The 44,876-nt window shown below is 64.3% G+C and carries 38 protein-coding genes and 3 pseudogenes; 27 read left to right on the forward strand and 14 right to left on the reverse strand.

The window, feature by feature from the left end; all coding sequences use genetic code 11:
- Together ON44_RS37750 and ON44_RS37755 are read left to right on the forward strand one after the other, a co-directional pair.
- Positions 1 to 464: LLM class oxidoreductase (locus ON44_RS37750; protein ID WP_506333358.1), on the forward strand; the 464-nt coding region annotated here is incomplete at its 5' end.
- A complete protein-coding gene (locus tag ON44_RS37755; protein ID WP_040699443.1) occupies positions 461 to 1,708 on the forward strand; it encodes an MFS transporter in 1,248 nt (415 codons plus the stop codon). The genes ON44_RS37750 and ON44_RS37755, both read left to right, overlap by 4 nt.
- On the opposite strand, the gene ON44_RS47435 is transcribed toward ON44_RS37755, so the two are convergent.
- From ON44_RS47435 to ON44_RS47445, 4 genes are all read right to left on the reverse strand, one after another.
- The gene (locus ON44_RS47435; RefSeq protein ID WP_051182910.1) at positions 1,675 to 2,463 is read right to left on the reverse strand and encodes a class I SAM-dependent methyltransferase; all 789 of its coding nucleotides are present in this window, start codon (positions 2,461 to 2,463) and stop codon (positions 1,675 to 1,677) included. The two genes, ON44_RS37755 and ON44_RS47435, sit on opposite strands and share 34 nt — an antisense overlap.
- A complete protein-coding gene (locus tag ON44_RS50985) occupies positions 2,460 to 3,839 on the reverse strand; it encodes a DUF6002 family protein (RefSeq protein WP_051182912.1) in 1,380 nt (459 codons plus the stop codon). Before ON44_RS50985 ends, ON44_RS47435 begins: the two co-directional genes overlap by 4 nt.
- A gap of 122 nt (positions 3,840 to 3,961) precedes the next feature.
- The gene (locus tag ON44_RS47440; protein ID WP_051182914.1) at positions 3,962 to 4,765 is read right to left on the reverse strand and encodes a pyrroline-5-carboxylate reductase family protein; all 804 of its coding nucleotides are present in this window, start codon (positions 4,763 to 4,765) and stop codon (positions 3,962 to 3,964) included.
- Positions 4,762 to 7,845: a non-ribosomal peptide synthetase gene (locus ON44_RS47445; RefSeq protein WP_051182916.1), complete on the reverse strand. Its 3,084-nt coding sequence runs from the start codon at positions 7,843 to 7,845 to the stop codon at positions 4,762 to 4,764. Before ON44_RS47445 ends, ON44_RS47440 begins: the two co-directional genes overlap by 4 nt.
- A 116-nt stretch (positions 7,846 to 7,961) precedes the next feature.
- Between ON44_RS47445 and ON44_RS37780 the strand changes: the two genes are divergently transcribed.
- The gene (locus tag ON44_RS37780) at positions 7,962 to 9,695 is read left to right on the forward strand and encodes an amino acid adenylation domain-containing protein (RefSeq protein WP_051182918.1); all 1,734 of its coding nucleotides are present in this window, start codon (positions 7,962 to 7,964) and stop codon (positions 9,693 to 9,695) included.
- Positions 9,696 to 9,787: 92 nt separating this feature from the next.
- Here ON44_RS37780 and ON44_RS37785 read toward each other — a convergent pair whose 3' ends face one another.
- Complete coding sequence (locus ON44_RS37785) at positions 9,788 to 10,111, reverse strand: putative quinol monooxygenase (protein WP_040699445.1); 324 nt, start codon at positions 10,109 to 10,111, stop codon at positions 9,788 to 9,790.
- Between the two features lie 95 nt (positions 10,112 to 10,206).
- Entirely contained in the window at positions 10,207 to 10,509 is a 303-nt protein-coding gene (locus tag ON44_RS37790; protein WP_157187508.1) for a hypothetical protein, read from the reverse strand.
- Between the two features lie 340 nt (positions 10,510 to 10,849).
- Here ON44_RS37790 and ON44_RS37795 point away from each other — a divergent pair, with 340 nt between their 5' ends.
- A complete protein-coding gene (locus tag ON44_RS37795) occupies positions 10,850 to 12,082 on the forward strand; it encodes an erythromycin esterase family protein (protein WP_040699447.1) in 1,233 nt (410 codons plus the stop codon).
- Positions 12,083 to 12,180: 98 nt separating this feature from the next.
- On the opposite strand, the gene ON44_RS37800 is transcribed toward ON44_RS37795, so the two are convergent.
- The gene (locus ON44_RS37800; protein WP_063721699.1) at positions 12,181 to 12,930 is read right to left on the reverse strand and encodes a hypothetical protein; all 750 of its coding nucleotides are present in this window, start codon (positions 12,928 to 12,930) and stop codon (positions 12,181 to 12,183) included.
- A gap of 219 nt (positions 12,931 to 13,149) precedes the next feature.
- A complete protein-coding gene (locus ON44_RS37805) occupies positions 13,150 to 14,721 on the reverse strand; it encodes an HD domain-containing phosphohydrolase (RefSeq protein ID WP_040699448.1) in 1,572 nt (523 codons plus the stop codon).
- Between the two features lie 89 nt (positions 14,722 to 14,810).
- Here ON44_RS37805 and ON44_RS53090 point away from each other — a divergent pair, with 89 nt between their 5' ends.
- The 5 genes and pseudogenes from ON44_RS53090 to ON44_RS37825 all read left to right on the forward strand — a co-directional run bounded on the left by ON44_RS53090 (position 14,811) and on the right by ON44_RS37825 (position 19,083).
- Entirely contained in the window at positions 14,811 to 14,954 is a 144-nt protein-coding gene (locus ON44_RS53090; RefSeq protein ID WP_169338142.1) for a hypothetical protein, read from the forward strand.
- A complete protein-coding gene (locus ON44_RS54260) occupies positions 14,951 to 15,382 on the forward strand; it encodes a lasso peptide biosynthesis B2 protein (RefSeq protein WP_373283274.1) in 432 nt (143 codons plus the stop codon). The genes ON44_RS53090 and ON44_RS54260 overlap by 4 nt, the downstream gene beginning before the upstream one ends.
- Entirely contained in the window at positions 15,372 to 17,162 is a 1,791-nt protein-coding gene (locus tag ON44_RS37815; protein ID WP_040699449.1) for an ABC transporter ATP-binding protein, read from the forward strand. Before ON44_RS54260 ends, ON44_RS37815 begins: the two co-directional genes overlap by 11 nt.
- Before the next feature lie 297 nt (positions 17,163 to 17,459).
- Positions 17,460 to 17,588, forward strand: a pseudogene (locus ON44_RS50990) (transposase); the annotation flags it as partial.
- 781 nt (positions 17,589 to 18,369) lie between these two features.
- A complete protein-coding gene (locus ON44_RS37825) occupies positions 18,370 to 19,083 on the forward strand; it encodes a helix-turn-helix domain-containing protein (protein WP_245567502.1) in 714 nt (237 codons plus the stop codon).
- Here the strand turns inward: ON44_RS37825 and ON44_RS37830 are convergent.
- Both ON44_RS37830 and ON44_RS37835 read right to left on the reverse strand, forming a co-directional pair.
- A complete protein-coding gene (locus ON44_RS37830) occupies positions 19,065 to 19,640 on the reverse strand; it encodes a dihydrofolate reductase family protein (RefSeq protein ID WP_040699484.1) in 576 nt (191 codons plus the stop codon). The two genes, ON44_RS37825 and ON44_RS37830, sit on opposite strands and share 19 nt — an antisense overlap.
- Before the next feature lie 432 nt (positions 19,641 to 20,072).
- Positions 20,073 to 21,038, reverse strand: coding sequence for a LysR family transcriptional regulator (locus tag ON44_RS37835; protein ID WP_169338143.1), 966 nt, complete (start codon positions 21,036 to 21,038; stop codon positions 20,073 to 20,075).
- A gap of 123 nt (positions 21,039 to 21,161) precedes the next feature.
- Here ON44_RS37835 and ON44_RS37840 point away from each other — a divergent pair, with 123 nt between their 5' ends.
- The 4 genes from ON44_RS37840 to ON44_RS37855 all read left to right on the forward strand — a co-directional run bounded on the left by ON44_RS37840 (position 21,162) and on the right by ON44_RS37855 (position 27,213).
- Complete coding sequence (locus ON44_RS37840) at positions 21,162 to 23,615, forward strand: CaiB/BaiF CoA transferase family protein (RefSeq protein WP_051182936.1); 2,454 nt, start codon at positions 21,162 to 21,164, stop codon at positions 23,613 to 23,615.
- A gap of 33 nt (positions 23,616 to 23,648) precedes the next feature.
- Positions 23,649 to 24,470 (forward strand): crotonase/enoyl-CoA hydratase family protein, encoded by an 822-nt coding sequence (locus ON44_RS37845; protein ID WP_083898401.1) that lies wholly within the window; start codon positions 23,649 to 23,651, stop codon positions 24,468 to 24,470.
- Between the two features lie 68 nt (positions 24,471 to 24,538).
- Entirely contained in the window at positions 24,539 to 25,576 is a 1,038-nt protein-coding gene (locus ON44_RS37850; protein ID WP_040699451.1) for an ABC transporter substrate-binding protein, read from the forward strand.
- 32 nt (positions 25,577 to 25,608) lie between these two features.
- Positions 25,609 to 27,213 (forward strand): acetyl-CoA acetyltransferase, encoded by a 1,605-nt coding sequence (locus ON44_RS37855; RefSeq protein ID WP_051182928.1) that lies wholly within the window; start codon positions 25,609 to 25,611, stop codon positions 27,211 to 27,213.
- A 276-nt stretch (positions 27,214 to 27,489) separates the two neighbouring features.
- Here ON44_RS37855 and ON44_RS37860 read toward each other — a convergent pair whose 3' ends face one another.
- The 3 genes from ON44_RS37860 to ON44_RS37875 all read right to left on the reverse strand — a co-directional run bounded on the left by ON44_RS37860 (position 27,490) and on the right by ON44_RS37875 (position 31,538).
- Positions 27,490 to 28,512 carry an NADP-dependent oxidoreductase gene (locus ON44_RS37860; protein WP_040699452.1) on the reverse strand — a complete coding sequence of 341 codons (1,023 nt, stop codon included), beginning with the start codon at positions 28,510 to 28,512 and terminating at the stop codon, positions 27,490 to 27,492.
- 653 nt (positions 28,513 to 29,165) lie between these two features.
- On the reverse strand, positions 29,166 to 30,515 hold the full coding sequence (locus ON44_RS37870; RefSeq protein ID WP_040699455.1) for a serine hydrolase domain-containing protein: 1,350 nt from the start codon (positions 30,513 to 30,515) through the stop codon (positions 29,166 to 29,168).
- A 426-nt stretch (positions 30,516 to 30,941) separates the two neighbouring features.
- Positions 30,942 to 31,538 (reverse strand): TetR-like C-terminal domain-containing protein, encoded by a 597-nt coding sequence (locus ON44_RS37875; protein ID WP_083898402.1) that lies wholly within the window; start codon positions 31,536 to 31,538, stop codon positions 30,942 to 30,944.
- A 703-nt stretch (positions 31,539 to 32,241) separates the two neighbouring features.
- Here ON44_RS37875 and ON44_RS37880 point away from each other — a divergent pair.
- The 13 genes from ON44_RS37880 to ON44_RS37940 all read left to right on the forward strand — a co-directional run bounded on the left by ON44_RS37880 (position 32,242) and on the right by ON44_RS37940 (position 44,095).
- Positions 32,242 to 32,505, forward strand: a complete 264-nt coding sequence (locus tag ON44_RS37880; protein WP_040699456.1) for a phosphopantetheine-binding protein — start codon at positions 32,242 to 32,244, stop codon at positions 32,503 to 32,505.
- Positions 32,506 to 32,543: 38 nt separating this feature from the next.
- Complete coding sequence (locus tag ON44_RS37885) at positions 32,544 to 33,680, forward strand: StlD/DarB family beta-ketosynthase (RefSeq protein ID WP_040699492.1); 1,137 nt, start codon at positions 32,544 to 32,546, stop codon at positions 33,678 to 33,680.
- On the forward strand, positions 33,677 to 34,690 hold the full coding sequence (locus ON44_RS47455; protein WP_051182930.1) for a hypothetical protein: 1,014 nt from the start codon (positions 33,677 to 33,679) through the stop codon (positions 34,688 to 34,690). Before ON44_RS37885 ends, ON44_RS47455 begins: the two co-directional genes overlap by 4 nt.
- Positions 34,687 to 36,375 carry an FAD-dependent monooxygenase gene (locus ON44_RS37895; RefSeq protein ID WP_040699457.1) on the forward strand — a complete coding sequence of 563 codons (1,689 nt, stop codon included), beginning with the start codon at positions 34,687 to 34,689 and terminating at the stop codon, positions 36,373 to 36,375. Before ON44_RS47455 ends, ON44_RS37895 begins: the two co-directional genes overlap by 4 nt.
- Positions 36,372 to 36,866 (forward strand): SCP2 sterol-binding domain-containing protein, encoded by a 495-nt coding sequence (locus ON44_RS37900; RefSeq protein ID WP_040699458.1) that lies wholly within the window; start codon positions 36,372 to 36,374, stop codon positions 36,864 to 36,866. Before ON44_RS37895 ends, ON44_RS37900 begins: the two co-directional genes overlap by 4 nt.
- Positions 36,863 to 38,140: a beta-ketoacyl-[acyl-carrier-protein] synthase family protein gene (locus ON44_RS37905; protein WP_051182932.1), complete on the forward strand. Its 1,278-nt coding sequence runs from the start codon at positions 36,863 to 36,865 to the stop codon at positions 38,138 to 38,140. The genes ON44_RS37900 and ON44_RS37905 overlap by 4 nt, the downstream gene beginning before the upstream one ends.
- A 3-nt stretch (positions 38,141 to 38,143) precedes the next feature.
- The gene (locus ON44_RS37910; RefSeq protein WP_040699460.1) at positions 38,144 to 38,596 is read left to right on the forward strand and encodes a DUF3237 domain-containing protein; all 453 of its coding nucleotides are present in this window, start codon (positions 38,144 to 38,146) and stop codon (positions 38,594 to 38,596) included.
- A gap of 65 nt (positions 38,597 to 38,661) precedes the next feature.
- Complete coding sequence (locus ON44_RS37915; RefSeq protein WP_063721700.1) at positions 38,662 to 39,474, forward strand: ABC transporter ATP-binding protein; 813 nt, start codon at positions 38,662 to 38,664, stop codon at positions 39,472 to 39,474.
- Entirely contained in the window at positions 39,471 to 40,208 is a 738-nt protein-coding gene (locus tag ON44_RS37920; protein WP_040699461.1) for an ABC transporter permease, read from the forward strand. The genes ON44_RS37915 and ON44_RS37920 overlap by 4 nt, the downstream gene beginning before the upstream one ends.
- 27 nt (positions 40,209 to 40,235) lie before the next feature.
- Positions 40,236 to 41,252, forward strand: a complete 1,017-nt coding sequence (locus ON44_RS37925; protein WP_051182934.1) for a DUF1702 family protein — start codon at positions 40,236 to 40,238, stop codon at positions 41,250 to 41,252.
- The gene (locus ON44_RS37930) at positions 41,253 to 42,881 is read left to right on the forward strand and encodes a fatty acyl-AMP ligase (RefSeq protein WP_040699463.1); all 1,629 of its coding nucleotides are present in this window, start codon (positions 41,253 to 41,255) and stop codon (positions 42,879 to 42,881) included.
- A gap of 23 nt (positions 42,882 to 42,904) precedes the next feature.
- Positions 42,905 to 43,579 carry an LppX_LprAFG lipoprotein gene (locus ON44_RS37935; protein WP_157187509.1) on the forward strand — a complete coding sequence of 225 codons (675 nt, stop codon included), beginning with the start codon at positions 42,905 to 42,907 and terminating at the stop codon, positions 43,577 to 43,579.
- A 75-nt stretch (positions 43,580 to 43,654) separates the two neighbouring features.
- A complete protein-coding gene (locus ON44_RS37940; protein ID WP_040699465.1) occupies positions 43,655 to 44,095 on the forward strand; it encodes an SCP2 sterol-binding domain-containing protein in 441 nt (146 codons plus the stop codon).
- 42 nt (positions 44,096 to 44,137) lie between these two features.
- On the opposite strand, the pseudogene ON44_RS53095 reads toward ON44_RS37940, so the two are convergent.
- Positions 44,138 to 44,266: pseudogene (locus ON44_RS53095) on the reverse strand (IS701 family transposase); the annotation flags it as partial.
- A gap of 189 nt (positions 44,267 to 44,455) precedes the next feature.
- Between ON44_RS53095 and ON44_RS37950 the strand changes: the two are divergent.
- Positions 44,456 to 44,876, forward strand: a pseudogene (locus ON44_RS37950) (transposase); the annotation flags it as partial.

A 44,876-nucleotide genomic window follows, 5' to 3' on the forward strand; every position in this document is an offset into this window, starting at 1 on the left:
TCAACGAATTGGAACAGCGGATCGTCGCCTATCGCGCCGGACGCGCGGACAGCGGCCTCGACCCGGCCGCAGGCATTGTTACCGTCATGGTGCACGCTTACCTGGGCGCGGGTGACGACGACGAGGTACGGGCGGTGGTGGAGCGCCCCTTCCGCGAATACCTCTGGGCGAACTCGGAAATCATCAAGTCCGCCGCCAGGGCGGTGCTCGGTGACCTCGACCTGGATCAGCTCACGGCCGCCGACCGGGAAACCCTGATGGACTTCGCCTTCGCGCGCTACTGGGGATCGAGCGCGCTGCTCGGCGGCGCGGAGACCTTCCGCATCCGGGCACAGCGACTGGCGGATATGGGTGTCGACGAGATCGCCTGCCTGGTGGACTTCGGCCTCGACCGTGACACCGTAGTCGCCGGCTTGGAACGCATCGCCGAAACGATGGCGCTGCGGGCCGTGCCCCGGGTATGACGACGCGCCCACCTGCGCTCGCATGGCCGGGCCAGGTGCGGATTTTTCTCGGCGGCCAAGCGGTGTCGCTGCTGGGCGACGGGCTCGCTCTGTTGGTGGTTCCGCTGTTGGCCCTCGAAATGAGCAGCAGCCCGGTGGTTTCCGGAATATCGGCAGCCACGGTCACCATCGGCTACCTCTGTGTCGGTGTACCCGCCGGAGTCGTCGTCGACCGGTTCGGTCCGTGGCGGGTGCTCGTCGCCATGGACGCGCTACGTGCCGTGCTGTTCACCGCGCTCTACGCGCTGGCCGTAACCGATCTCCTGACCGTGCCACTGCTGCTCACGCTGGGTCTCATAGCAGGCGCGAGTCATGTGTTCTTCGAGACCGCGGTCACCGTGGCGGTGAAGGATCTGTGCGCCGATCGCGATCTGCTCCGAGCCAACTCGGTGCTCGAAGTGAGCAGTCAGCTCGCCCTGGTATTCGGCCCGGTCACCGTCGGCGCGCTGGCCGCCACGGTCGGTCTGGATGCCGCCTTGCTCGCCAACGCCATTACCTTCCTGGCGTCGCTGGCGAGCCTGCTCGCCGTGTGGTCGCTCCGGTCTCCCGTGCCGCCGCTGGTGTCCCCGCTGCGAATCGGTGCCATCTGGCGGGAATTCCGCGACGGATTGCGGTATCTGCTGTCGATCCGAATTCTCGTGGTGTTGACCGCTCTGCAGATGGTGGTGAATTTCGGTCTGGCCGTGGAGAAGCTGCTCTTCTTCTACGCCAAGGACACACTCGGGCTGGCCACCTCGCTGGTGAGTGTGGTGGTGGCCGCCGGTGGCGTGGGCGGGCTCGTCGGCGCGCTGATAGCGCCATGGCTCGGACATCGGCTCGGACATCTGCGGGTGTTCGCCGGTGGCGTGGTGCTCGCCGGAATCGCGACGGCCGCAATGAGTCTGGCGCACACGTGGCCGGTGCTGGCGGCGGCGAACGCGGTCTACCTCTTGGCATTGGTCACCGCGAGCCTGGTGAATCGCACCCAGCGGCAACTGATGGTGCGTGCCGACATGCTCGGGCGGGTGACCAGCACCGTGAAACTGCTGTTCCTTGCGGTAGATCCGCTAGGCGTATTGGTCGCGGGCAGTCTCACGCTCGCGCTCGGCGGCGATCCCAGGTTCGTATTTCTCGGCGCGGGGACGCTCGTGGCCGGCGCGGCGATCGCGGCGTGGTATTCCGGACTGCGGGCCTATCGCCGCGCCGCGATGAGCAATCTGCGGTAGTCGCGCAATGTCGGCGTCATGGTCCGTGCCTCCGAAACCAATACTTGCGCGGCCTCGGCCCCCAACTCCGCGACCAAATCCGGTTCGGCGTCGATGATCCGGTCGTACACCGCGGTCTGCCGCTCATGCCAGCCCGCGGGTTCCCGACACGTGAGCACCTCCCATCCCGACGCCGTCAGCAGCGTCGCATAGGACAGATAGCTCGGCTCCCACGTCGACAACACCCAGCGCGCCCCCGGCTCGAGCAACCGTGCCACTTCCCGCATGGCAGCGGCTTTGTCGAGCACCATCCACAGCGAGTCGATGCTCACGGCGCCCTGGAACGAGCCCGCGGGCAGCCCGGTGTCCAGGAAATCCCCGACGACGAAGGTCGCCGCCCCGCCCGGATACAGTGTCGGAGCACGCTTTTGCGCCGCGGCGACGGCTTCCGGGAGTAAATCCACCCCGACCAGATCGACCCCGGCGTGCCGGGCGATCCACAGGCCCGGTCCGCCGCGCCCACACCCCACATCGACGATGCGATCGCCCGGGCCCACGTCCAGCCAGCGCCGTAATGCCCCGAGTTCCCCGGCGGAACTGAAGCCCAGCGGTTCCAGCCCGTCCGGGAGGTCCGCGCCATAGCATTCCTGCCAGATCGCCGTGAGTGTCGGGCTCCAGTCCCCCGCCGCGTACACCGGCCGGTACCGGGCTTCGTCCGCCAGCGGCGCCTTCTCGGCCGCTCGGTCCGGCTTCGAGCCCGCGGATTCCCTTGTCACAGTGCGGCCTTGGTCAACGGAGCCTCGAGATCGGCGGCCGCGCGCACCCGTGTGGTGCACGCCTCGGACAGCGGCACATAGTCGTCGGTGGAATAGCTGCCCGAGCCGTGCACCACCACCTCCGCACCCGCGGGCACCAAACCGCGTTCGACGGCATTCATTACGCCGGTCAAAGCCATCACCAGCGACCACTCCCGCAGTGCGGCGGCGTCGGCGGGCAGCGCGATGTCCACCGCGGCCAAACGGGCCCGCAGCTCGTCGTACCGGGCCAGGCATTCCCGCCGCGACACCACGATGCCGTCGCCACCATGTCGTTCGATGATCGCGTTCATGGTCGGCGACGTGGCCGGTTGCCGCGTGTAGAAGGTGCTGTCCAAATCCTCGGTGGGACTGTCGGTGACTGCCGGGAAGTGCGGATCATCGTGCTGCGCGAACACTTCGGCGGATTCGTCCCGCACATAGCGCGGCGGGATATCGCCACCTGACCTCGCGCGGAGCAGGCTCGTCACCATATCGGGCGTGCGCAAGTGCTGCACCAGCAGGAATTGCGGATGGTCCGGGTCGGTCTCGGGGTGGCGTACCCGCCTGCCGAGGTGGTAACCGAGCAGCCCGAACGCGCTCGATACGGCATGCGCGTGCAGTCGGCCCTGCGGCGGTGCCACACCCGACACGTCCGCCTCGAAGAAGGCCCGCGCGGTATCGGCGACGATGTAATTGGCCAAATCCATTGTGTACCAAAGCCGAACTCCCCGATCTCGCTCGAAGGAGTCCGCGGCCGCATGCACGAACTCGGCGGCCAACGCCTTGACCCCGTCCGACCGCTCCCCGTCGTAGAGCAGGATCGGGTTGCGCCGCAACAACTCCGAGTCCTCGGACAGCTCGGAAGCCCACAACTTGGGTAACGACCCCGCGGGCACGACCACGGCGATGCTCAACTGCGCGGCCGACACCAGACCGAGTCGGATCGCCCGCAGCACCGCATCGCGCAATGCGGTGCCCTTGTTCGCCGATGTCGGCGTCACGATCATCACCCGCTCGCCGGTTCGCTGGATATGCGCCACCGCCCTGGCCACGATGAGCACCGAGGCGAACGTCTTCGTGGTCCGCGTGGACGCGGTGCAGCGCAAGTCCAGTAGCCGCAGCTCCCGGCCGGCATGGGAACCCAGTCCGACCATTCGCATTCGAGCGGTCCCCAGCAACTGCGCCAGCGGCTCGGTCAGCTCGGGAAGCTCCGGATCCATGGGCAAACCCGGCGTCTTCGGAGTTCCGTTCTCGGACCGGTAGAGCCGGGCCGCGGTGCGCAGGTCCGCATAATAGCGGACCAGCACACTGTCGCCGTCGATATCCACTGGACGTGCGGTCTGTGCGATCACCATCGGTTCTCCAATGCGGGCGACAACGCTGTAATGCAGTCTCCCGGAAAGGATATCGACGCAAGTCGCCACGGCGCCGCACGAGTTCCCCGCAGTGGAAAACTCAAAAGGTATTGCGCCGCAATCTAGTTGGTCACCGTGGGCAATGCTGCCTGAGCAGCGGCGAATACCGCATGCGGTAGTCCCTGAGCCTGCGCCGCCGCCAGAGCTCGTTCGGTGGGCCCGCCAGGCGAGGCCACCGCTCGACGCAGCGCGAGCGTATCGTGCTCGAATTCGGCCAAGAGGGCGGCCGTGCCGCGCAGTGTTTCGGTCGCCAGCGACATCGCCAGATTCGCCGGAAGTCCGGCGTGGATGGCCGCATCCGCTTGTGCCTGCGCGAACATCGCGACCAGTGCGGGACCCACACCGGCCAATGGAATCAGCGCGTCCACTTGATGTTCCGGGATTCGGACGACCGTACCCACCCTGCCGAACAGTTCCGCAACGGCGGACTCCACCTCGGCGTCCACGCTCTGGCCGGTCGGCAGCGATACGATCCCCGCGCGGACCCGGACCGGGAGATTGACCGTCACTCGCATCACCTGCGACCGGCGGTACACCGCATTCAGCTGTGCGGATGTCACGCCGGATAGCACCGAGACCACCACGGCCCGCGTCCCGTCGAGTTCCCGGCCCACCGCGGCGAGCTGTCCCGGCTTGTGACACAACACGATCACGTCCGCGCGGGCGCCCAGTTCGGCATTGGTCGCCACGGCTACGCCGCCGGTGTCCGCGGCCAGCTCAGCCGCGCGTCCCGAGCCGTTGTCGGTGCACAGGATCGGAGTTGCCCACCCGGTCGCCAAGGCACGTGCCATATTTCCCGCGCCGACCACACCGATCGTCGCGAAGGTCCGGGCACCGCCGAGCGCGGCGTTCTGGCTGTCGGTCATCGCACGTTCCTGTCCTCGACGAGGTCGGTCAGCAGCTCTCGCACCCGTGCCGCGATGCGATCGGCCGCTTCCGAATCGTGGCCGCGCAGATGCACCCCGCCGGTCAGACCACCCGCCTGTTCGGTCACCTCCAGCAGCCGCACGGTGTGACCGCCGAGGATCGGCAGTTCGACCGGAGTCGCCTCGACGCCGTCGAGCAGCAGCGGTTCCGCGGCGGCCGGATGCACGAGGACGTGATTGGTCAGTATCGACGAGGACAAACCCAGCTCCCCGCACAGGAACTCGACGGAGATCTCCGCGAACGCGGCGGCATCGTGGAGTCGGTCGGTCTCCATCCGCAGCAGCCGCCGCAGCGAATGCCCGGCGCCGACATCGACAACCGTGGGCTCGGATCGGGCGAAGGGGCCTACCACCGGCTCCCACTCCGGCGCCGGGCGACGCAATACCGTGGCACACACCGCAATCCGGTCCCGGTCGGGTTCATCGGCCGCGAGGGCGGCCGCGAAAGCGGTACGCAACACCGCGGGCAGGTCCATGCCCAGTGACCGTGCCTCGGCCCGCAGCGGGCGAACCACGGCCGCTGGCAGCGATATCCGTGCCGACGACACCGTGCCCGCCGCGTCCGCGGGCGGATCGACCTCGCCCAATCGGGACTGCCAGTACCGCAATGCTTTTCCAGCGTCAGCTACGGGGTCCTGCGCACGGGCGAACTCCGGATAGTCGGCCGCGGGCTCCGCGAGGCCCGCTGTGCTTCGCGCCCCCGAGTACAGCTCGCCGAGCTCACGTACGAGGATGTCCAGGGAAGGCTCATCGGCGACGAGACGGTGACAGCGCACCAGCAACGTGCACGCCGCTTCCGATACGGCCGCCGACCGCGTCGGGTGCTCGTACAGGGTCACATCGATAACCTGCCCACGCGTAACGTCCATGGCGGTGGCACACGCCAGCGCGAGCTCCGAGGCCATCTTGTCGGCAGACGCCGTCGCGGTCCTGACCGCAATGCTCGCCCGGTGCCGCACGGTCTGGCCCGGCGGCTGTCCCGGCGGCTGTCCCGGCGGCGCATCGAATGCGCAGCGCAGCACCGCATGTCTGCGCAGCAACGTGGCCACCGCACCGGCGAGCCGATCCCGGTCCGGCCGAACGTCGAGCCGGAAGGCGCGCGCCACCACCGGTGGCCGCGCTCCGGGCGACGCCAGATTCCACAGACCCCGCTGCACCGCGGACAGCGGATACCGGGTTCCGGTCCGGCGTATCAACTCATCCGCCGGCCGCGCGGCGGCCGCCCGTCCCGGCAAGTTCGCGGCGAGCAGAGCGACAGTGGGATTGCCCAGGATGCGCTCCGTGGTGAAGTCACGTCCCAGATCCGAGGTCAGGCGGTTCGCGATTCGCGCCGCCAGCAGCGAATGCCCGCCGAGATCGAAGAAGTTGTCGTCGCGACCGATCCCCGGAACCTTCAGCACTTCGGACCAGACCTCGGCAATGGCTCGCTGCACCGCTGTGCTCGGGGCGAAATCCTGCGCTACACCGTCCTCGGCGTTCGCCCGGCGCCCGCCGAACGCGGGCTCCGGCAAAGCGGACCGGTCCACCTTTCCCGTAGCCCCCAAGGGCAGCCGGTCCAGGAACACGTACGCCGCCGGAATCATGTGGGCCGGAAGCAGCGCTGCCAAGTATGCCCGCAACCCACCGCTGTCGAGCGCCGCACCAGCCGTGCTCTTTTCCCGCACGACGTACCCGACCAGGACGATCCCGTGCGTCGGGCGGCGATGACCGACGACGACCGCGGCGCGGACGGCCGGGTGACGGGTCAGCGCCAACTCGACCTCCGCGGGCTCGACACGGTGGCCCCGCAAGTTGATCTGCCGGTCGCGCCGACCAAGGTACTCCAGCGTCTCGTCCACGAGCAGGCGTCCCAAATCGCCGGTGCGATAAAGCCTCGCCCCACCCACATGCGATGCCGACACGAACGGATCGGCGATGAACCGTGCGGCCGTGCCGCCGACCGCCCCCAGGTACCCTCTGCTCACTCCTGTTCCCCCGATGTAGATTTCGCCCACCTCGCCCTGTCCGACCGGCTGCAGCGCGCTGTCGAGCAGGTGCACCGAGACTCCTGGCAGCGGCGTGCCGATCACGTCGGCGGTGCCGACCGCCACCGAGGTGCTCGCGTGCTGGGTGGCGATGAGGGTGGTCTCGGTGAGCCCGAAATGATTGACTACGCGCCCGAATCGGGCCAGTGCCGCCGCATGCGCGCGTAGTGGCAGGAAACTCTCACCGCTGACCAACGTGGTCTCCAGTCGAGGCGGTTCGGCGGCAAACATCGGCGACGTGATCAGGCCGGTGAGCAAAGCCGGTGTGGCACTCAACAAGTGGGTCACCCCGTGCGCCCGCGCCGCGGCCAGGAGCTGCTCCGGATTGCGGCGCACCGACTTCGAGGTGACCACCACCCTGGCTCCCGCGGCGAGCGGCATCAGCGCATCCCGCAGCCAGGGATCGAAGGTGAACGCCGCCACCTGTAGTACCACGTGGCGTTGTCCGAGAGAGACGTACGACGACAGCGCGGTGTGGTAAGCGGCAAGGCTATGATGTTCTACGGCAACACCTTTCGGCCTGCCCGTGGAGCCGGAAGTGAACATCACGTACGCGAGGTTCCGACAATGGGCGGGTCCGGGGAACCGCGTGTCCGGGAGGGCAGGTTCCGGTTCCGACGCGTCGACGATCACCACGTCCACCCCGTCGAGTCCGGACAGTCGTGCCTGCTGTTCCGGTTCGGTAAGCACCAGGCGCACACCGGATCCGGCCATCCACCGCCGCAACGTATCGTCGGGAAAGTCCGCGTCCAGCGGCAGATACGCGCCACCGACGGCCCACACCGCCAGCACCGCCACGATCGCAACGGCGGGCTGCCGGACACAGATCGCCGTCACCGTCTCGGGTTCGACTCCGTTGCGCCGCAACCGATCCGCCATGGCGTCGACCCGATGGCCGAGCTCTCGATACGTCAGCGCGCGCCCGTCGTCGACAAGAGCGACGGCGTCGGCGAAGTTCTCGATCCCGCACCGGATCCGGTGGTACAGACTGTCCATCCTCCGAGCGTCGCCCATGACCACGCCGCTGCTATTCCCCTAGTTGGCAAGATGCGTGAAATAGCCGGAGTAATAACATCATTGGACTCACTCACCGCGGAGGGCAGGCGGATAACATGCACCGTGACAGCGCGTACGGCGACGATGCGTCCAATACCGTGGTGCACCGCAGAGTGCTTCAATGGTCCACTCGCACACCGGATTCGGTGGCACTCGAGTTCGGCGATCGCCGTTTCGTTTACGCGGATCTCGCCACCACTGCCTGCCGCATCGCGGCGGGCCTGCGCCGTCAGGGTGTCGGACCCGATGTCCCGGTCGGCGTTCACCTTCCGCGTAGCGAAAGGCTCGTCATAGCGCACCTGGCCGTCCTGGCCGCAGGCGGTGCCTACCTGACCTTGGATCCCGCGCAACCCGATAAGGCGCTCGCCGATCAGATCGCGATCGCCTCGGTGCCCGTCGTGATCACCGACCGTGCCGGCCGCGACCGGCTGCCCAGCACTGTCCGAACGTTGCTATTCGACGACCTTGTCGACCATCCCGCCGAGCCGCTGCCCGACTCCGTCGGTCCAGATCACTTCGCGTGCATCATGTTCACCTCCGGATCCACCGGAAAACCCAAGGCGGTCGCGATTCCGCACCGGGCAGTGGTCAATCTCGTCACCGCCCAGAACTACATGACAGTGGGACCGGAACAGTGCTACCTGCTGCACACTGCGCCCACCTTCGATCCGTCGATATTCGAGACTTGGGGCGCCTTGCTCAACGGCGGCAGGCTCGCGATCGCGCCGCCCGGAGCACCTTCGGTGGGCGAATTGGCCCGCCTGGTTCGTGAACACGGCGCGACCGCGACGTTCCTCACGCCCACCATGTTCCGGCTGATCCTGGAGGAACAGCCGCATGCGTTGCATCCCCTGCGCGATCTGCTGCTCGGCGGCGAGGCCATCTTCCCCGCCCACCTCGAGCTGGCTGCGCAACACCTTCCCGACACCTCGATAATCGTGGGCTACGGTCCCACCGAATCGACCGTCCTCGTCACCGCGCACGTCCAGACGAGTGCCGATCCGCTACCTCCGGTCGTCGTCATCGGCCACGACATCACCGGCGTGCGCACCTATATCCTGGACGAGGATCTGAACCCGGTCCCCGACGGCGAACCGGGCGAATTGTGTATCGCCGGAGCGGGACTGGCCTGTGGATACCTCGGCGCACCCGATCTCACCGCAGAACGGTTCGCGCCGGACCCGCACGCATCCCGACCTGGCGACCGGCTGTACCGAACCGGCGACCGGGTGCGAGCGATCGGCTACGGCGGGATGGAGTTCCTGGGTCGCCTCGACAACCAACTCAAGATTCGCGGCCGCCGGATCGAACCGGGCGAAGTCGAGCAGGCGCTGGTGCACCACCCGGATGTCCTCACCGCCTACGTGACCGCGGAACAGAACGACCGCCGCGGCAAATACCTTGCCGCGTATGTGACTCTGCGCACCGGGTCAATCTCCGACGAATCGGACCTCCGCAGCCACATGGCATCCGCTGTCGCCGACCACCTTCGGCCCGATGTCTATGTGCTGCGCACCGAAGCGTCCGTCACCGCCAACGGCAAACTCGACCGACGCCGCCTGATCGACGGCGCGGCGGCGCCCACGACACCGAGCGCCGGTTCTACCCTGCGCACAGTCGTGGTCAACGATGACGACCAGTACGCGATCTGGCCCGCGCATCGACCCGCACCCACCGGCTGGACGTCAGTCGACCTACCCGGCACCGTCGACGAGTGCAAGGCACTTGTCCGCCGACTCTGGTCCGATATCCGCCCCGCCCGCAGACGACACGCCGTTCAGACCTCGTAGGCGCGGCCTTCGATCGGTGTGCCTACTCGAGCGCGCATGATGCAGTGCTGACCTTCGACCTCGAGGCCGATGGCGGCGTTTCGCAGGAGCGGCTATTCGACGGTCATCTCCCCCATCTCGGACCAGTCGGTGGCATCGATGGTCTGGCTGATGATGCGCGGGGTCTGTGCGAGGGCTGCGGGAAGTTCGGTCATCGCGGCCTTGAAGTGGGGGCTACCGACGTGTGCCCCGCCGGCGGCCTGGTCTCGGAATGCCTCCACCAGGACGAATTCGGTCGGGTCGTCGACGCTGCGAGACCAGTCGAACCAGAGGTTGCCCTCCTCGGCTCGGGTGGCTGCGGTGAACGGGCCGACGATGTCGAGCCATTCGTCCGCCTTTTCGGGCTTGGTCTTGAACTTGACGACGATAAAGATCATCACGCGCCTCCTGCGGTGGGTAGGGCCGCCGCGACACCGCCCGACTCCCGCTGGTGCCGGGCGGTGATCGTTGCGAACATCCCATTGTCGGACGGTCAGTAGATGTTGGAGGGCAGAACCAGGCCGTCGGCCAGATCACCGAAACCCGGCGCGGTGATCGCGCCCGGATTCAGCATGCGCGCTTGCTTCGCATCGCCCCGGTCCCGCCGAGAGGTGATCTCGGCTTCAGCCAGTAGCGGGATGCGATCGCGCGGGTCTCGCGGAGACGAGATGGTCGTTGTTCCGACAATGGTGCGCCACCGATGCGCCGGGATCCGGCCGCAGCGTTGGCGCACGACCTGAAATACCGGCGTTGATGGAATCAACCTGTCTGTCAAGGCATTTGGTCGAATGGACACCGTGAGGCTCCGACACATATGGTCTCCCCCAGCCAAAATGGTCCGCGCCTGATCACGGGCGGTTCGGCGGGGCGGGGGCACTGCGTGCGGTGCCGGTAGACCAGTTGTCGGAGCGATCTCTTGGCCGGCCGACCAACCAGGGCATGAGCAGCATCGCTCGAACCGCGTCAGCGGTGTTCAGTCCTGCTGGATCCGGCCCCGACTCCGTCGTTGACATCTGCTTCACTTCCAATTATCTTTGCCATCAAAGTCAATTAACTTTGCAATTAAAGGCATTTTCGGTCGTTTCCACTGTCGCGTCCGGCACGGCAGGGCATTTCACTCACTGCAGGAGGACATCATGTCGTACCCGGCACCCGACGCCGCCGAGGTCAAGCAATGGATTCGTGACACGGCCCACCCGCTCGACGTGGTCGACGCCGACGGGCCACTTGCCGATCTCGAGGTGCTGGCAGATCGGGTCGGTGACGTCGCCGTCGCCGGTATCGGCATGACCACCCGCGCCGGGCACGAACTGTCCGCAACCGCACATCGCATACTGCGGATATTGGTGGAGCAAAAGGGATTTCGAGCATTGGCACTGCTCGACGACGAAGCCGTTATCGCGGCCATCGACGAGTACACGCGGACAGGTGTCGGCGACCCGCGCAAATTGCTGGACGACGTCTGGGTCCCGTGGCGCAACGCCGAGACACTCGCGGTGCTGGAATGGGCGCGCGCCTTCAATCGCGCGCACCCGCACGATCCGCTGCGGCTGTTCGGCCTGACGCCGGTCGCAGCGAAGCCTGCACACTATGGGCAAGTGACAGCGTTCGTCAGAACAGTTGCACCGGAACGACTCGGCGAGCTGAGCTCGCATTACGACCCGATTGTCACCGCCCACCGGTTGGGTGAACACATACAGCGCGCCAACGGCACCCACCCCGGGCGCCCGTTCGTCGACTACGCGCGAGAGGCGCTGACACTGGTCGAGTCGTTGCCCGGTGCCACCGATGCGCCCGCCGTACTGGACGCAGCCCGCCTCATCGTGCGATACCACGAGTTCAGCACCGCTTCCGGGCGCCGTGACTTCGCCACCGAAACCGCGGCCGCCGCCGACCGCATCGCCGACTGGCACGACCGCACCGGGCATCGCATCGTGTACTGGGAAGGGGTATCGAATACAGCGGTCGCAGACCGGCTCACCCTGGCTGCGATGTCGCAGGAGTTCCCGACCACAGGATCTCTGCTCCGGAAACGGTTCGGCACCGGCTACCTGTCGGTGGCGCTCACCTTCCATCACGGCCAGGTCCGCGCCGACATGGACATCCCCGCGCCGGCGAAAGATTTCGCCGACACCGTGCTCGACCTGCCCGAACGCGAGAACTATTTGCTCGATTTGCGAAACCCACCCGCCAGTGCGGTACAACGATGGCTGCACGAGCCCGCGAAACTCCGTCTCGTCATCGGAACCTACGCCCCGGACCGCGATGCCGACCACTACATCGCTGGTGCCGGCCTGGGCGAATGGTTCGACATCCTGCTCCGGATCCGCTCCATCACCCCGACGCACTCACTGCGCGGTTCGCAATGACTGTCTGCGCGGCATCCGCAGTCGGCATAGAAAGGCGTTCTGCGTGTCGGTCCGTGGCATCGAGCTAACGCATGGACGTGCTCATGGGAGGCGCCTGATTATCGTAAGTGGGGTTCGGGCATGAGATTGCCAGGGCCCGACTTACTTTCGCTCGGGGCTAGGGTTTGCCACATCGCCTGGCCAACAGCGACGACGCCGCGGGCGGGCAGGGCGACGTCGCCTATGACCGGGTTCATGTCCAGGCGTGCGGGATGCCCGAGGTCACGGTCGTCGAGCACGGCCGTCGACTGCGTGATCAGGTACATCTGCTGGGGCATGAGGATTCCGACGTGGCCGCTCGGCATGACACCCGTCATGCTCAAATGACCCAAACCCAGTGCGGCGGCGATCATTTCCCGGGCACACACCAGCGAACGCGACCGCCAGGTGGCAAGCGGCAGACGCCGTCCGACGGCGTTGAGCATATGCAGCGCCGTAGTTTCGTGTGCGGTCAGCGTCCAGTCCAGCGCGGGCTCGTCGACGGTGACTCGCAGCGATGCCGGTCCGGTCCACGCCACTCGAATCGTGGCGAAACCGGTGTAGGCACACGCGGGACCGTAGTAGCGGGGGCAGGCGGTCTCGAGCCTGTCGCCGTCGACGAAGATCGACCATCGGCCCTCGGGGTCGCGGTGCCAGACGGTTTTGTATGGGCCGAAGTCGTTTTCGGGGAAGACGCGCAGGGCGAGGATGTGGCCACTGTCGAAGGGAAGGCCGAAAACGCCCCAGCCCTTGACATATTCGTGGCCGGGCCACGGCGCGTGGCCCCGATGTTCCGGCAGGTCGGTCAACTGGGATGCCAGATCTAACATGGTACTCACCTCCGGCGCGGTGCGCCTAAGTAGCTGAATGTGGTGGCCGGGACGTCGCCGATCCACTGCCGCGTCGGGATGGCGCCCCGCAGTCGGCGTTGACATCGCGAACCTCACTTCATGTCGCGAACCTCACTTCATGTACTGCCGCCGGACGACAGAATGGATCATGAAACGAACGCTAGACGCGGCGGACATGCATGTCGTCGGGTGTTCTCCCTACGAATCGGTGGCCAGTGTGTCCAGCAAGCCGTGCTGAACCGCGTAGAGCGTGGCGGTCGCTCGTGTCGACGATCCGGTCTTGGCGTAGATGCGTTCGATGTGGGTGCCTGCCGTTTTCGGGGTGATGCCCAGAGTGCGTGCGACGTGCCGGGTAGAGGCACCCCGCGCGATCAGCACGAGGACCTCGAGCTCGCGCGGTGTCAGACCGTCCGGGCCGCGGCGGTGGCGATGGCGCGGCTGTCCCGCTGCCTCGAGGACGGCGTCGACCGCCGCCGCGTCGAGTCGACCGCGGCGCACCTCGGCACGCAGCTCGGCAAGAATCTGCTTGGGCGGCAAGGTATCTCGATACGGACGCGGCTCGGTCATGGCCCGATACGTATCGGCCGCCGCCAGCAGGCGCGCCGACACCGGGATCGACGGTCCGGTCAGCCCGCGATGTGCACCGGAACCGTCGAGGCGCTCGTAGGCCAGGGCCGCGATAGCCCCGATGCGGGACAGCGCGGCCGGGCGGGCCAGCACCCGCTCGGTGTAGTACGAGTTCATCCGAAGCCGCTCGAGCTCGGTCACGCTCAGCGCCCCCGGCTTGTCCAGAATGGTGGCCGGAACACCGTGTAACCCGATGTCATGCAACAACGCCGCGCGACGCACCACGGTGATATCGGCTTCGGGGAGCCCCGCGACAGCCGCAGCCCGGCCGGCGAGATCGGCTACACCACGAGAATGCCCTGCCCTATAGGGCGAGCGCAGGTCGGTGAAGTCGGCGATCACCTCGAGTGCCGAATCCAGTTCCGCGCCGGTAAGATTCCGCCGCAGCGCCGGATCGGCGGCAATGAGCTCCCCATAGTCCGGCTCGACTTCCGCATCCGCCAGCAGGTCGCGGACCGAGGCACAGAACGCGTCCACCACGGCCGGATCGAACTGCGTCCCACGCCGCGAACGGGCAACCTCGATCGCGGCATCGATTCCAGCACTACGGTGCAGCACCTCGACGACGTCGGCGAGATGGAACAGCCGCATACCGAGCCCGATTCGCTCCCCGGCGACACCGCCCGGGACGCCCTTGCCGTCCCATCGCGCGAAGAACTGCCGCAGCGAGTCCCCGACAGCCGGGCCCAGCCCGAGCCGTTCCGCCATCGTCGATGTGGTGAGGCAGTGCGACATCAACCCCCGCTCGATATCGCGGCCGCCCTTCGCCGCGATCGTCACCGTCTTGCGCACCCGCTGCGCGAACGGTCCCGAGGACCCCGCGTGCGACAGGAAGAAGACCGCCCCGCTCGCCCCGCGTAAATCCATTTTGTAACTGTCCGCGCGAAAAGCGATGTCATCGCCGAACCACGCAGCCACCTCGGGTGCGTCAGCCACACAACCGGCCCACGCCAGAACCGCGGTGTAATACAGGTCAGACCGCTCCTCGGCGCTCAACCCGACTCGCTCTCCGAGCCGCGAAGCCAGCCGCCACGACCGCAGCACATGCGCCATCGGCTGGCCCAGGCCGAGATCCATCGCAAACGAGAACGCGGCCAGCAGCGCGGCCAGCGAAACACCCGAATCCCGAGCGTCACGCGTCATGCTGCGAGCATAGGCGTGTCCGGATTCGCAGCGGTTGATCCATGCAAAGGATGCTCAGTTGCAGCATCCGCCCTCACGGATTGCCGCGGATGAGAATCAGCGATCAGCCGATCTACACGTGGCGGCGCCAGGAGCAAATCGACGCCGGCCAGTTGCCGGGCCCGACCCGCACCGAGCAGGCCGAGCTATCCACCGCGAAGCGGCAAATCCGGGAACTCGAAGAGAGAACGTGATCCTGAAACGGGCTCGTGAACTGCTGCGAGGTGAACGGTTTTCCGCACGGTGGGCTGTTCGAGCCGCGAGGGTCGTTGTCATGTTGCGGCCGCGGCGGATCGAATGGTCCTTGAAGCAGTTACGTCGAGGAAGTCGTCCGGCCTCGTTCGAAGATGCCGAAAGATGGAGGCGGCGGGTAGTGGAGGTAAGTCCTGATGCCGCCGGACGATACGGGTGTCTGGTGAGGTCCGTGGCGACCGCCCTATTGAGCCGAAGATACGGTGCATGGACGACCTGGTGTGTCGGCGTTCGCACGGAATTGCCGTTCGCGGCACACGCATGGGTCGAGGCAGACGGCAGGCTTGTCGGTGAGGCAGGAGATATGGCTACATTCAGCCGACTGATCGTGGTCGGCCCGCATGAGAACGTGGGTGAAGATGTCAGCTGACAACGGTGACACTCGGCAGGGCGATTCGTGGCTGCGCAGAGTCGGGGCCTTACTCAGGTTGATCGCACCACACCGGAATTCCTTGTTGGGAGCAACGGCACTTCTTCTCGTAGGAACCGGACTTTCGCTGGTGCAGCCGCTGTTGGCCGGACGGGTCATCCGGGATGCGGTTTCGGGTGAGACAATCGTGTGGTCCCTTGCGGCGCTGGTCGGGGCCTATCTCTTGTATGCCGTAACCGATACCGGCGGACTCTATATTCTCGAGCGATCCAGCGAGTCCGTGCTTTTGTCTGTGCGCAACCGCTTGGCCGGGCATCTACTGAGGTTGAGAATTCCCACACTCGAGTCGCTCAGGGTTGGAGACCTGATTTCACGCGTGACGCTCGATTCAACGGTGATTCGGAACGCCGTCGGGACCAGCCTTATTCAAATATTGACCGGGGCGATCACACTCATTGGGACCGTCGCGGTGATGATCTATCTCGATTGGCTGTTGTTCTCGATCGTTTTCGTTACCGTTGGTGCTGCCGCGGGTGCGATGTTGCTGGTCATGACGAGAATCGAGGTAGCCTCAACTCGATTGCAAGAGAGTGTCGGTGCGCTTGCCGCGGACATCGAACGCGCGCTCACCGGAGTGCGTACGGTCAAAGTGAACAATGCCGAGGACCGCGAGCACGAGCACTTGGCCGAGTTGGCCGGAGCAGCATTCTCCGCCGGCGTGCGCGCCGCCAGATTGAAGGCATTGGGAAATCCGGCAATGCACCTGGCGGTGACCGGTTCGTTCGTTGTATCCCTGCTGGTCGGCGGCGTCCGGGTGGCGAATCACCAGATGGAGTTGAGCAGTCTTGTGACGATGATGCTCCTCGCGATGAATTTGCTGATTCCGGTCGGCGATCTCTTCAATGGCTCCGTCGGGCTTCAGAAAGCCCTGGGTGCGCTCAGCCGGATAGAGTCGACACTCGAATTGCCTTCCGAGGACGTCGACGACATCCAGGAAAGCGACACTGAACCAGGTCGTAGATCGCCGATCGCAACGATCGACAAGTCTGCGGAAAATGGGCACCTCGCGCTCGAGCTCCGGGATGTGCATTTCTCATACGATCAGAGAACAATTCTCAAAGGTGTGAATTTTTCGGTTCCGCCACACGGACATGTAGCGTTGGTCGGGCATTCGGGTGCCGGAAAGTCCACGGTGTTCTCGTTGGTGAGCAGGTTCTACAATCCGGACGACGGCGACATTCTGTTGGTAGGGCGGTCGTACGCCGATCGGCCGCGCCGGGCATGGCGCTCGGAAATCAGCTTGCTGGAACAGAACGCACCGCTATTGTTCGGCAGTCTTCGAGACAATTTGACATACCGGGAGCCGGGTCTCGCTGAGGATGACCTGCAGCGCGCAATAGAGCTCGCTGGACTGGCAGATCTTGTCGCACGACTGCCTCGTGGCCTCGACACCCCGGTGGGTGAGCAAGGCGTTCTACTTTCTGGCGGCGAGCGACAACGCGTGGCATTGGCACGGGCGTTGATTCGACGTCCAGTGCTGATGATGCTGGATGAGCCCACGGCGATGCTGGACGCTGAGACCGAGAAGGCGTTGAACGTGACCATCCAGGCAGTGCGAAAAGAGTGCGCGCTGTTGGTCATTGCTCATCGCCTGTCCACGATTCGCGAAGCCGATACCGTCATGTTCCTCAAGGACGGGCGGATCGTCGACAGTGGCCCACACGACGAGTTGGTTGCCCGGAACGCGGACTACCGACAGCTTGTCGGCGCGAAGGTGTGAACCCGGCCCGACGCGTCCGGAGCGTTGGCCCCCCCGGTTTCTCGGATGCCGCGTCGCCGGGCGCCGTCGTGGCGTCGCACAACTACCCCTCGAGGGAACGAGCCCGGGTCCTCCTCGAGATCCTGCAATGGCACGCGGCCCAGCACGACAGCGGCACAACCACTTACAACTGGTAGTCGACTTCGACCACCAGCCGCCCCACCGGCCGAGAGCGCAGTGTCGTTCGTCATCGTGGACATGTCGCTACCGCCAGCCGAGTATCGAGCGAAACTGATGGCTGATCACCGGCCGCATGACGTACGTGGCCTCAGTGTGTTGACCGAGATCGGATCGGTGGAGATCGACGTGCCCCGGGACACGAACTCCTCGTTCGAGCCGCAGATCGTCAAAACGCGTCAGCGACGCCTGACTGGAATCGATGAGATGAATTAAGCCCGCACCTCACGCAACGAGTCTCCCACTAACCCGCAACAGCATGAAACTGCTCGCGATGCTCGATCCAAGGCCGTTGGCGCTCTTCCTCACTCATCGCCAACAACTCCCGCAACTTCACCGCGATCGGCTGCGTCGGGCACCGCGCGCACGTCAGCCGCGGCTGGGCGCGTCCGCAGCGGTCAGGGTGCGATAGGTGCCCGGTCTCGCGGCCAGCGCGGAATGGTATGCGCACCAACAGGTCTCGGGGGGCCGCTACCCCACACAGAGTTCGAGGGGCGAGGTGACGTACGCACGGACGAGGCCACCGGCCGTCTCGGAGAACTTGCACGGGTGCCGGTAGTTGACGTCTACGATGGTCAATTCAACGATGAAGACGACCTATAGCGGGCACCGGTGAGATTCCCTCGGCCTCGGTGATGCGTCGACACGCTTCCTTGATCCGTTCGGCCCTTTCGTCGGTGTCCATGCGCACGATCGGCCGAGGGGTAATCCCGTCCTCGGCCCCAGAAGCCGAAGTTTCCGCGACATCATGAAATGGATCGCATCACAACAAAACCGGACGATATTGGTCAGCAGAAACGCCCACCGGCAGAAGGCTTTCGCGCTTCGTCCGTCGTTCATTGTCCGGAGCGGCAGATCGGTAGCAGGGCTACATTGAGCCGGGTGGCCGCTCGAAACTCCGTCCACCTCGAGCTCGAGGAATCGACTGTATGCCTCAACGCTGGGCTTTGGTCGGGAGTGCCCGCTCGACTTGGTTCGGCCTAGGATCCCGATGGTGGGACTGCTTTTCGAGACACGCACGTCGGATTCGCCGTGGGTCGAGTCCGTGTGGACATGCCGCAGCGAGCAGGTCTCGGTGATGACCTCGGTCGCGACCGAGACCTGGGGGCTGGTGTTCTGGGAGCAGGAGGGGCGTCCCCATGCGGGGATCACAGGTCCGGAGAGCCGCACCGGTACCGCACCCGTGCCCGAAGGCGCGGGCTTCGTCGGTATCCAGTTCGCGGTCGGGACGTCACTGCGTGTGATGGCGACGCCGTCGCTGGTCGACAGTGGGATCGTGCTGCCCGATGTGACCGGCCGCACCTTCTGGCTCGATGGTGCCCACCGGGAGACACCGCGACCGGACGACGCCGAGGCGCTCGTCGACCGGCTCGTCCGCGAGGGAGTCGTGGTCCGCGACCCCATGGTCGCGGCGACACTACAGGGTTCGCCGCCAGCAGTGGCCGAGCGGACGCTCGAGCGCCGTTTCCGGACGGCGACGGGGCTTACGCAGGGTGCCGTCCGGCAGATCGGACGTGCCCGCACCGCCGCACTACTGCTGATCTCGGGTGAGACTCCGGGCGACGTCGTCGACAAGCTCGGGTACTACGACGAGCCCCATCTCGCCCGCGCACTGCGCCGGTACGTCGGGCGGACGGCCCGGCAGCTGCGCGCCCAGACCGGCGGCGCGATCGCGCTCGATCCCGCTCAGTGCACGACCTCGTAGACGAGCTTGGCCACTCCGTTGGAGTAGGTCGCCGACTCCCGCAGCCGCAGCGTCTGCTCGTCGCGGTCCGACCGGCCGAACAGACTCTTACCCGCCCCCAGCAGAACCGGGAAGACGAGCAGGTTGTACCGGTCGATCAGGTCGGCGTCCGACAGGCGCCGGGCCAGCTCGGCACTGCCGTGAATGTAGATCGCGCCGACATCGGTCTGCTTCAGCTTCGCGACGTCGTCTTCCGATCGCAGGATCGTGATCGGGCCCCACCCGTCGATCAGAGCGTCATCGGTCAGGCTGGAAGAGACGACGAACTTGGGCAGGTCCTTGTATGCGGCGTGATCGTCCGAATCGCGCCAGATCGGAGCGAACGCCTCGTAACTGCGGCGGCCGAACATCAACGCCGTCGTATCGGCGAGTTCCTCCCCCTTCAGCGAGAACGCCTCGGGCACGAACTCGGTTTCCATCACCCAGCCGCCGCTGCGGTGGCCCTCGGCTTTGCCGCCCGGCGAGTCGACGACGCCGTCCAGCGACATGAAGCCCGTGTAGACGAGTTCGCGTGTCATCAGTTCCTCCCACATTTGAGCATCGGATTTTGCCTGCGGTCAGCCTATGAACAGCCGCGCCCGCTGTCTTGGACGAAACCGACACCACCAGCCGCACCCGGCATGCACGGCGCCGGTGGTGTCAGTCTCGATCCAGCCGTCAGCGAGTAGTCGGCTTCCACCACCAGCTGCCCACGAACAATCCCCGGGTCACTCCCGTTCCCACTTCGATGCGCCCCGCCGAGGGCACCAACCTGCGACTCGTCCGCTGCCGGACTCGACAGCTTGCCGGTGACCACTTCTGGAGCAGTGAAAGCCGGTGTACCCGTCACGATGCCGGTACGGGAAAGACGAGGCGGGAGAAGCCCAGATTGGACAAGGACGCCGAATCGTCGGAGCTCACCTCGGTAGATCACCAGACCCGTGCCCAGCACGATTGACAATATCGGGCTGTCAGGGGTTCGAAACCGGTTGGGAAGGTCGATGGTTGAGCGACTCGGACTCCGGGGTTGCCGAGAGGTGCGACCACTCAGTGCGTATCGCGTCGACGATCGCAGCGATGACGGGGTTGTCCCCGGCCGCTTTGATGTTCCACGCGATCCCTGACGAGAACTCGAGTTCTCCGCCCGCCAGTGGAATCACGCTGAAGGCGGGGTCTGCAAACACGCTCGCTGCCCCACCGGTTGCGGGATCGTAGGTAAGTGCGAGTCCGCGGCTATGACGAATGTAGCTCGCGAGCATGGCTGGATCATTCTCGTCCATCCGGTGGAAGTTGCGAATACCGGCTTCGGCAAGCTGCTGATGAAGCCTGTTCAGCGCCAACGGCTGAGGGGTGGCCGGCCGGAGGACGATCGTGCGATTCGCCAGATCCGCCAAGGTGAGTTCATCGCGCTGCGCAAGCGGGTCATCTGCGCGCATCGCCACCATGAGCTCGTAACGGCTGATCACGATGCTGTCCAGCGCTGGGCTGTTCAGTGGCAAGTGAACCAATGCTGCCGAAAGCTCGCCCCGCTCGAGGAGCGGAAGAAGATCAACGGATCGCGCAGAGCGGTACAGTACCGACGCATCGGGTACCGCAGCTTCGGTGACCTCGATGAACCGGTCGGCCAACACAGGCGGCGACAGATGTGTTCCGCCGATTCGCACAGTCGGAGGAACGTCTTTGAAGGTGTCTGCGATCGTGTTCAGTTCGTCGACGTCCCTCAGAATTTTTCGGACCCGCACCACAAGGGCTTCACCGAACGCGGTCAACTGGACCTCGTGATGCCGCCGGACAAACAGTGCGCCGCCAAGTTTGTGTTCGAGGTCCTTCACCATGCGACTGACCGGCGACGGTGTCAGGTGAAGTCGTTCGGCGGCCCTGGCGAAGTGCAACTCCTCGGCGACTGTGACGAAGCACCGCAATTGGGGTAAATCCACGATCAAAGCATGGAGTCCGTCATTGTGGTCGTCAATGGGCAAGAACCACGATGCGTTCTGGCGAACCTGATCGTGTTCTAAACAGCGATGTTCAAGGCCGAATTCGGCTGCGACAGTTCACTCATGACTTCCACGCAGCAATCCGCAGGGATCGACCCCCTGCCTTTGTCCGAGGTCAGAGTCATCGAGCTCACAGACGGCTCCGGAGAGACCGCGGCACGGCTTCTCGCAGACATGGGTGCGGACGTTGTCAGAGTCGAGCCCTCTACCGGCGCGCTCTCTCGTACCAAGCAGCCCATGTTCGGCGCGATGAGCATCTACTTCGAAACGCACAATCTCAACAAACGCGGAGTAGCGCTTGATCTGACCCACCCATCGGGGCAGAACCACTTTCAACGACTCGTGCAAAGTGCCCACATTCTCATCGAGGGTCTGGGCACCGCCAGACTCGAGGAACTGGGGGTTCACCTGGGGTCTCTACGACGTCGCTTTCCAGGTCTTGTCGTCGTCTCGATCAGTGACTTCGGGCGCAGTGGACCGTACCGGACCTGGGTCGGTACGGATGCCGTCCACTACGCCCTGAGCAGCCTGCTGTCGCGGTCTGGGCTTCCCGGCCGTAAACCGCTGTTGCCTCCGGGGGCGATGGCAACGGAGTCTGCCGCACTGACAGCCGCATGGGCCGCAGTCCTTGCGTACTACAACCGTCTGCACTCCGGCGTGGGAGACGACGTCGATGTATCAGTTCTCGAAAGTACCGTTCAAGTTATCGACCCGGGCTTCGGAATGACCGGTTCGGCTGCGGGTGGAATATCGCCCTCGGACGAACCGCGCGGCCGGCCGGATGTCGGACACCGCTATCCCATCTTTGCGTGCGCCGACGGGTATGTCCGGTTGTGCATTCTGAGTCCGCGTCAATGGCGTGGTGTATTCGAATGGCTGGGTAGACCGGCGGCACTGTCCAATCCCGCGCTGGAACGTCTAGATGAGCGTTATTCCATTGCAGCGCAGCTTTATTCGATCATATCCGACTTCATCTCTTCGAAGACTCGCGACACCGTAGTCGCCGAAGGCCAGCAATTCGGCGTGCCCTGCACAGCACTTCTCGACGTCGGCGAGGTGTTCGAAGCAGAGCACTACCGAGCCCGGGAAACCTTCGTTGATATCAAAACCGCAGAGGGTGTCCTGCGTATTCCTAATGGCCTGATCGAGTTCGACGGTCGGCGGATGGGGGTTCGTACCCCCGCACCCGGTCACGGCGAGCACAACACCGAGATCCTCACCGCCTTGGCCGAACTGGAGCCCGATGAGTTCCCATCTCAGATGCCGAAGACGCGGCGACGTCCGCTCGAGGGCATCCGTGTACTCGACCTCGGTGTCATCGTTGCCGGAGGTGAGGCCGGCCGACTGCTCGCTGACATGGGTGCAGAGGTCATCAAGATCGAAAGCTCGCTGTTTCCTGATGGCAGTAGGCAATCCACGACAGGCGATCTCGTCAGTCCCGTGGTGGCCCGCGGCCACCGCAACAAGCAGAGCATCGGAATCAACCTTCGCTCGGCCGCGGGTCGGCTATTGATGAAGCAGTTGGTCGCGACATCCGACGTCATTCTGTCGAACTTCAAGCCTGGCACTATGGACAAGCTCGGCCTGTCATATGCCGAGCTCGCAAAGGTCAATCCGCGGATCGTGGTTGCCCAGTCCAGCGCCTTCGGACGGGAGGGTCCGTGGAGTGGCCGGCTCGGATACGGCCCCCTCGTGCGAGCCGCAACGGGATTGAGCGCCTTGTGGCGCTACGACGATGGGGTGGACGGCTTCTCGGACACGGCGACTACATACCCCGACCACGCGTCCGCTCGCGTCGCAGCACTCGGAGTTGTGTCGTTACTGATCCGACGTCGACGGACCGGACGCGGTGGAAAAGTCGACATCGCGCAGGCAGAGGTGATCCTGTCGCAGAACGCCGACCTCTTGGCGTTGGAATTCCTCTTGCCCGGTAGCGCAGTTCGCTATCGGGACGGGCGGACCGCCGATGCTCCGCGCGGTGTATATGCCGCATCCGGTGACGACGAGTGGCTCGTCATCGACATCCGCGATTCCACCGACTGGAGAAGATTGGTCGAGAGTCTCGGCCATCCTGCACTCGCCCAAGATCCCCGATTCGACAGGGCCGAACGCAGAGTAGCCAACCGCACTGTCATCGACGGGCTCGTCACCCGATGGACGAAATCCCGGACGTCACGCGAGGCCACTGAGGCACTGCAGCGCGCTGGTGTCCCGGCAGGCATGATGCTGCGGGTTGCTGATCTTCTCGACGACGAACACCTGCTCGACAGAGGCGCGTTCACTGTGGCGTCACACCCTCTGGTCGACCACCTCCTGCCAAGTGAGAACACCCCCGGCCATTTCACGAATATCCCCGATGTAGAGCTACGTCCGGCTCCACTACTCGGCCAACAGACACGCGCGATCGCCGAACGGTTGCTCGATCTGACACCCAACCAGGTCGACGAACTCCTCGCCGCCGGGGTCCTCGAAGAGAACGCGCCACCGTCGGCGAACCGTGATGCGCACATCGCCTGAAACCCGAACTCACACAACAGGAAGTGACAACACATGACAACACCGAGCACTGAGCACACTCCGAATGCGGGAAGCCTGCCTTCGCCACTACTCGAGGAACGTCGCGGACACGTACTCATACTGACCATCAATCGGCCAGAGGCACGCAACGCCATCAACAAGAGCGTCGCGGACCAGCTGGGCCGGGCACTGGCCGACGCAGACAGCGATCACGACATCCGCGCGATCATCGTGACCGGGGCAGGAAACAAGGCATTCTGCGCCGGTGCCGACCTCAAAGCCCTTGCCCGCGGCGAGGAAATCGGTTCCGATGGCCCGTGGGGATTCGCCGGGTACGTTCGTCACGCTGTCTCGGTGCCGACGATTGCTGCGGTCAACGGTTTCGCGTTGGGCGGTGGCACCGAAATAGCTTTGGCCAGTGATCTTCTGGTCGCCTCCGATACAGCGACGTTCGGCCTGCCCGAGGTGACCCGCGGGGTGATCGCCGGCGCGGGTGGCGCCTTCCGTCTCGCCGCGCAGATCCCACCAAAAGTAGCCCTCGAACTGGCACTGACAGGTGAGCACATCACAGCAGCGCGGGCACTGGAGCTAGGTCTGGCCAACCGAGTGGTGCCGGCCGACAAACTACTCGAAACCGCGCTGGAGATCGCCGAACGCATCAGCGCGAACGCTCCACTCGCAGTCCGAGCAACCAAGCGGATAGCCAGAGCGATCAGCGACGGCTCCTATGAAACAGAAGCTCACTCATGGACACGGACAAAGCATGAAGCACGCGGAGTGATGAGTAGCGAAGACTCCGCCGAGGGAGTCCGCGCCTTTGCCGAAAAGCGGTCACCCATCTGGGCGGGAAAATGAATCATCGCCCACCTGAGAAAGATGGACCGGCAATGTGTAACAGATCGAATCTCGAGAAGGACTGAAGAATGAAAACTCGCTTCAGAACATTGACCATTGCCACCGCGATTCTCGCCTCATTGAGCCTGGCGGCGTGCGGTACCGGCACGTCGTCGACCAGGCCGACAGACGGGAGCTGGGACGACGTCGTCGCAGCCGCAAACAAGGAAGGCAGCGTACTGCTCTATTCGAGCCAGAAGCCCGCCAACCTAGAAGCACTGAAGGCGTCCTTCGAGGCGAAATACCCGCAGATCAAGATGGAATTCGTCCGCGGCACAGACGCCGACATCAATCCCCGGGTAGAGATCGAGAATCGGATCAAGAAGGGAACAGCCGACGTTCACATGGTGACGGACGCGGCATGGATCAAGACCGCATCTGATTCGGGCGCATACTCGACGGAATTGGTGGGGCCGAGCCTCGCGAGTCCTGCTTACGAGCCCGAAAAAAGCGTGATCAACAATCGCTTTTTCCTCACCAGCGCCGCAGTCTTCGCGCTCGGCTGGAACGCCACAAGTGTTCCGCAGGGGCTCGAGAGTCCTCGAGATATTCTCAAACCAGAATACACCGGCAAAATCGGCATCGTGAACCCGGCCGGAATTGCATCTTACGTCGATCTATACCGATACTATTCCAAAACTTTCGGCGAAGACTATTGGGAGAAACTGGCAGCACTCAAGCCGCGTGTCTTCCCCAGCGCAATCGCAATCGGTCAAGCATTGGCATCGGGCGAAGTCGTCGTCGCGCCAGCGGTCCAGCCATTGGTGGCAGAGATCGCCGCCGGGGCGCCAGTGGGCTGGGCCCTCCCTGAAAACCCCTGGGGAACACCGTGGTACAGCCATGTTCTCAGTGTGGCGCCGCACCCGAACGCAGCCCAGGTACTTGCTGATTTCATGGTCACCCAGGAGGGCCAAACGGCACTGAATAAAGGGTATGCCGCGACACTGCCTGATATTCCGGGAGCAGTTGCACGCGCGCAAGACATCAAGTCGCCAGATACGGCCGACCTGACGCCGGAGCGGATCAAAGAGTACTCCCGACAATGGGAAAAAATGTTCCTGTCCTGACCGGATTTCACGAACTCAGCATCCCGGGAAGGATGGCTCCTGTGCACGACCTAGACCCTCATACCCCAGTCATGGTGGGGGTGGGCCAAGTGTCCGACCGCATCGATCGACCGAACTACAGACAGTTGAGTCCCGTGGAGCTGGCGGCGGAAGCTTCCAGAGCCGCGATAGCGGACTGTGGTGCAGATCCCCGGTCGATCACCGCGCAGATCGATACCGTCGCCGGCATAAGGCAATTCGAGAACTCAACGCCCATCGCACTCGCACCGCTGGGTCGATCAGACAACTATCCGAGATCGGTCGCGGATCGGATCGGCGCAGATCCGCGGCGCGCAATCCTGGAAGTCAGCGGCGGCCAAGCTCCCCAACAGCTGGTAACCGAGATGGCCCGCACCATCGCACGGACAGGTTCCGGAGTAACCCTGATCTTCGGGTCCGAGGCAATCTCCACAGTCCGCCATCTCACCCAGGCCGAGCGACGACCCGACTTCACCGAGCACCGCGGAGGACAGCTCGAAGATCGCGGCTACGGATTGGAAGGCCTGGTGTCGGAGTCCGAGACGAAGCACGGACTCATCGGCGCACCACCTCGATACGCCCTGTTCGAGAACGCTCGTCGTGCTCGGCTCGAACAAACGCGCACCGACTACGCGCTGTCCATGGGGCAACTCTTTGAACCGTTCACCTCGGTTGCGGCGAGAAACGTGCATGCGGCGGCCCCGACCGAACGTACCGCGGCAGAGCTGGCCACGGTCACCGAGCGCAATCGCATAATCGCCGACCCCTATCCGCGGTTCATGGTTTCGCGAGATCAGGTCAATCAAGGTGCGGCCCTACTCATCATGTCTGTCGGCATTGCGAGGAGTCTCGGCATACCGGAATCGAAATGGGTTTTCCTTCATGGTCACGCAGACCTTCGCGAAAAGGATCTCCTGGACCGCCCGGACCTCAGCACGAGCCCGGCGGCCGTCGCGGCTACCTGCCATGCCTTGGAGGTCGCCGGTATCGCAGCCGAACAGCTTTCATCGATTGACCTCTACAGCTGTTTCCCGATTGCGGTCTTCAATATCTGCGACGGACTCGGACTGAGTCCCACCGATCCGCGGCGTCTCACCGCAAGCGGAGGCCTACCCTTCTTCGGAGGCGCCGGCAACAACTATTCGATGCACGCAATCGCCGAAACGGTCACCCGACTGCGATCAGCGCCCGGCTCGTTTGGTCTTGTGGGCGCAAACGGGGGCTACCTCAGCAAGTACTCCGTCGGCGTCTATTCGACCAAGCCAGTGGAATGGCGGGACAGTCACAGCACAGAGATCCAAACAAGACTCGATGCGGCACTGAGTATTTCAGCAGTCGACACGGCTGACGGATGGGCTGTCGTCGAAAGTTACACCACGCAGTACGGCCGCACGGACCAGACCGGCATCGTTGTCGGGAGACTTGAAGACGGCCGGCGCTTCCTCGCCAACTCCATCGACGGCGATGTCGCAACGCGCGACATGCTCAGGAGCGAACAGCCCATAGGGCAGCGGGTCTACGCGCGATCCACCGGCCGCGGCAACCTCGTGTCGACGAGCGTAGAAGCCATGAACACCTTCGCAGCAGCGCCCTCGTCATCGTCTTCCTTCCGCGGATAAGCCCTACTGTCAACGACGATTGAAAACTGGTCTGGCCCACTTTCCGTGACAGGTCGGCGGCCGGTTCCGGTAAGACGTGGATCGGGCGGGAGATGATCGTTCTGGTGTTCTCCGAGTTGCTGTGACCTGCGCGCTCCAACGACGAGATCGCCGAAACGACCCGAATACTGAACACGATGCGCGGACTCGGCGACTACCTCACCACCGCCGCCCAGCGGTAGCGCGAACGCAGGACCGGACGCAGCCGATGACTGCCGCCGGAACCGACCGACCATCTCACGCCGAGCGGAGCCGGCACAGTGTCTTGCCGATGGTCGCGCCGGACAGCATCGCCACCAGCGCGGCACTCGCCTGCTCAATACCGTCGAAGACCGATTCCCGATAGCTCAGTCGGCCGTCCGCGAGGTAACCGGCTACCTCCTGTCGCATCGGTTCCTGGAGATGGTTGAACGAACCGGCGCGAAAACCGCGCATTCGCAACCCTTTCGACACCATGGTGAACAGGTTCGGCGGACCCGCCGGGGCGGCGCCGTCGTATCCGGATACCGCGCCGCAGAGCGCGATCCGGCCCTGCGGGCACAAAGCGTCGAGGGCCGCGGTGAGATGGTCGCCACCGACATTGTCGAAATAGGCATCGATCCCCCCGGACGCGAGCCCGGCGAGGGATTCCGATAGGTCGTCGTGGTAATCGAACGCGGATATACCGAGCTCGTCCCGCAGGAAGGCGACTTTCTCCGGGCTGCCCGCCGAACCGATGACCGTGGCGCCGCGCAGTTTCGCGAGTTGCGCGGCCAGCAAGCCGACGGCGCCGGCTGCCGACGAGACCCACAGGGTGTCCGCCGAGGTCAGTTCCAAGATCTCGAAAAGACCCACATAGGCTGTCAGGCCGGCGCTGCCGAGGGGGCCGAGGAACCACTGCGGCGGCAGGGCCCCGGAGTCGATCCGAGTCGGGGCACCATAGCCGCCGATGGTCCGCGCATCCGGCCCCACGATCGCGAACTCCCGGTACCCGAGGGTGTGGGACACCAGGTCACCGGCGGCGAAATTGGGATTGCGGGTCTCGACGACGGTGCCGAGCGCGAGCCCGGTCAGCGCGTCACCAGGTTGTAGCGGAGGCAGATACCCGTCCGGCGTCGACTCCGCCAGCCGGATCCGTATGGATGGGTCGATCGACAGCCAGGTGTTGCGTATCAGCACCTCGCCAGGCTCCAGCGGTGGTATCGGCATCTCGACGAGGGTGAGGTCGGCGCCGCCCAGCTTTCCGACCGGTCGGCGCGCCAGGCACAGGTGACGATTCATAGATGACCCTTCTATCTGGTTGAACACACGCTGATCATGCAGACAACCCGGTCCGGGTCATCGGAATCCATACAGTCGAACCATCGGGTGAGCACCGGCACCGCACCGTCGTCATCATCGGCGTGCTCCTTCCCTCGAGGACTGTGGTGGTAGCACCCGAAATCCGAGTTGAACGGGACTTGATAGCGGGCGATGGGATCGGCCGCGTCTATATGCATCGCGGCGACGAACCAGCCGGTCCGTGTCGTTCTCGGTGACCGCGCCGTGCAGGAATCGCATATCGCCGACGGGGCGCCCCTGAGCAGCCGGTGTTCACGGTTCGCCTTCGACCGGGCACTCAGATAGTCGAACATTGCCGTGCGCCCACGGTCGCGGTTGCCGCCGCGGACAGGACCATCGCGAAGTCGGCGTCTTCGGCCAGCAGCGCCGTCGCGTCCTGCCACTGTCGACCGTCGCGCCATAGTCCCCGATCAGGTAATTCATGAAATGAACTTAGTTCAGGAAACCGGTTCTTGTCGAGAGCGCGCACAGCTAGCCCCGAGGTGCCGAACCGAGGTGTGTGTGGTCCCGGTGCCCGACGCCCTGCCCGGTGAGCGCGCGGCTGCGCACACCGGATTTCCGGGCTGATAGGCGCCCCTGCTTCGGCGTCCGATTCAGCGGATGCCGGGCGTGCGCGGATCCGGACCGAGGCAGACTTGAACGACGCAGCCCGGCGGGGCATCCGCTAATGGTGGTGCCAACGGGTAGTTCAGGCAGCTGAAGACATCGCAGCCCGGATATGCCGCGGGCCCGACACCGAAGACGGCGATCAGCAGATTCGTATCCACGTACTCGCCCGGATCCTCGCGTGGCGGCGGTTCGACATACGGACCGGGATCGGGCACCGGATGGTCCTGGAATGCCGCGAACAGTCGGCGGAAGAATTCGTACGGCAGCTCCGTGGTGTTCTGCAGGGCCCCCGCAATGCCCTGGTTGCTGGCATTTCCGAAGACTCCGGTCCACACCACCGTCAAATCCAGACTCGGCACGATGAAGACGTTCTGCATGCCGAGTCCGACCATAAAGTACATGTCGGCGGGCTGGAAGCCGGAGTTCTCAGAGCATCCGAGGCCGATCCAGAACAGGTAGCCGAAGCACTTGTTCGCTGGTGATGGCTGGCGTGCCATGCGCAGATAGGTCTCGGAGACGAGTTGCCGTGTACCCCAGCGTCCGTTGTTGCTCACCAGCAGGCCGAGCTTCGCGAAATCGTTCGGCGGGATCAGCAGATGGGCGTATCCGTAGGTGTGACCGGCGCGGTCGCGCGCCCAATAATAATCACCGCGTTCGATGCCGAGCGGATCGAAAAGCTCACGTTGCGCGAACTGCTGCAATGGCTCACCCATGGCCAGCTCGATGACATAGGCGAGCAGATCGACAGCGCGTTCGCTGTAACTGAATGCCGCGCCCGGCGGATTCTCCAACGGCACTCCGAGCGCCTGCACGGCACTATTCGGATCGATCGGAATCACCCCGGTGATACCCTCGGAGAGTATACCCACCGCCAGGCCGGACGATTCGGTCAGCAGATTCTCCACGGTGATCGACCGATGCTGCGCATCACCGAGGCCGGGCGGCAGATACCGATCGATCGGCGCTGCTATATCGAGTTTCCCTTGATCCCAAGCTATTCCGGCGAGCAACGACACAACGCTCTTCGTCGCACTCCAGATATTCCAGGCGACATTTCCGGTCGCGTCGTTCGTCGGCCCCTCACCGATCAGGCAGTTGTGCCGGAACACCTGCACATTCAACCGATTACGCGCGCTCGCGAATGCCATGGCGTCCGCGAGTAGTCCCGAATCCAGTCCAACCTGTTCCGGGGCCGCCCGTTCCGGCTCTCGCCCGGACGACACTCCACATGACAGCCGCTCGGCGGGCGCGGCGTGCGCGCCCCCGGCGACGACGCTCCCCGCGACCAGCGATACCGCCGCAGTTCCGGCCAGGAATCTGTAGATGCGACTCATAGCGAAAGGCTATCGTGCCCAATCGGGCCGGAGCGGATAACAGGCTGAATATGGTTCAGCCGAATACAAGCCGGACATCCCACTCGACATCGAATATTCCAAGATTCCTCTTGCAGGACATCGGCGGCGTGTCCATTCTGCGAACCATGCCCTTCACCCACAGGATCGCATAACACCGCGGCCGCGTAATCCCCAACACCGCCACGGCTTCCCGCACAGCTGACCGACTGGACCAGCTCGTCACCGAACGGGACCACATCCTCCGAGAACGACTCGGTCGCCGCAACCCCTCACATCGAGAGCATTGCGACGACCACGTGAACCCAAGCCACGGGTTGAGGGGCTGATATTCAGGCACAGGTGGTGCTGCAGTCACCAGGGGCGGGTTGTCGACACCGACTCAGCCTTGGACAAGGTGCCACGCCTCTAATTTCCGGACAGGACTCCGTCGACCACGACGCGCACCAACTTTTCGGGAAGGTCTGGCGTTATCGGTCTGCCCGTCAAGATCACACGCAACTGGATCGAGGCGAATAATGGCTCGAGTACATCAACGGCGGCTATTCCGGGCCGGACCTCACCGCGGGTGATCGCGCGCTCTACGACAGGCGCCATCGCCCGAAGCCGGGTGTCGAAATACAATCGCCGTGCCTCGACGACAGCGGGGTTGTCCGTCGGGACAACACTCATTTGCAAAAGAGATCGTCCGACCGGACTGCCGAGATAATCACACGCCTGTTTCATGAGATCCGTCAGATCTTCGCGGAGCGAGCCGTGGTCGGGGACGACCAGCGACGCCTCGCTACGCGCCGTCAGCGCGTCGAGGATCATGCGTTCGCGGGTCTTCCAGCGTCGATAGACCGATGTCTCGTGCACGCCGGCGAGCCGAGCGACGGCAGCGACAGACACAGCGTGTACCGGGGTGCCATTCACGATTTCCGACAGCACCGCGTCACGAACGGAAGTAACGATGTCTGTTGTCGCGCTCTTGACCTGGGATGACACGCTCAACTCTTCAGGCATTTGCGCAGTATAACGACGCTACAGCGCATTGCCCGGCAGTGGGATTTGATTGGGATTTTACCGAATGAGACCGGGGTTGAACGGCGCGTCACGCCGGACGGGTCGGAAGAAATCTGGATCTCGAATTCGATTGTGGGCAAGTAGATTCGGACCGATTGGAGGGAGCCGACCTTGTCGTGGCGCATCCAATTCTCTGCGCCAGGGTCGGCCGGATAGCACTCAGCACCGGATGGCACTCGGCAGATGATGACCGCATCGCTGTCGGCAGGTCGTCGCGATGCCCGTCCCTCGCGTCCAGAGCCTCGAGGATCGCACGCAGAACGCGAGGATGCGCGAGGCGTTACGGCCCCCTCGCAGGTGGATCTGCTTCGCCACCACCATGTTTCGACCCTCAACCGCAACCCCCCACTTCATCTGACTATGGATGAATTGAGTCACAGCAACTCATGTTGCGCAGTTGGGCCGACCCGATTATGGTCATACGCAAGTCGACTTGCGCGATACCGGGCGGGGCCGGGTAGGGGATCCTCGAAGTACTTGTTGCGTTGTGCATATCGTGACTATGCGGTAAAAAGCGCCGCGCCTGCGAGAAAGTCGACTGGAACGCGACATTGCCGTCGCCGCGTTCGACAACGCCGTCGCTACGTCCATTGCAAATAATTGGCCCGCTAGAGCCGTTCTGCACAGTGAATCGGAGATCCTGATGAGCCTCGAAACGGACGTGTACGGCGACATCGCCGACTATCTGGAAAACCACTACAGCATCGAGATCGACAAGGTAGACCCTTCCGCGACATTCGAGGAACTGGGTCTGGATTCGCTCGGCCTGCTTGGCATTGCGGATATATTGGAACGAAAGTACACGATTTCGCTGAATGACGAGCGTATCGCCAGTATCAAGACTTTCGGCGAACTCGTCGATACCGTGCGGTCACGCTCGGAGGAATCCAGCGCGAAGTCCCTATAGAGGGCCGAGTGTCACATTCGACAGCATTGGAGATTTCGGTGACTGCATATATCACCAGTACTGGTCGCTTTCTACCTGGTGCGCCGGTAACGAACGACGAAATCGAAGACTTTATCGGCAAAGCGGGAAACGCGAGCTCTGCTCTTCGGGACACGATTCTCGCCAATAGTGGTATCAAAACTCGCTATTACGCCCTGGATCGGGAACAACGAACTGTTTTCTCGAATACCGAGTTGGCTGCTCGGGCGGTGGAGGACGCCGTCGAGCGATCGGAGATCGCTGCGGAAGATTTACAGTTACTTGCCGCCGCCACGACGCTACCGGACCTGATGGGACCGGGTCACGCGAGCATGGTCCATGGCCGCCTCGCATATCCGCCGTGCGAGATCGTCACCGCGCACGGCATCTGCAGCTCGGGAATGATGGCGCTGAAGAACGCTTACTTGCAGGTGGCGATCGGCGAGAAGGCGGCCGCCGTCGCGGTCGCCAGCGAGTTCGCTTCTCGTGGATTCAAGAGCAGTCGATACAAGTCGCTGGAGAGCCGGACGGAGGAAGGTTCGCTGCCCATGGAAACCGCGTTTCTGCGATATATGCTCTCCGATGGCGCGGGAGCGGCGGTCGTCCAGGACAAGCCGAGATCGAACGGGGTGAGCCTGCGCATCGACTGGATTTCGCTGACCTCGTACGCCAATACCGAGAAAGCGTGCATGTATTTCGGCAGCGAGTCCAACGATGCCGAGAAGACCTGGATGGATTATCCGAACGCGACGGAAGCTGCTGAGGCCGGCGCTCTGGTCGCAAGACAGCGACTATCGCTGCTACCGCATCTGGTAAAGGTCGGTATCGACGAGTATGAGCGTCTGCTGAACGACGGGAAATTCGACCCGACAACCTTGAAATGGATTCCGGCGCACTATTCGAGCGAGCGGATGAAGTCGATGGTGCTCGGCGAATTGTCGCGGCGCGACGTGCCACGGCCGGGACCCGAGGTGTGGTACAGCAATCTCACCCGCGTCGGGAATATCGGCAGCGCAAGTATTTTCGTGATCCTCGACGAAATGCTGCGCGACGAGCTCATCACACCGGGCGACACGCTGCTGTGCATGGTCCCGGAATCGGGGCGTTTCGCGATTTCGTACATGCACCTCACGGCAGTGGGCGGCACGGGCTCATGAGTGCTGCGCCTCGGGATCTGCCCGTGCGGGACGTCGGCGCCGAACCCGCTGTGATCGCGGTGTATTGGTTTTCGCAGACCGGACAACTGCGTGAGTGCCTCGACCATTTTCTCGAGCCACTGGTAGAAGCCGGTTGCGACGTCCGGTGGATCGAAGTCACCACCTCCGGTGACTTTCCGTTTCCGTGGTCACTCGGTCGTTTCTTCGGTGTATTTCCGGAGGCCGCCGACGCCGAGGCGACCGTGGACATCTCCATCGGGGACGGCGGTCGACCAGCAGGCGATGATGTAGATCTCGTGCTCGTCGCGCACCAGGTGTGGTACCTCAGCCCGTCGATTCCGATGCGAACGCTGGTGCGGCGCTACCCCGATCTGGTGACCGATCGGCCGGTCGTGCAGTTCATCGCATGCCGCAATATGTGGGCGTCCGCGGCGGTGAGCATGCGCAGCATGCTCACCGCCGCCGGTGCTCGCCACATCGGTGTGATCGCGGTGACGGATACCGCCAATCAACTTGTGTCACTGTTCACCACTCTGCGGTGGTTGTTGTTGGGCCGGCGGGAGGCGTCTTTCGGTCTGCGTGCCGCCGGTGTGCCCGATGCCGAGCATCAACGGCTGCGCCGGCTCGGTCGGCAACTGGTCGAGACAGGCGCTGCCAGCGGCGAGCGGATCATCGCTGTGCTGCCCGAGGTGTTGGTGCGGGCCGAATCAGCACGCGAAAATGCCGCGGTGATCGGTCCGGACCTGTTGGCCGGCGCGGCATTTCGATTCGCGGCAGGACGGATCCGCCGCTACACCAGCCCCGGTGGGATCGTTGAGAAAGCAGCACTGGCCGTTTTCGTCAGCGCGCTGGGTTCGGCGATCGCCATCGGCCTGCCGGTAGCCACGGTGGCGCGCATCGCTTTTCGTCATCGAGTGGACGCCGCCCTCACAAAGTATCTCGACCGCACGCTGTACGCGGCTGCCGACGACGGCGCACTCGCGCGGCCTCGACACGAGGTGTCACCATGAGTGTCGACGACTGCGAGGTATTGATTGTCGGTGGTGGTCCGACCGGCCTGATCGCCGCACACCTGTTGGGCCGCCAAGGGATTCGCACCCATCTGGTGGAGAGCCGGTCGAGTGCGTCTGTACACCCGCGGGCCACGATGGTCAATGTTCGCACCGCGGAAATACTCCGAGACCTCGATCTTCTCGGGCCGGCTCAGGACGTCGGCACCAGCCTGGAGGCGTTGAGTCGGGTCAGTTTCCACACCACCCTGGTCGGTGGCGAGCTCGGCGAGATAGACATGGTGGGAGACGCCGAGAAGCTGATGCGGACGGTGTCGGCGAGTCCGGTGTTGCCGCTGATCTGTCCGCAGAACGAACTGCAGACGCTCGCGCTGCGTGAGTTGCGCAATTACCCCTCGGTCAGCGTCGAGTCGGGTATGGAGATCGCCGATCTGCTCGCCGATTCCGAAGGGGTCGGCGCGGTACGGGCAGACGGTTCCGCTCTCCGCGCTTCTTATGTGATTCTCGCCGAGGGAATTCACGGCCGGTTGCGCCGGCGCGTCGGCATCACGGTCGAGGCCTCCGAACCACTCGGAACGATGTTGGACATCCATTTCACCGCCGATCTCGGCTCCGCCGTTGGAGGTAATGAGAGCGCGCTGTACTGGGTTGTCAACGATGACGTACAGGGGGTACTCATCACCGTCTCGCCGCAACGCGGTATTTGGCTGCTCGAGCTGACCGGCATGGATATCAACCCGTCGGCGATGCCCGACGAAAGCGAGTGCGAGCGCTTGGTCCGATCGGCCATCGGTGATGCCGGCATCGACATCACGATCGAGTCGGTCCGGACGTGGGCGATGGGTACAACGGCCGTCGACCGGTGGAGCGACGTCCACCAGCGGGTATTCGTGGCCGGCGATGCGGCACACAGCTTCCCGCCGACCGGTGGCTTCGGCATGAATACCGGTATCCAGGACGCGCACAACCTCGCGTGGAAGCTGCACGGTGTGTTGCGTGGCTGGTCGAGTCCGCGGCTGCTGTGCACCTACGAATCGGAGCGGCGGCCCGTCGCGGACTTCAACGCCGGGCGCAGTGTGTACAACGCCGCTGCCATGGACGAGTTCTTCACACAGGCACGATCGCTGATCAGATCGGGGAACGGATACGGGCACGAGATCGGCGATGCCGCCGCACTGGCGGACGGCATCGAACGGCAGCGACCGCATTTCGATTTCTACGGTCAGGCAAGGGGGTTCGTCTATTCCTCCGACGCAGACAAGCCGGTGCCGGTCGTCGCCGACGTGGTCGACTATCACCCCAGGGTGACCGTCGGTGCCGTCGCGCCACATGTGTGGCTGGAAGAGGATGGGCGGCGGACCGCCATCAGCGACCTGACCAACGGGACCTTTGCCTTGCTGACTTCCGTCCAGGGCGCGCCCGAATGGCAGGACTCGTTCGGTGCGTGGGCGTCGGTGCTCGGTGACATACCGCTGCGGGTATGGCCGGTGTCCCCGGTACCGCGTCCGGACGCCTTACACGATTTCCGCGACGACGCCATCGGGGTCTTCGGTCTGTCCGACGCGGCGGCGGTCGTTGTGCGTCCCGACGGCCACATCGGCGCGATATTGCCCGGTACGGATCCGCACGGCGAACTGGCCCGATACCTCAACTCGATGCTCGGCGAGAAAGCAGTGACCTCATGACCGACATTTCCCAGGACGACACCTCCGGCGTCGATCCGCAGCTTGCGGCGGATCTGCTCAGCAATGACCGGGGTCGGGTCAAGCGCGCGATCGAGAGCATCTCCGCACAGCGGCTCGCGGACCATCTCGAGACCGACACCGGCACAGCGGGTTTGGTCGCGGCATTCGATTTGATGCCGACGTTCTATCGCGGCGGTCTGCCCAAGCCCGCGGTGGTCCGCTGGGCCGTGACCCGGCGCACGCACGGCAAACTCGAACGCGACGTCGAGCTGACCCCCGACAGCTGCACAATCGGCGAAAAGGGCGCCTTCTCCGCGCAACCGGCGGCCACACTTACCGCGCCCGCATCGGCGTTCGTCGCGCTGGCCTGCGGTGCGACGCGCGGTGTCGAATTGATGTCGCGGGGTGATCTGCGGGTGGCGGGCAATGTGCAGCTCGCGATGAAGATGGAGCGCCTGTTCGACCTCGAGCCGAATGCCACGTCGTCATGAGTGCGCCGAGCCTGCCGCGCGCGGTGACCGCCCGGCGCAGGGTCGCCATCACCGGGATCGGTGTGGTGTCGCCGGTGGGGAATTATCCCGGCGTGCTGTGGGACAACCTGCTCGAAGGCCGTTCGGGCGTCGGTCCCGTCACCACGTTCGACGTCTCGACCAAACGGGTTCGGATCGCCGCGACGGTCGATGATTTCGCGGCGACGGACTGGATGGAGCGCAGGGACGCCATCCGGTTCGATCGTTTCTGTCAGCTCGCGATGGCAGCCTCCGACCTGGCACTCAAAGACGCCGGTGAGCTCAGCGCCGATCCGTCCCACGTTGCGGTCATCATCGCCAGCGCACTCGGCGGTGCCGACACGATTCGCACCACCGTCGGCAACGACCCGGACGGTGAACGGATCCCACCGACCTTCATCCCCGTATCGATGTCCAATGTCGCCGCCTCGGTGGTGGCCCAACGCCACGATTTCGCAGGGCCGAGCTACTCGCCGAGCAGCGCGTGCGCGTCCTCGGCCGACGCAGTCGGCCAGGGCATGCGGATGATCAGGGACGGATACGCCGACGCGTGCGTTGTCGGTGGATCCGAAGCCTGCGTCAATCCCGTTATCATGGCCGGTTTCGCCAGCATGCGGGCATTGTCGCGGCGCAACGACAGTCCCGAGCAGGCCGCGCGCCCATTCGACGCCGACCGCGACGGATTCGTGCTGGGCGAGGGCGCGGCGGTGCTGGTTCTCGAGGACATGGATCGTGCTCTCGCGCGGGGAGCGACCATATACGCCGAGATCGCGGGCTACGGACAAACGAATGACAGCCACCATCTGACCGCACCGCGGGCCGATGGTTCCAGTGCCGCCCAGGCGATTCGCATCGCGCTGCGCGACGCGGACATCGCGACAACCGATGTGGACTACATCAACGCACACGGCACGGGCACGATACTCAACGACCGCGCGGAAATGGCCGCGTTGCGTACTGTTTTCGGCGCTGACCTCGCGAAAACCGTTGTGGCTTCTACCAAATCCATGACCGGCCACCTCCTCGGCGCGGGAGGCGCGTTGGAGGCCGCCATCGCCGCGCTGGCCGTCAAGACATCGATGATCCCGCCGTCGGTCAATCTGGACCAGGTGGCCGAGGACTGCACGGGCGCGTCGTTCGTCTCGGCATCGACCGAGTCCGATGTCGCTGCCGTGCTGACGAATTCCTTCGCGTTCGGCGGCCACAACTCGTCATTGGTCCTGCGCCGTAACGACCCTTACCGCACCGAGGAGTAGTCCATGGAATTGAAGTTCGAAGGTGAAGTCACCGCGTCATTGCATCCGCCTCGTATGGTGGGCAATACCCCGCACGGAATTCGCATGTTCATCGAGGTCGGTGAGGGAAAGCTGGAGGGTGAGCGCATCAACGGGCGCGTGCTGCCCGGCGGTGGCGACTGGGTGCTGATCGGCACCGACCAGTGGGCGCGCGCCGATGTACGCGCGCAATTCGAGACCGACGACGGTGCGATCATCTACGCGCAATTCGATGGGCTGATCGAGATGACCGATGCCGTGCAGACAGCGTTCGCGGACGGGGTGCCCACCACATTCGAGGACCAATACTTCCGGGTGCTGCCGCGTCTGGAGACCGGTGATCCCGACTACGAATGGATCAATCAGACGCTTTTCGTCGGTGAGGGCCGATTCACCGAAGGCTTCGGTCTGCAATACCGCTTCTACCGGATCACCTGACCCGACCTGACCGCCCCGCACAGTGTCACATCCTTCCACTGTCTGAAAGTGAGGTGATCGGCCCGATGAATTCCACGGATGCCGACTCGTCGTCGCGTGCGATCGACGTCCGGTCGGTGACTGTGCGACGAAGGCGGAAAACGATCCTCGACGACATCTCGTTCACCGTCGGCCAAGGCTCGGTGACCGGTTTGCTCGGGCCGAGCGGCTGCGGCAAGACCACACTGATGCGCACCGTCGTCGGCGTGCAGAAGTTCTCGTCGGGCACGGTCACCGTGCTCGGCCGCCCGGCGGGGCATCGGCGGCTGCGCCGTGACGTCGGCTACGTGACCCAGTCGCCGTCGATCTACGACGATCTGACCGTTCGGCAGAATGTTCGCTACTTCGGGGTGATGTACGGGGCGAAGTCCGAGTCGGTGGACCAGGCCATCGAGGACGTCGGGCTGCTCACCTACCGAGACACGCTGGCCGCCAAGCTTTCCGGCGGACAGCGTGCGCGGGTGTCGCTGGCGTGCGCGCTCATCGCGCGGCCCAAGCTGCTGGTACTCGATGAGCCGACCGTCGGTCTCGACCCGGTGCTGCGCCGTGACCTGTGGGCTTCCTTTCACAGCCTGGCGGCAGGCGGCACGACGTTGTTGGTGTCCAGCCACGTGATGGACGAGGCCGAACGCTGTGATCGCCTGTTGCTCATGCGGGAGGGCAGCGTGCTCGCCGATTCCGACCCCGTGGGCTTGCTGCGGCGAACCGGAGCCGACACATTAGAGGGCGCTTTCCTGCGGCTGATCGAGTCCGGCGACGGAGCACGATCGTCCACCACCGTGAATTACGTTGCGACTCATCAGGTTTCCAAAGAGACCCGACCGGAGGTTTCGTTGTGAATGCCCACATGCTGTTGCACACCACCGCGCGTGTGCTCACCCAGATTCGCCACGACCGCCGCACGGTGGGGCTGCTGCTCGTGGTGCCGAGCGTGCTGCTCACCTTGCTGCGCTACGTCTTCAACGGTCGCCCCGACATCTTCGACCAATTGGGATTGATGCTGCTCGGCATCTTCCCGTATGTGTCGATGTTCATGGTCACCAGCGTCGCCATGCTGCGCGAACGCACCACCGGCACGTTGGAACGACTTATGAGCACGCCTCTGTCGAAGATGGATCTGCTGCTCGGCTACGGACTGGCATTTGCCGTGGTGGCCGTGGTGCAGGCGGCGGTTGCCGCCACGGTCGCCTACCAGTTCCTCGGGCTCGAATCGCAGGGGTCCATCGCAGCGGTGTTGCTGATTGTCATCGCAACGGCCGTGCTCGGCTCGTCGACGGGGTTGCTGACGAGTGCGTTCGCGCAGTCGGAGTTCCAGGCCATGCAGTTCATGCCCGCGTTGGTGATCCCGCAGTTGCTGCTCTGCGGTCTCGTTTGGCCGCGGGAGGATATGTCCGGATTCTTGCAAGGGCTGAGCAACGTCGTACCGCTGCGCTACGCCGCGCAAGGGCTCACCGAGATCGGCACGTATCCACACCCGACCACCACGATGTGGATCGACCTGGTGGTCGTGACAGCGTTCGCTGTGGCTTCCTTGCTCACCGGCGCGGTAACGCTACGCCGACGCAGTTCGTAACCATCCGATCGCAGCAGGAGCTTCCACGTGACAGCACTTCGCGTTCTTCGCCGAGTACTGCCGGTACCCACCCAGGCCGACGCATTGTTCGCACGCCGCGGGTTCCCGACATCGGCACCGATCACCAGCACACTCGAACAGGTTGGCGTGCAGGTGATCCGGGGTTTCGAGATGGGCGCTGACATTGCCGACATCGATGACCTCGCAGCTGCTCTCGACCATATCGACCCGTTTTATCGCAGCCTGGCCTACGAAGGGGCGGTGACCGCGCTCGTCACCCGCGACCTCATCGGCCTTCGGCGGCGAAATCTGGCCCGGCAGTTCGTCGAAGGTCCAGGTGCCCCACACGCCTATATGGCGTACGTCGGCTATGGGCTTCTTATGCCGCGCCTGCCGAGGTTCCTGTGGCAACGGTGCAGGCCGAACCTCGGCGATGATGACGTGTTGTCGCATCTGACCTGGCTGGCGGCCGACGGATTCGGTTTCGACGGAGCGTTTTTCCAGACGGCACGATGGATCGATAGGCAGTGGCGGCCCAAGCCGTATTCGTGGGAAGGTGACAGTTCCTACTTCCTGCGCGCCGTCGATCAGGGCGTCGGACGGTCGTTGTACTTCGTCAACGCCGCGGATCTCGAGGCGATCGCCAACCGGATCGAGCGTATGGATCCAGGCCGTCGGGCCGACATGTGGAGCGGCATCGGTGCCGCCATCGCCTATCTCGGTGGAGTCGCGGAGGCCGACATCCGCACAGCGCAGCGTCGTGCCGGGCTCGCGGTGGCGGATATGGCACAGGGTGCCGCGTTCGCGATAAAGGCGCGAGCTCATGCCGGGTATATACCAGATTGCTCGGTGTCGGCGGCACGAGTGCTCTGTAATTCCGATGTCGCTGCGGTCGTCGCGGTCGTCGACGAGGCCAGCACACAACCGTTCGGCACGGGCGAGCCCGGTTACGAGCAATGGCGGCGCCGGTTACGCGAGCGGCTCACGCCACCAACGTTGTTGGGCGTGGACCGACAACCGGCCGATCAACCACGAGGAGCTTAGATGTCGCGCTTTATCGATGACGTACTGGCCAGCAGTGCCTCCGAGCGGGGTTTCTCCTACGGCGATCCCGATGCGCTGCGCAGGAAGACCTGGGCAGAGTTGCTGCGGCACAGTCGATGTGCTGCGCAGTCGCTGGCCGATCAGGGTGTGACCATGGGTTCGCGGGTCGCCATTCTTGCCGGTGAACCCGAGGATGTCGTGGTAGCGGTACTGGCCTGCTGGTTGCTCGGCGCCTCGGCCACGATGCTGCATCAACCGACGCATCGAACCGATCTGACGGTCTGGGGGCGTGACACTATCAGATCCCTCGATGTCATCGACGCCAAACTGGTGTTGATCGGACCCCCCTTCGACAGCGCGGCGATCATCCTCGCCGAGCACGATGTGCTCAGTGTGTCGATCGCCCGGCTGGATTCGTCGACACCGTTGGAGCCCACCGATGTTCCGGATGACACCTTGGCGCTACTGCAGCTGACGTCGGGATCCACCGGCAGTCCGAAAGCTGTTGCCATCACGCATGCCAACCTGTACGCGAGCGGTCACGCCATCGCGCGGGCATCCGATATGGATCCGGCAAAAGATGTCGGGGTGAGCTGGTTACCGCTGTTCCACGACATGGGCATGGTGGGTTTCGTGGCGACGCCGTTGCAGTTCGGGGTCGAGGTGGTGTGTGTGAGTCCGACGCATTTCCTACGTTCACCGCTGGTGTGGATGGATCTCATCACTCGACATCACGGCACGATGACCGCCGCCCCGAACTTCGCCTACGAGATCGTGGCACGGCGAATGGAGTCGGCTCCGGATGGGGCATTCGACCTGTCCAGTATGCGGTTCGCGTTGAACGGCGCCGAACCTATCGATGCAACCGCCGTCGCCCAATTCATCAGGGCCGGAGCGCGTTTCGGTTTGTCCGCAGGGGCCGTGGTGCCCGCCTACGGCATGGCGGAGGCCACGCTCGCGGTGTCGTTCAGTCCGATCGGAAAGGGCGTGCAAACCGATGCGGTGCGGCCCGACGCCATCGAGACGACCGGTTGCGCGACGCCGGCCGAGGGTGCGGACGCCCGGGTGCTAGTGACGCTAGGGGCGCCGGTTCCTGGTGTCGAGGCACGAGTGCTGGATGACACCGGAGTATCTGTGCAGCCCCGAACCGTCGGTGAGATCCTGATCTCCGGTGCCACGGTTACCGATGGTTACTTCACCGAAAACGGTTACAGCTCAGCGCGAAACGAGGGCGGGTGGTTGGCGACCGGTGATCTCGGCTACCTGACCGAATCGGGTGAGATCGTCGTCTGTGGGCGCAAGAAGGACACCATCATCGTCGCGGGCCGCAATATTTTCCCGACCGACATCGAGCGCGCCGCAGCGACGGTGGCGGGTGTCCGACGGGGTAACACCGTCGCCGTGCGACTCGAGCCGGGGGAAATCCGTGAGAGTTTCGCGGTCGCCGTAGAGTCCGCCGATTGGAACGATGACCAGCACATCGTACGTATCCAACGGGAGGTGACCCGCGCCGTCCGCGACAGCGTGGGGGCAACACCGCGGTCGGTTGCCGTTGTCGCACCGGGGTCGATACCGAAAACCCCGTCGGGCAAGGTGCGCCGAACAAACTCCGCCCACCTGGTCCGATGATCGGCCGACGCGCTGGTATCGCCGTGACCGTCCTCCTGCTGTCGATCGGCGGCACCGCCTGCACCGCAGATGGTGGTTTGCCACGGCCTGCCCAGTTACTCCGCAACGCGGCGGCGGCGGCGCGTGCGACGACAAGCGCACACATCACCCTGCAGCTCAGCGGCGCGCCCCTGAGCGGAGTGAGCGTACGGGCCATGTCGGCCGACGTGGTCCGCGACGGTGACGCGCGAGCGAAAGGACAGCTGGTGGTGCCGTCGGTACTCGGTGACGCCCGCGTTGATTTCGTCGAGATCGACTCGACCATCTACACCCAGGACCCCGCCGGGCGATTCGCACCGGCACCAGCGCAACAGAACGGGTCGGCTAATCCGTTGCCCACCGCGTTGATAGACCCGCACCGAGGAGTCGCAAACCTCCTGACGTCGATGTCTTCGGTGCAGACCGAGGCAAAAGAGACCATCGCCGGCGTCGAAGCGTTCCGCGTCACCGGACTCGTTGCGGCTCACGACATTGCACAGGTGGCGCCGAGCGTGACCACGGACGGGAGGTTGACCGTGTGGTTCAAGGTGGGTGGCCGACACGAGCCGGTCGCGACCCGGCTGGTGATCGGTCAGGGGGATCCCGCCTCGCAATCCGTGCTCGACCTGGCGGTCAGCGCCGTCAACCGTCCCGTACATGTCGCCGATCCCCGCCAATAGCTTGCGGTCGGCAAGCTACGAACACCATGCCGACGAACGGGCCGCAACCATTCGGCGGCCGATGAAGGGAATCCGATGTACGACATCACCGAGATCGACCCCGAGCAAGTCTCACCGGGTGAGTTCAAGAACCTCATCGCCAACACGTCCGATGAAAAGTTGCGCGCCGCACTGGCTGATCCGAACGTACGAAAAATAATGCTCGACACCGTTTTCGCGCGCATGCCGGACCGGTTGAGTGTTGACGAAGCACGCGGTGTCGACGCAACCGTGCTATGGCGAGTGGGACAGACTCCTGACGAGTGGCTGGTGACGATTCGCGACGGTGGGTGCACCGTGACGAAGGCGACGGCAGGTGTCAAACCGACGGTGTCACTGACGCTGGGAGATGTCCTGTTCCTCCGATTGTTGTCCGGGCAGGCGTCGGGGACGAAATCGATGCTTTCCGGCAAGTTGCGTGTCAAGGGTGATGTGCTCTTCGCCAGGCGAGTGGAGAAGCTGTTCAGCACGGATTGACGCCAGCTAGCGACTCGATTCCGCGCCCATCACATCCGCATAGACGTAGTAGGCGATCTCGGTCGGGTCACTGACGCTGCGCCGCGCCATCAGCCAATGCCCACACCCGGCCGCCCACCTCCCATCGATCTGGCGGCGTGTCCAGTCATATTCGCGGGGTCCGTGCGCACCGGCCTGCACGCGGTCGCAGCGGAGACGGCGGCGGCGTGCGCCAGCGTCGAGACCCTCGGCCGCACCAAGCCGCCGATCTGCTCTACCTCCAGCACATCGTCCCCAGCCAACGTCGGATCCCGCAATCCGTGCCATGGTCGTTGCTGAGCTTTATCGGCACACGAGCAGCGGCACACCCACATGGAAACCCACCGCGACGAGCCTGAATTCGGGTACCGATTCCTCGCCGACGAGGCACGCGCGCCGGTGAGCCCATGGCCGACCGGACCGCATGGCGGATCTGCTCGGCCCAGGGCTGGTGGAGTGTGTCCGGCGAGAAACGCAGCGGCAAAGGCAAGGCTGGCCTGCCGGTCCACGACGATCTGGTCCGCCGCAATTTCTCCGCCGATGCTCCGAATCGGTTGTGGCTGGCCGACATTTCCGAACATCACACCGGTGAGGGCAAGCTCTACAATTGCGCGGTCAAGGACGGCTATTCCAACCGGATCGTCGGCTACTCCATCGATTCTCGGATGAAGTCGACATTGGCAGTGCACGCACTCAACAACGCGGTAGCCCGCCGTGGCGACGTGGCCGATTGCGTTCTGCACACCGACCGCGGATCGCAAGG

The organism is Nocardia vinacea NBRC 16497, from assembly GCF_000308835.1.
In the GTDB taxonomy this organism is placed as follows: domain Bacteria; phylum Actinomycetota; class Actinomycetes; order Mycobacteriales; family Mycobacteriaceae; genus Nocardia; species Nocardia vinacea.

Excerpts from the sequence above, each read along its gene's own strand:
- ON44_RS37755 (WP_040699443.1), top strand. The coding sequence starts at position 461 with ATGACGACGCGCCCACCTGCGCTCGCATGGCCGGGCCAGGTGCGGATT.
- ON44_RS50985 (WP_051182912.1), bottom strand. The coding sequence starts at position 3,839 with ATGGTGATCGCACAGACCGCACGTCCAGTGGATATCGACGGCGACAGT.
- ON44_RS47440 (WP_051182914.1), bottom strand. The coding sequence starts at position 4,765 with ATGACCGACAGCCAGAACGCCGCGCTCGGCGGTGCCCGGACCTTCGCG.
- ON44_RS47445 (WP_051182916.1), bottom strand. The coding sequence starts at position 7,845 with ATGGACAGTCTGTACCACCGGATCCGGTGCGGGATCGAGAACTTCGCC.
- ON44_RS37780 (WP_051182918.1), top strand. The coding sequence starts at position 7,962 with ATGCACCGTGACAGCGCGTACGGCGACGATGCGTCCAATACCGTGGTG.
- ON44_RS37785 (WP_040699445.1), bottom strand. The coding sequence starts at position 10,111 with ATGATCTTTATCGTCGTCAAGTTCAAGACCAAGCCCGAAAAGGCGGAC.
- ON44_RS37795 (WP_040699447.1), top strand. The coding sequence starts at position 10,850 with ATGTCGTACCCGGCACCCGACGCCGCCGAGGTCAAGCAATGGATTCGT.
- ON44_RS37800 (WP_063721699.1), bottom strand. The coding sequence starts at position 12,930 with ATGTTAGATCTGGCATCCCAGTTGACCGACCTGCCGGAACATCGGGGC.
- ON44_RS37805 (WP_040699448.1), bottom strand. The coding sequence starts at position 14,721 with ATGACGCGTGACGCTCGGGATTCGGGTGTTTCGCTGGCCGCGCTGCTG.
- ON44_RS53090 (WP_169338142.1), top strand. The coding sequence starts at position 14,811 with ATGAGAATCAGCGATCAGCCGATCTACACGTGGCGGCGCCAGGAGCAA.
- ON44_RS37815 (WP_040699449.1), top strand. The coding sequence starts at position 15,372 with ATGTCAGCTGACAACGGTGACACTCGGCAGGGCGATTCGTGGCTGCGC.
- ON44_RS37825 (WP_245567502.1), top strand. The coding sequence starts at position 18,370 with ATGGTGGGACTGCTTTTCGAGACACGCACGTCGGATTCGCCGTGGGTC.
- ON44_RS37830 (WP_040699484.1), bottom strand. The coding sequence starts at position 19,640 with ATGACACGCGAACTCGTCTACACGGGCTTCATGTCGCTGGACGGCGTC.
- ON44_RS37840 (WP_051182936.1), top strand. The coding sequence starts at position 21,162 with ATGACTTCCACGCAGCAATCCGCAGGGATCGACCCCCTGCCTTTGTCC.
- ON44_RS37845 (WP_083898401.1), top strand. The coding sequence starts at position 23,649 with ATGACAACACCGAGCACTGAGCACACTCCGAATGCGGGAAGCCTGCCT.
- ON44_RS37850 (WP_040699451.1), top strand. The coding sequence starts at position 24,539 with ATGAAAACTCGCTTCAGAACATTGACCATTGCCACCGCGATTCTCGCC.
- ON44_RS37855 (WP_051182928.1), top strand. The coding sequence starts at position 25,609 with ATGGCTCCTGTGCACGACCTAGACCCTCATACCCCAGTCATGGTGGGG.
- ON44_RS37860 (WP_040699452.1), bottom strand. The coding sequence starts at position 28,512 with ATGAATCGTCACCTGTGCCTGGCGCGCCGACCGGTCGGAAAGCTGGGC.
- ON44_RS37870 (WP_040699455.1), bottom strand. The coding sequence starts at position 30,515 with ATGAGTCGCATCTACAGATTCCTGGCCGGAACTGCGGCGGTATCGCTG.
- ON44_RS37875 (WP_083898402.1), bottom strand. The coding sequence starts at position 31,538 with ATGCCTGAAGAGTTGAGCGTGTCATCCCAGGTCAAGAGCGCGACAACA.
- ON44_RS37880 (WP_040699456.1), top strand. The coding sequence starts at position 32,242 with ATGAGCCTCGAAACGGACGTGTACGGCGACATCGCCGACTATCTGGAA.
- ON44_RS47455 (WP_051182930.1), top strand. The coding sequence starts at position 33,677 with ATGAGTGCTGCGCCTCGGGATCTGCCCGTGCGGGACGTCGGCGCCGAA.
- ON44_RS37895 (WP_040699457.1), top strand. The coding sequence starts at position 34,687 with ATGAGTGTCGACGACTGCGAGGTATTGATTGTCGGTGGTGGTCCGACC.
- ON44_RS37900 (WP_040699458.1), top strand. The coding sequence starts at position 36,372 with ATGACCGACATTTCCCAGGACGACACCTCCGGCGTCGATCCGCAGCTT.
- ON44_RS37905 (WP_051182932.1), top strand. The coding sequence starts at position 36,863 with ATGAGTGCGCCGAGCCTGCCGCGCGCGGTGACCGCCCGGCGCAGGGTC.
- ON44_RS37910 (WP_040699460.1), top strand. The coding sequence starts at position 38,144 with ATGGAATTGAAGTTCGAAGGTGAAGTCACCGCGTCATTGCATCCGCCT.
- ON44_RS37915 (WP_063721700.1), top strand. The coding sequence starts at position 38,662 with ATGAATTCCACGGATGCCGACTCGTCGTCGCGTGCGATCGACGTCCGG.
- ON44_RS37930 (WP_040699463.1), top strand. The coding sequence starts at position 41,253 with ATGTCGCGCTTTATCGATGACGTACTGGCCAGCAGTGCCTCCGAGCGG.
- ON44_RS37940 (WP_040699465.1), top strand. The coding sequence starts at position 43,655 with ATGTACGACATCACCGAGATCGACCCCGAGCAAGTCTCACCGGGTGAG.